The 57194-nt window shown below is 71.6% G+C and carries 47 protein-coding genes and 1 pseudogene (1 of these 48 running past the window's edge); 28 read left to right on the forward strand and 20 right to left on the reverse strand.

The annotated features are described in order from the left end of the window. Positions 1-96 precede the first annotated feature (96 nt). Positions 97-1101: a phosphatase PAP2 family protein gene (locus ACFVH0_RS29185; RefSeq protein ID WP_385824980.1), complete on the reverse strand. Its 1005-nt coding sequence runs from the start codon at positions 1099-1101 to the stop codon at positions 97-99. A gap of 533 nt (positions 1102-1634) precedes the next feature. Between ACFVH0_RS29185 and ACFVH0_RS29190 the strand changes: the two genes are divergently transcribed. Further along, positions 1635-3341, forward strand: a complete 1707-nt coding sequence (locus ACFVH0_RS29190; RefSeq protein ID WP_385824981.1) for an MFS transporter — start codon at positions 1635-1637, stop codon at positions 3339-3341. A gap of 73 nt (positions 3342-3414) precedes the next feature. After that, complete coding sequence (locus ACFVH0_RS29195; RefSeq protein WP_385824983.1) at positions 3415-4611, forward strand: acyl-CoA dehydrogenase family protein; 1197 nt, start codon at positions 3415-3417, stop codon at positions 4609-4611. 21 nt (positions 4612-4632) lie between these two features. Here ACFVH0_RS29195 and ACFVH0_RS29200 read toward each other — a convergent pair whose 3' ends face one another. Then, positions 4633-5073, reverse strand: a complete 441-nt coding sequence (locus ACFVH0_RS29200; protein ID WP_385824985.1) for a cell division protein SepF — start codon at positions 5071-5073, stop codon at positions 4633-4635. A gap of 309 nt (positions 5074-5382) precedes the next feature. Between ACFVH0_RS29200 and ACFVH0_RS29205 the strand changes: the two genes are divergently transcribed. Next, positions 5383-6618 (forward strand): DUF5685 family protein, encoded by a 1236-nt coding sequence (locus ACFVH0_RS29205; RefSeq protein WP_385824987.1) that lies wholly within the window; start codon positions 5383-5385, stop codon positions 6616-6618. 15 nt (positions 6619-6633) lie between these two features. Here ACFVH0_RS29205 and ACFVH0_RS29210 read toward each other — a convergent pair whose 3' ends face one another. Continuing rightward, entirely contained in the window at positions 6634-7569 is a 936-nt protein-coding gene (locus ACFVH0_RS29210) for an ABC transporter substrate-binding protein (RefSeq protein WP_385824989.1), read from the reverse strand. 466 nt (positions 7570-8035) lie between these two features. Here ACFVH0_RS29210 and ACFVH0_RS29215 point away from each other — a divergent pair, with 466 nt between their 5' ends. The 10 genes from ACFVH0_RS29215 to ACFVH0_RS29260 all read left to right on the forward strand — a co-directional run bounded on the left by ACFVH0_RS29215 (position 8036) and on the right by ACFVH0_RS29260 (position 18568). Further along, a complete protein-coding gene (locus tag ACFVH0_RS29215; protein ID WP_385824991.1) occupies positions 8036-8902 on the forward strand; it encodes an amino acid ABC transporter permease in 867 nt (288 codons plus the stop codon). Next, on the forward strand, positions 8899-10743 hold the full coding sequence (locus tag ACFVH0_RS29220) for an FAD/NAD(P)-binding protein (RefSeq protein ID WP_385824993.1): 1845 nt from the start codon (positions 8899-8901) through the stop codon (positions 10741-10743). Before ACFVH0_RS29215 ends, ACFVH0_RS29220 begins: the two co-directional genes overlap by 4 nt. 57 nt (positions 10744-10800) lie before the next feature. Beyond that, positions 10801-11697: an amino acid ABC transporter permease gene (locus tag ACFVH0_RS29225; RefSeq protein WP_385824995.1), complete on the forward strand. Its 897-nt coding sequence runs from the start codon at positions 10801-10803 to the stop codon at positions 11695-11697. Positions 11698-11723: 26 nt separating this feature from the next. Then, on the forward strand, positions 11724-12476 hold the full coding sequence (locus ACFVH0_RS29230) for an amino acid ABC transporter ATP-binding protein (protein WP_385825083.1): 753 nt from the start codon (positions 11724-11726) through the stop codon (positions 12474-12476). 32 nt (positions 12477-12508) lie between these two features. After that, on the forward strand, positions 12509-13483 hold the full coding sequence (locus ACFVH0_RS29235) for an ABC transporter substrate-binding protein (protein ID WP_385824997.1): 975 nt from the start codon (positions 12509-12511) through the stop codon (positions 13481-13483). Positions 13484-13536: 53 nt separating this feature from the next. Beyond that, positions 13537-14604: an LLM class flavin-dependent oxidoreductase gene (locus ACFVH0_RS29240; protein ID WP_385824999.1), complete on the forward strand. Its 1068-nt coding sequence runs from the start codon at positions 13537-13539 to the stop codon at positions 14602-14604. 17 nt (positions 14605-14621) lie between these two features. Then, positions 14622-15902 (forward strand): NtaA/DmoA family FMN-dependent monooxygenase, encoded by a 1281-nt coding sequence (locus ACFVH0_RS29245; RefSeq protein ID WP_385825085.1) that lies wholly within the window; start codon positions 14622-14624, stop codon positions 15900-15902. Positions 15903-15906: 4 nt separating this feature from the next. Continuing rightward, entirely contained in the window at positions 15907-16722 is an 816-nt protein-coding gene (locus ACFVH0_RS29250; RefSeq protein ID WP_385825001.1) for a DUF1684 domain-containing protein, read from the forward strand. A 255-nt stretch (positions 16723-16977) separates the two neighbouring features. Beyond that, positions 16978-17877: a S1 family peptidase gene (locus tag ACFVH0_RS29255; protein ID WP_385825003.1), complete on the forward strand. Its 900-nt coding sequence runs from the start codon at positions 16978-16980 to the stop codon at positions 17875-17877. 211 nt (positions 17878-18088) lie between these two features. After that, entirely contained in the window at positions 18089-18568 is a 480-nt protein-coding gene (locus tag ACFVH0_RS29260; RefSeq protein WP_385825005.1) for a hypothetical protein, read from the forward strand. 30 nt (positions 18569-18598) lie between these two features. Here the strand turns inward: ACFVH0_RS29260 and ACFVH0_RS29265 are convergent, their stop codons facing one another. Continuing rightward, the gene (locus ACFVH0_RS29265; RefSeq protein ID WP_385825087.1) at positions 18599-19495 is read right to left on the reverse strand and encodes a DUF4231 domain-containing protein; all 897 of its coding nucleotides are present in this window, start codon (positions 19493-19495) and stop codon (positions 18599-18601) included. A 256-nt stretch (positions 19496-19751) separates the two neighbouring features. Between ACFVH0_RS29265 and fxsA the strand changes: the two genes are divergently transcribed. The 4 genes from fxsA to fxsT all read left to right on the forward strand — a co-directional run bounded on the left by fxsA (position 19752) and on the right by fxsT (position 27712). Continuing rightward, a complete protein-coding gene (gene fxsA / locus ACFVH0_RS29270; protein ID WP_385825007.1) occupies positions 19752-19919 on the forward strand; it encodes an FxSxx-COOH cyclophane-containing RiPP peptide in 168 nt (55 codons plus the stop codon). Positions 19920-19986: 67 nt separating this feature from the next. Then, positions 19987-22233: a radical SAM/SPASM protein FxsBH, inactivated beta-hydroxylase extension form gene (fxsBH, locus tag ACFVH0_RS29275; RefSeq protein ID WP_385825009.1), complete on the forward strand. Its 2247-nt coding sequence runs from the start codon at positions 19987-19989 to the stop codon at positions 22231-22233. A 204-nt stretch (positions 22234-22437) separates the two neighbouring features. Beyond that, on the forward strand, positions 22438-23799 hold the full coding sequence (gene fsxC, locus ACFVH0_RS29280; RefSeq protein WP_385825011.1) for an FxsC protein: 1362 nt from the start codon (positions 22438-22440) through the stop codon (positions 23797-23799). Continuing rightward, positions 23783-27712 carry an FxSxx-COOH system tetratricopeptide repeat protein gene (fxsT, locus tag ACFVH0_RS29285; RefSeq protein WP_385825013.1) on the forward strand — a complete coding sequence of 1310 codons (3930 nt, stop codon included), beginning with the start codon at positions 23783-23785 and terminating at the stop codon, positions 27710-27712. Before fsxC ends, fxsT begins: the two co-directional genes overlap by 17 nt. A 54-nt stretch (positions 27713-27766) precedes the next feature. On the opposite strand, the gene ACFVH0_RS29290 is transcribed toward fxsT, so the two are convergent. The 6 genes and pseudogenes from ACFVH0_RS29290 to ACFVH0_RS29315 form a co-directional block, all read right to left on the reverse strand. Further along, positions 27767-28642, reverse strand: a complete 876-nt coding sequence (locus ACFVH0_RS29290) for an alpha/beta fold hydrolase (RefSeq protein ID WP_385825015.1) — start codon at positions 28640-28642, stop codon at positions 27767-27769. Positions 28643-28782: 140 nt separating this feature from the next. After that, on the reverse strand, positions 28783-29604 hold the full coding sequence (locus ACFVH0_RS29295) for a hypothetical protein (protein ID WP_385825017.1): 822 nt from the start codon (positions 29602-29604) through the stop codon (positions 28783-28785). Positions 29605-29638: 34 nt separating this feature from the next. Next, positions 29639-30025 carry a helix-turn-helix transcriptional regulator gene (locus ACFVH0_RS29300; protein ID WP_385825019.1) on the reverse strand — a complete coding sequence of 129 codons (387 nt, stop codon included), beginning with the start codon at positions 30023-30025 and terminating at the stop codon, positions 29639-29641. Between the two features lie 369 nt (positions 30026-30394). Further along, a complete protein-coding gene (locus ACFVH0_RS29305; RefSeq protein WP_385825021.1) occupies positions 30395-30892 on the reverse strand; it encodes a phospholipase in 498 nt (165 codons plus the stop codon). Between the two features lie 218 nt (positions 30893-31110). Beyond that, positions 31111-31623, reverse strand: a complete 513-nt coding sequence (locus tag ACFVH0_RS29310; RefSeq protein ID WP_385825089.1) for a hypothetical protein — start codon at positions 31621-31623, stop codon at positions 31111-31113. Between the two features lie 153 nt (positions 31624-31776). Next, positions 31777-32499: pseudogene (locus ACFVH0_RS29315) on the reverse strand (hypothetical protein); the annotation flags it as partial. Positions 32500-32710: 211 nt separating this feature from the next. Here ACFVH0_RS29315 and ACFVH0_RS29320 point away from each other — a divergent pair. After that, entirely contained in the window at positions 32711-33751 is a 1041-nt protein-coding gene (locus ACFVH0_RS29320; RefSeq protein ID WP_385825022.1) for a hypothetical protein, read from the forward strand. Between the two features lie 234 nt (positions 33752-33985). On the opposite strand, the gene ACFVH0_RS29325 is transcribed toward ACFVH0_RS29320, so the two are convergent. After that, on the reverse strand, positions 33986-35026 hold the full coding sequence (locus tag ACFVH0_RS29325; protein ID WP_385825024.1) for a DUF3533 domain-containing protein: 1041 nt from the start codon (positions 35024-35026) through the stop codon (positions 33986-33988). A 189-nt stretch (positions 35027-35215) separates the two neighbouring features. Between ACFVH0_RS29325 and ACFVH0_RS29330 the strand changes: the two genes are divergently transcribed. The 4 genes from ACFVH0_RS29330 (at position 35216) to ACFVH0_RS29345 (ending at position 42418) form a co-directional block, all read left to right on the forward strand. Beyond that, complete coding sequence (locus ACFVH0_RS29330) at positions 35216-38707, forward strand: DNA polymerase III subunit alpha (protein WP_385825026.1); 3492 nt, start codon at positions 35216-35218, stop codon at positions 38705-38707. Beyond that, complete coding sequence (locus ACFVH0_RS29335) at positions 38704-39711, forward strand: hypothetical protein (RefSeq protein ID WP_385825028.1); 1008 nt, start codon at positions 38704-38706, stop codon at positions 39709-39711. Before ACFVH0_RS29330 ends, ACFVH0_RS29335 begins: the two co-directional genes overlap by 4 nt. A gap of 182 nt (positions 39712-39893) precedes the next feature. Further along, positions 39894-40787 (forward strand): esterase/lipase family protein, encoded by an 894-nt coding sequence (locus ACFVH0_RS29340; protein WP_385825030.1) that lies wholly within the window; start codon positions 39894-39896, stop codon positions 40785-40787. Positions 40788-40870: 83 nt separating this feature from the next. After that, positions 40871-42418 (forward strand): methyltransferase domain-containing protein, encoded by a 1548-nt coding sequence (locus ACFVH0_RS29345; RefSeq protein WP_385825032.1) that lies wholly within the window; start codon positions 40871-40873, stop codon positions 42416-42418. A gap of 36 nt (positions 42419-42454) precedes the next feature. Here ACFVH0_RS29345 and ACFVH0_RS29350 read toward each other — a convergent pair whose 3' ends face one another. The 3 genes from ACFVH0_RS29350 to ACFVH0_RS29360 form a co-directional block, all read right to left on the reverse strand. After that, entirely contained in the window at positions 42455-43240 is a 786-nt protein-coding gene (locus ACFVH0_RS29350) for a GntR family transcriptional regulator (protein ID WP_385825034.1), read from the reverse strand. Between the two features lie 373 nt (positions 43241-43613). After that, complete coding sequence (locus ACFVH0_RS29355; protein WP_385825036.1) at positions 43614-44108, reverse strand: DUF402 domain-containing protein; 495 nt, start codon at positions 44106-44108, stop codon at positions 43614-43616. Beyond that, entirely contained in the window at positions 44089-45009 is a 921-nt protein-coding gene (locus ACFVH0_RS29360; protein ID WP_385825038.1) for a GNAT family N-acetyltransferase, read from the reverse strand. Before ACFVH0_RS29360 ends, ACFVH0_RS29355 begins: the two co-directional genes overlap by 20 nt. 80 nt (positions 45010-45089) lie before the next feature. Between ACFVH0_RS29360 and ACFVH0_RS29365 the strand changes: the two genes are divergently transcribed. Continuing rightward, entirely contained in the window at positions 45090-45467 is a 378-nt protein-coding gene (locus tag ACFVH0_RS29365) for a GntR family transcriptional regulator (RefSeq protein ID WP_385825040.1), read from the forward strand. 31 nt (positions 45468-45498) lie between these two features. On the opposite strand, the gene ACFVH0_RS29370 is transcribed toward ACFVH0_RS29365, so the two are convergent. After that, positions 45499-46602, reverse strand: a complete 1104-nt coding sequence (locus tag ACFVH0_RS29370) for a DUF5925 domain-containing protein (protein ID WP_385825042.1) — start codon at positions 46600-46602, stop codon at positions 45499-45501. A 253-nt stretch (positions 46603-46855) separates the two neighbouring features. Between ACFVH0_RS29370 and ACFVH0_RS29375 the strand changes: the two genes are divergently transcribed. The 3 genes from ACFVH0_RS29375 (at position 46856) to ACFVH0_RS29385 (ending at position 49069) form a co-directional block, all read left to right on the forward strand. After that, entirely contained in the window at positions 46856-47656 is an 801-nt protein-coding gene (locus ACFVH0_RS29375) for an SGNH/GDSL hydrolase family protein (protein ID WP_385825044.1), read from the forward strand. 300 nt (positions 47657-47956) lie between these two features. Then, on the forward strand, positions 47957-48220 hold the full coding sequence (locus ACFVH0_RS29380; RefSeq protein WP_385825045.1) for a hypothetical protein: 264 nt from the start codon (positions 47957-47959) through the stop codon (positions 48218-48220). A 240-nt stretch (positions 48221-48460) separates the two neighbouring features. Further along, positions 48461-49069 carry a TetR/AcrR family transcriptional regulator gene (locus ACFVH0_RS29385; protein WP_385825047.1) on the forward strand — a complete coding sequence of 203 codons (609 nt, stop codon included), beginning with the start codon at positions 48461-48463 and terminating at the stop codon, positions 49067-49069. 16 nt (positions 49070-49085) lie between these two features. On the opposite strand, the gene ACFVH0_RS29390 is transcribed toward ACFVH0_RS29385, so the two are convergent. Next, on the reverse strand, positions 49086-49838 hold the full coding sequence (locus ACFVH0_RS29390) for an ABC transporter permease (RefSeq protein ID WP_385825091.1): 753 nt from the start codon (positions 49836-49838) through the stop codon (positions 49086-49088). A gap of 71 nt (positions 49839-49909) precedes the next feature. After that, positions 49910-50887, reverse strand: coding sequence for an ATP-binding cassette domain-containing protein (locus ACFVH0_RS29395; protein WP_385825048.1), 978 nt, complete (start codon positions 50885-50887; stop codon positions 49910-49912). A gap of 63 nt (positions 50888-50950) precedes the next feature. Between ACFVH0_RS29395 and ACFVH0_RS29400 the strand changes: the two genes are divergently transcribed. Further along, complete coding sequence (locus ACFVH0_RS29400; RefSeq protein WP_385825050.1) at positions 50951-51658, forward strand: TetR/AcrR family transcriptional regulator; 708 nt, start codon at positions 50951-50953, stop codon at positions 51656-51658. Between the two features lie 20 nt (positions 51659-51678). Here ACFVH0_RS29400 and ACFVH0_RS29405 read toward each other — a convergent pair whose 3' ends face one another. Genes ACFVH0_RS29405 through hmgA form a run of 3 tightly spaced genes read right to left on the reverse strand, consistent with a single transcriptional unit; the run spans position 51679 to position 55143 of the window. Beyond that, positions 51679-52953, reverse strand: coding sequence for a type ISP restriction/modification enzyme (locus ACFVH0_RS29405; RefSeq protein WP_385825051.1), 1275 nt, complete (start codon positions 52951-52953; stop codon positions 51679-51681). 33 nt (positions 52954-52986) lie between these two features. Next, positions 52987-53763 (reverse strand): GntR family transcriptional regulator, encoded by a 777-nt coding sequence (locus ACFVH0_RS29410; RefSeq protein WP_385825053.1) that lies wholly within the window; start codon positions 53761-53763, stop codon positions 52987-52989. Positions 53764-53814: 51 nt separating this feature from the next. Beyond that, positions 53815-55143, reverse strand: coding sequence for a homogentisate 1,2-dioxygenase (gene hmgA / locus ACFVH0_RS29415; RefSeq protein ID WP_385825054.1), 1329 nt, complete (start codon positions 55141-55143; stop codon positions 53815-53817). A gap of 155 nt (positions 55144-55298) precedes the next feature. Here hmgA and ACFVH0_RS29420 point away from each other — a divergent pair, with 155 nt between their 5' ends. Further along, positions 55299-57194, forward strand: partial view of a right-handed parallel beta-helix repeat-containing protein gene (locus tag ACFVH0_RS29420; RefSeq protein ID WP_385825056.1) — the 5' portion only. Its footprint extends 192 nt past the window's final position; only the first 1896 of its 2088 coding nucleotides appear in the window; its start codon is at positions 55299-55301; its stop codon lies beyond the right edge, outside the window.

Raw genomic sequence — 57194 nt, forward strand, 5'->3', positions numbered from 1 at the left:
GCCCGGACCCGTATACGAGTGAGGGCCCCGACACCGGTCGGGGCCCTCACTCGTATCCGGGGGAGCGGCTGTGCGTACCGGCTCCCGCGTTTCGTCTCAGCCGCCGGCCACCGGGCGGGCCGGGGTGGTGCCGCCGCGCGGTGTGCGATCGGCGTGCGGCGGGCGCCTGCTGCCCGCCGGGGTGACCGGGGTCCGCTCCGAGCGCACCACATGCGCCGGATGCGAAGCGTGTGCACGCGACCGGGTGCCGGTACCGCCCGAGGCCACCGAGACGGCCGGTTCCCGGGCCGGGGCGTCGCTGCCGTCCGGCTGCGGCAGCAGCACGGTCCGGGGACCTCCGGCCGCGACGGGCACCGAGGGAACGGGGCGGCCGAATCCCCGCAGGTTCTCGCGCTGGGCGAAGATCCAGGCCTCGGCCCGGGTGATCAGCGGCTCGGCCCAGGGCAGGCCCAGCATGATCAGCAGGCCGGCGGCCCAGCCCAGCAGGACATCGCTGAGCCAGTGCGTACCGAGATAGACGGTGGTGAGGCCGACGCCCAGCGACACGATCGCCGACATCGCCGACAGATAGCGCCGGGCCCGTGGGGTGGTGGCCAGATAGGCGAGGATTCCCCAGGTCACAACCGCGTTGGCGGTGTGCCCGGAGGGAAATATGTCGCCGCCGGCGAAGAGCTCAGCGGAGCCGATCTGGGTCGCGTAGTGCGGGCCGAGACGGCCCAGGCCGATCTTGACCGCGCCGACCGTCACATTGAGCAGCAGCAGCGCCGCGCCCAGCGTCAGCAGGGGACGCAGCGTGTGCTGCCGCCAGGAGCGCCAGCCGAGCCAGCAGGCCACCATCGTTGCGGTGGGGCCGCGCTGGCCGAGCACGATGTAGTAGTCGAGGAACGCATGGATTTCCGGCCATTGCTGATACGGCCGGAAGAGCATGACCTTCCAGTCCAGGGTCACCAGCCAGGACGAGGCCAGCACGGCAATGACGATGGCGAGATAGAACGCCAACGTCCCGCCGAAGAGCGCGATGCGGTGACGGCTCATCCGCGGTGGCTCTATCTTCGGCGGCTCCGGCTCCCGGTCCAGCCGGGCAAAGATGTCGGTACGCACCCAATCGACGTTACAGCGAGTTAGTGAGCGACCAGGTCGATCCGGTCTCTTTGTGATGACGATGTGATGTGGACTATGTCTCAGCGGGGTCTTAATTCCTGATCCGCGTAAGCGTCCCGGCGGCACTTCGCGCTATTGATTTCGCACGCATTTCGGAAGGGTGTTTGGGCCCGGACAGAAAAGCGCAGGAGGTGCCGGTATGAATTTATCCGGGCCGGGAAGAGGGTGGAACGGACCGTGCCGGTCCGGTCACCGGCCGTTTTCGGTGCGGGCCCGGCGGGCGCTCCGAGGGGGCGGCCGGGTACCGTCCCGTTCCGGGTGCGCCGGGTGTCCTCGCAGGTCCGGACGGCGGGCCGGCGTGGCGTACGCCACACCCCGCGGCCCGACCGGGTATGAGGTCGGCCACGTGTGAGGGCTCCGAACTCGCGTACGCTGACGGCCACTCGCCCGTCGATGCCGGGCCATGAGGATCGGCGAACCGCCGCATCCCCGGTTGGCCCGCCGAGCGCGAGGAACCTTTGGGAGGTACATGCATGTCAGGGACGACCACAGCCCGATTCCGGCTGCGCCCGGCGGCCGACGGTGCCAATCGATGGGTCGTCCTCGTCGTCCTCTGCCTCAGTCTCCTGCTCGTGGCGCTCGACTCGACCGTGCTCCATGTCGCCGTACCCGCCGTCACCGAGGACCTGAAACCCAGCGCGGTCGGTCTGCTGTGGATCGTCGACGCCTACCCGCTGGTCTGTGCCTCGCTGCTGATCCTCTTCGGCACCCTCGGGGACCGGGTCGGCCGCCGCCGGGTCCTGCTGCTCGGCTACGCCCTCTTCGGGGTCGCCTCCGCGGTGGCGGCGATGGCCGACAGTCCCGCCGTACTCATCGTGGCGCGTGCGCTGCTCGGGGTCGGCGGCGCGATGATCATGCCGGCGACGCTGTCGATCCTCCGGCAGGTCTTTCCCGACCGGCGTGAACGAGCCGTCGCGATCGGCATCTGGACCGCGGTCGCCGCGGTGGGCGCCGCCACCGGTCCGGTCATCGGCGGCTTCCTCGTCGAGCACTTCTGGTGGGGCTCGGTCTTCCTGATCAACGTTCCGCTGATGGCGCTTATCCTGCCGGTCGGACGGCTGCTGCTGCCCGAGTCGCGCGGCAGCCACGACGGTCCGTGGGACGTGCTGGGCGCGCTGATGGCCGCAGCCGGAGTGCTCGGGGTGGTCCTCGGCGTGAAGCGGGCGGGCACCGGCGAGGGTGTGCTGAGCCCGGCCACGCTCGCTCCGCTGCTGATCGGGGCGGCACTGATCGTCCTGTTCGTGCGCCGTCAGAAGCGGCGTACGCATCCCCTGATCGACATCGGGCTGTTCACCAGGCCCGCCTTCTCCACCGCGGTGGGCTGCATCATCCTCGCCATGCTGGCCCTGGTCGGTCTTGAGCTCATAGCCGTGCAGTACCTCCAGCTCGTCCTCGGACTGAGCCCGCTGCAGACCGGTCTGCGGCTGCTCCCGCTCACCTTCGCGGCCATGGCCGCGGGCGCCACCGGCTCGTACACCCTGCGCCGCGTCGGTCCGCGCCGGATGGTCGGCTGGGGCTTCGTACTCACGGCCGTCTCGGTGCTGATCCTGACCGCGATGGGGCAGCACGACCGGCCGGTGCTGCTGACGGCGGCCTTCGTCGCCCTCGGTTTCGGACTGCAGACCACGCTCTTCGGGGCGTACGAATCCATGCTCAGCGAGGCCCCCGCCGACCGTGCGGGCGGGGCGGCGGCCATCGGCGAGACCTCGTACCAGCTGGGTGCGGGCATGGGGATCGCCCTGCTCGGCAGTGTCATGAACGCCGCCTACGCCCCCGGACTCTCGAAGCTGCCCGAAGCGGGTGTCCCGGCCGGGGCCCGCGCGGCCGCCGCCCACTCGCTGGGCGAGGCGTACCAGGTGGCCGACCGGCTGGGCGGTCCGCTGGGCGCGGTGCTGCGTTCCACGGCGCGCCACTCCTTCATCACCGGGCTGCATGTCACGCTGCTGGTCAGCGCCGCGCTGCTGCTGGCCGGAGCGCTGGCCGCGCTGCGGCTGCCGCGGGCGATGGACTGTCCGGCGCCGGCGCTCGACGAACCGGAGCGGGCGGCGGACGTGAACGGTGCGCGGGAACACCGCGCACTGCAGGAGGTGCCCGGACCGGGCCGTGCGCAGCGCTCCGTGCCGCGGCCCGCCCGGCGCCGACCCGCCGAGGCGACCGGCTCTGGACGAGCGGCACACTGAGCCGTAACGTCGGTGCGACGCCATAACTAACACTGCTAGTTTTAGCATCGTGCGAGCCGCCGGAGGCGCCCTCATGTCCAGCACCGAGTCCTCGAAGCTCCCGCCCTTCGACCCCGCCGACCCGATCGGCATCGACGACCTGCTCAGCGCCGAGGACCTCGCGATCCGCCAGGCCGTCCGTGACTGGGCCGCCGACCGCGTCCTGCCGCACATCGCCGAGTGGTACGAGAACGGCGAGCTGCCCGGGATCCGCGAGCTGGCCCGTGAGCTCGGTTCGCTCGGCGCGCTCGGCATGTCCCTCCAGGGATACGGCTGCGCCGGCGCCACCGCCGTCCAGTACGGACTGGCCTGCCTGGAGCTGGAGGCGGCGGACTCCGGGATCCGCTCCCTGGTCTCCGTGCAGGGTTCGCTCGCCATGTACGCCATCCACCGCTTCGGCTCCGAAGAGCAGCGGCAGCGGTGGCTGCCGGGCATGGCGGCCGGCGAGATCATCGGCTGCTTCGGCCTCACCGAGCCGGACCACGGCTCCGACCCGGCCGGGATGCGCACCCACGCCAAGCGCGACGGCGGGGACTGGGTACTCACCGGCCGCAAGATGTGGATCACCAACGGCTCGGTCGCCGGGGTCGCCGTCGTCTGGGCGCAGACCGACGACGGGATCCGCGGGTTCGCGGTGCCGACCGACACCCCGGGCTTCTCGGCGCCCGAGATCAAGCACAAGTGGTCGCTGCGTGCCTCGGTCACCAGCGAGCTGGTACTGGACGAGGTGCGGCTGCCCGCCGACGCGGTGCTCCCGGGCGTCACCGGTCTGCGCGGCCCGCTCAGCTGTCTCAGCCATGCCCGCTACGGCATCGTCTGGGGAGCGATGGGCGCGGCCCGCGCCAGCTTCGAGGCGGCCGTGGACTATTCGAGGACGAGGGAGCAGTTCGACCGGCCGATCGGCGGCTTCCAGCTCACCCAGGCCAAGCTCGCGGACATGGCCGTGGAACTGCACAAGGGCATCCTGCTCGCCCACCATCTGGGCCGGCGGATGGACGCGGGCAGGCTCCGCCCGGAGCAGGTCAGTTTCGGAAAGCTCAACAATGTGCGGGAGGCGATCGACATCTGCCGGACCTCGCGCACGATCCTCGGCGCCAACGGGATCTCGCTGGAGTACCCGGTGATGCGCCATGCGACGAATCTGGAGTCGGTGCTCACCTACGAGGGAACCGTGGAGATGCACCAGCTGGTACTGGGCAAGGCGCTCACCGGTCTCGACGCGTTCCGCTAGACCGTCCGGCGAGCGCCCTGCTCAGCTCTGGTTGAAGAAGCCGTCGGCCCGTCGGCCGGCGGCTTCGGTGACCACCTGGGTGTCGGCCGGGGTCAGCAGGAAGACCCGGGTGGCCACGCGCTCGATCGAGCCGCGCAGTCCGAAGATCAGCCCGGCGGCGAAATCCACGACGCGCTTCGCGTCGGTGGGGTCCATGGTCGTGAGGTTGACGATCACCGGGACGCCGTCCCGGAACAGCTCTCCGATGGCCCGTGCGTCCCGGAAGCTGTCCGGGGTGACGGTGGCGATCCGGCGGCCCGTCTCCTCGGCCGCCTCGGACGCGACCTGCACCCGGGGGTCGGTCACCCAGGCGTGGCCACCGGTCCCGGTCTGCGCGCCCTCGGCGTATTCGTCGTCGTAGTACCGCTCGTCGTTGTCCTCCACGAGGCCCAGCCAGGCACTCGCCTTGCGCACCGATCCCATGGACGCCTCCTCTCACCGCGGTTCCGTGGCGTTCCGCATCTCTTTCGTATCCCTATGGTCGTCCATGATGCGGATCGTGCGCCAAGTGGATAGTCGGCGCGCAGGGTGTTCGTGACGGTACTGGTGCAGAAGATGTGGCGTTTCGTCAGGGTTCCTCCCACATAAGGGGTCAGAAAGAAAGAAAATATGATGCCCCGGGCCGTACGGGTGACATGGGGGACGTACGGGTGAACGGGGCGCTCGATACGATGCCCCTCGCGCGGCCGCCAGGGGTGCGGCGCGAAGGTGAACGACTCTCGGGGGATCGTCGTGTTCGGAATAGTCAGGCCCTGTGCCCATCGGTTGTCCGAGGGGCTCAGGACCGAGTGGATGGCCCATCTCTGTGGGCTCTGCCTCGCACTTCGCTCCGATCACGGGCAATTCGCCCGAATCGTCACGAACTATGACGGACTGATTGTTTCCGTTCTGACGGAGGCTCAGTCCGAGCGCACCACCGGATGGCGGCGCACGGCGGGGCCCTGCCCGCTGCGCGCCATGCGGACCGCGCCGGTCGCCCGCGGCGAGGGCGCCAGGCTGGCCGCCGCCGTCTCCCTGGTGCTGGCCTCGGCCAAGGTCCGGGACCACGTCGCCGACGGGGACGGCCTGTTGAGGCGCCGCCCGGTCGCCGCCGCCGCGCGCCGGGTCGCCGCTGGCTGGGACCGGGCCGGCGCGCGCACCGGCGCACAGCTCGGCTTCGACACGGCGCTGCTCGTGGACGCCGTCGACCGGCAGACCGGCATCGAGCTGATCGCAGGGCCCGGCACCCCGCTGCTCACCGTCACCGAACCCACCGAGACCGCCACCGCGGCCGCCTTCGCCCACACCGCGGTGCTGGCCGGCAAGCCGCAGAACGTGGCACCGCTCGCCGAGGCCGGCCGCCTCTTCGGACGACTGGCGCATCTGCTGGACGCCGTGGAGGACCAGGAAGCCGACGCCGCGGCGGGTGCCTGGAACCCGCTCACCGCGACCGGCACCTCGCGGGCCGAGGCCCGGCGGCTGTGCGACGACGCGCTGCACGGCGTACGGCTGGCGCTGCGCGACGCGGAATTCACCGACGCCAAGCTGGCCCATGTGCTGCTGGCACACGAACTGAGGCAGTCGGTGGACCGGGCCTTCGGCACCACGGCGTGCTCGCACCAGTCCGGTGCCGTGCTCCTGGACGGAGCTGCCGGACCGTCAGCCGCCGGGCCGGCCGGGTCCTTCGGGCCGGTGCCGGGCAATCCGTACGCCCCGGGTCCGGGCGGGCCGGCCGGCCCGCCGCAGCCGCCGCCCGAGCCCCCGCGCGACCGGCGCGGTCTCATCATGGGCTGCCTGGTGTGGGCGGGGCTGGCCTGCACCTGCCAGATGTGCTGCGGCACGTTCGAGGACCCGTGGAGCCATCAGCGCCGTGACGGGCTGTGCAACCAGTGCGACTGCGGCGACGCCTGCGATGCGTGCGACTGCTGCAGCAACTGCGGTGACTGCTGCGATGGGTGCGACTGCTGCGACTGCGACTGCAGCTGCTGAGGGCGGGGGACCGGATCACCTGATCTCGGGCGGCGAGATCCGCGAGGTCGTGATCGCGGATGCGCCGATGCCCCACTTCCTGAGGATCCGGTCGTAGGTGCCGTCCGCCTTGAGACCGTTCACCGCAGCCCGGAACGCGGGGGCCAGCGGAGTGCCCTTCTTGAAGGCGAAGCCGACGTCGAGACGCTTGAACTCGTTGAGGAAGCGCACGCCTTCCTGCTGCCGCACCGCGTACCGCAGTCCGTTGATGGTGGACATCACCACATCGCTGCGGCCCTGCTGGAGCGAGGCCCAGGTGGCGCCCTGGTCGTTGTACGTCTTCACGTCGTAGGGCTTCCTGCCCGCGTCGGAGCACAGGTGCCGGTTCTCCTCCAGGGTCACCTCGAAGGTGGTGCCCGCGCCGGTGCCCACGGTCAGGCCGCAGAGCTGGGTGAGTTCGGTGACCTTCTTCAGCTCGCTGTCGTCACGGACCGCGAAACCCTGGCCGTCATTGATGTACGTGACGAAGTCGATCGTCCTGCGGCGCTCCTCGGTCACCCCGAAGTTCCCCGTGCCCACGTCGTACTTCCCGCTGCCCAGCGCCGGCAGGATCGCCTCGAAGGAGGCCACCTCGCGGGTGAGCCGCAGACCGAGCTTCCTGGCCACCGCGTCCGCGAAGTCGATGTCCGTACCGGCCACCGTCCTTCCGTCCGCGAGATAGGTGGAGCCCGGCGGGTTGCCGACACTCGCGGCGATGGTCAGGGTTCCGGCGGCGCGGACATCTGCGGGCAGCAGCTTCGCCGCCGCCTCGTCCTTGCGCACCGAGGAGACGACATCGGCCGTCGGCACCTTCCCCTCGGCGGCCGCGGCGCCGGCCGGTGCGGCCGCCGGATCGCCGGACCCGCACGCGGTGAGGGCGAGAGCGGCGACGGAGATCAGTGCGAAGGCAGCGGTGTGCCGGGTCCGGGGCATGAGGCGTGGTTCTCCAGAGTCGTCGGCCGTGGACCGGGCCGGCGTCGGGGCAGCACGCGGCGACCCCACGGTCGGGGCGAAGGGCGGCGGAGCGAGGGGAGGGGAGAGCGGTGTTGTGTACGGGAGGACACGCGGGGAAAGGTGCTCAGGCGCCGCACACGGCGCTGGGCGAAGACACGCGGAAACGCAGGGGGTCGGCTCAACAGGAGGAGGACCACACGCGACCGAAGTCGATGTGGGAGCGCTTGACCAGCCACTGCTGCGAATGCATGGCCCCAGTGGAACAGGCATCCGGTGGTCCGTCAACCGAGCCCCGGCGCCCGGCTCACAGTATGGACAGGCTTGACAACGCGCGGCGGACAGCGCTTATCTCGGAGGCGGACCGGCGCTGAGGGGCCCGGTCCGTGTTGTGTTCCGGGCCGAAGGCACGCCCCGTGTTCGATCTCTGCATCCACGGAGCCCTCGCATGTCCGCGCAGACAGACACCCTCCCTCACTCTCCCCCCGCCCCGCTCGCGAAGAGCGACGGAACCGACCGGCTCCGGATCGTCCCGGTGCGCCGAACGGGCCAGTGGACAGCGGCCGTTGCCGTCCTGGCACTGCTCGCCCTGGTACTGAACTCCGTCATCCGCAACGACGCCTTCCAGTGGGATGTCGTCGCCGACTACTTCACCACCGCCGCGGTGCTGCGCGGCCTCGGTCTCACCCTCTGGCTCACGGCGCTGGTCATGGTGCTGGGTTTCGCCCTCGGCACCCTGCTGGCCGTTCTCAGGCTCTCCGCCAACCGCGTTCTGCGGGCCGTCGGTTGGGGATACGTCTGGCTGTTCAGATCCACCCCGATCCTGGTCCAGCTGCTGTTCTGGTTCAACATCGGTGCGCTCTACCCGCAGATCCTCGGCGTCCGTACGGTGAACCTCCTCGGCCCCGTCACGGTCGCCGTCATCGGGCTCACCCTGCACGAGGCCGCGTACGCCGCCGAAGTCGTCCGCGGCGGCATCCTCTCCGTCGAACGCGGACAGATCGAGGCCGCCCAGTCGCTCGGCCTCGGACCCTGGCGCCGGTTCCACCGGATCGTCCTCCCGCAGGCGATGCGCTCCATCGTCCCGCCCGCCGGGAACATGCTGATCGGCACCCTCAAGGGCACCTCGATCGTCAGCATCATCGCCGTGCAGGACCTGCTGTACTCGGTGCAGCTCGTGTACCACCGCACCTATCAGGTCATCCCGCTGCTGCTGGTCGCCACCATCTGGTACGCCGTGGTCACCTCGCTGCTCGCCATCGGCCAGCACTACGTCGAGCGGCACTACGCGCGCGGCACGGCGGGTGCCCGGTGAGCGGGACGCCGTCGCTCGTGGTCATAGGCGCCGGACCGCGCGGCACCGGCCTGATAGAGCGCATCGCCGCCAACGCCCCCGCCCTGTACGGGGACCGCCCGCTGACCATCCACCTCGTCGACCCGTACCCGCCCGGCGGCGGGCGGATCTGGCGGCACGACCAGTCGCCGCTGCTCTGGATGAACTCCATGGCCCAGGACGTCACGATGTTCACCGACGACACCGTCCGCCAGGAGGGGCCGACCCGCCCGGGGCCCGCGCTGCACACCTGGGCGGCGGACATCCGGGACGGCCGGCCCGGCCTCCCGGACGGGGCCGAAGCCGACCCCGGACTCCTCGACGAGATCAAGGCGCTGGAGGGTTCCGACTTCCCCAGCCGACGGCTGCAGGGCGTCTATCTGCGCTGGGTGTACGAGCAGGCCGTGGCCGCCCTCCCGGAGGGCATCACCGTGCACTGGCACCGGGGCAGCGCCCTGCGAGTCACCGGCCCGCGCGAAGGCCGCCAGCGGGTCTGGCTGGAGGGGCGCGGCACACCGCTGCTCGCCGATGCCGTCGCCGTCACCATCGGCCACCTCGAAGCCGAGCCGGAGCCGGAACAGCTCCGGCTGGCCGATTTCGCCGACCGGCACGGACTCCTCCACCTGCCACCGGACTTCACCGCCGACACCGACCTGACCGCGGTGCCCGCGGGCGAACCGGTCGTCGTACGGGGCTTCGGGCTCGCCTTCGTCGACCTGATGGTGCTGCTCACCGAGGGCCGCGGCGGACGGTACGAGGACGGCGAGTACGTGCCGTCCGGCCGGGAGCCCGTGCTCCACGTCGGATCGCGCCGGGGCGTCCCGTACCACTCCAAGATCGGCTACGCCTGGGACGGCGAACGGCCGCCGCTGCCGCGCTTCCTCGGCCCGGAGCGGACCGAGGCGCTGCTCCGGGCGGACCGGCCGGTCGACTTCCGGCGCGATGTGTGGCCACATGTCGGCAAAGAGCTCGGCTACGCCCACTACCACCGGCTCTTCACCGCCCACCCCGAGCGCACCACCGGCGACTGGGCCGGCTTCGAGGCGAAGTACGCCGCCGCCGACCCGACAGGACCCGAACCGGCCGCCCTGGTCGCCGCAGCCGTCCCCGACCCCGCGGACCGGCTCGACCTCGAAGCGCTCGACCACCCCCTGGACGGGGTGCGCCACCCCTCGTTCGACGCACTCCAGGAGGGGCTGCGCGGCTACATCACCGCCGACCTGGAACGCCGCCACGACCCCGGTCACAGCCCGGACCTCGCCGTCTTCCTCGGACTGCTGTCCGTCCACGGGCAGTTGATCCGGCTCGGCGACCTCGGCGGCTGGTGGCACGGCTTCTTCAGCTATCTCGCCTCCGGCCCGCCCGGCCCCCGGCTGCACCAGCTCCTCGCGCTCTCCCGGGCCGGTGTCGTCCGCTTCCTCGGCGCCGGAATGACCGTCGAGACCGACGAGAGGCGGGGCCTGTTCCTGGCGGGCAGCGCCACCGTGCCGGGACAGCGGATAGCGGCCCGCACCCTGATCGAGGCCCGGCTGCCCGACCCCACCCTGGAACGCACCCGCAGCCCACTGCTCCAGGAGCTGTACGACGACGGGGCCGCCGCCACCGCCACCGGGCTGCTCTCGGTCGCCCCCGACAACGGCCGGATCCTGGGCCGCGACGGCCGGCCGCACCCGCGCCGCTTCGCGCTCGGCCCGTTCACCACCGCCCGCGCGGGCGGTGCGTTCACCCGGCCGCGCACCGGCGGACCGGCCTTCCGGCAGAACGACGCCACCGCCCGTACGGCGCTCACCCTCCTGCGGGACCTGGCCTGTAGCGAGGGCTGACCGCGACCTCGCGCAGGCCCCGCCCCGTCCTCGTACACCGCAGCCCAAGGACCCCTCATGTCCCTCACCAGCGATCCACCCATCGACAGAGCGACCGGACCACGCCCCGCCGCTCCCGCCGACGGCCACGACACGCTCACCGTCGTCCCGCTGCGCCACCCCTGGCGCTGGGCGGCCGTCGCCGCCACCGCCGTCGTGCTCGCCCAGTTCCTGCACGGCCTGATCACCAACCCCGGCTGGGAGTGGGACGTCTTCGCCGAGTTCTTCACCGCCGGGACCATTCTCAAGGCCGTCTGGGTCACCCTCCGGCTGACCTTCTACGGCACGGTCCTCGGCTTCGCGCTGGGCATCGTGCTCGCCTTCATGCGGCTTTCGGCCAGCCCGTTCCTCAGCGCGGTCGCCCACGCGTACATCTGGGCGTTCCGCTCGATCCCGCTCATCGTCCAGCTGCTCTTCTGGTTCAACCTCGCCTATCTCTACAAGGAGTTGCAGTTCGGCGTCCCGTTCGGGCCCGGCTTCTTCTCCTTCGACACGATGAACCTGGTCGGCGCGATGAGCGCGGCCGTCCTCGGCCTCGCGCTGCACCAGGCCGCCTACGCGGCGGAGATCGTCCGCGGCGGGGTACTGGCCGTGGACACCGGCCAGTCGGAGGCCGCCGCGGCGCTCGGGATCCCGCGCCACCGGCAGCTGCGCCGGATCGTGCTCCCGCAGGCGATGCGCTCCATCCTGCCGAACGCCGCCAACGAGATCATCTCGCTCTTCAAGGGCACCTCGATCGTCTCCGTGATGGCGATCGGCGAACTCTTCTACCAGGTCCAGGTCGTCTACGGACGCAACGGCAGGGTCGTGCCCCTGCTGATGGTCGCGACGGTCTGGTACATCCTCCTGACCACCGTGCTCTCCGTCCTCCAGCACTACGTCGAACGTCACTACGCCAAGGGGGCCACGCGATGAGCACCACCACCGGATCCACCGACGCCATGGTCGAGATCCGCTCCGTCCACAAGAGCTTCGGCGGCCTCGAAGTGCTGCGCGGCATCGACCTGTCCGTACGGGCCGGCGAGGTCACCGTCGTCCTCGGCCCGTCCGGCTCCGGCAAGTCCACACTGCTGCGCACCATCAACCACCTGGAGAAGGTCGACCACGGCTGGATCAGCGTCGACGGCACCCTGGTCGGCTACCGCAGGGCCGGCGACAAGCTCTACGAGCTGCCCGAACGCGAGGTGCTGCGCAGGCGCACCCGGATCGGCTTCGTCTTCCAGAACTTCAATCTCTTCCCGCACCTGACCGTGCTGGAGAACATCGTCGAGGCCCCGGTGGCCGCCCTCGGCCGCCCGAAGAAGGAGGCCGTGGCCGCCGCGGAGAAACTGCTCGCCCGGGTCGGGCTCGCCGAGAAGGCGGACGCCTACCCCAAGCAGCTCTCCGGAGGACAGCAGCAGCGGGTCGCCATCGCCCGCGCGCTGGCCCTCGAACCGAAACTGCTGCTCTTCGACGAGCCGACCTCGGCGCTCGACCCCGAACTGGTCGGCGAAGTCCTCGACGTCATCAAGGACCTGGCGCTCCAGGGCACCACCATGATCGTCGTCACGCACGAGATCGGCTTCGCCCGCGAGGTCGCCGACACCGTCGTCTTCATGGACGAGGGACGGATCGTCGAACAGGGCGCCCCCGGCGACGTACTCGACCGCCCGAAGCACGAGCGCACCCGCGCCTTTCTGTCCAAGGTCCTGTGATCCCGCCCATGTTCACCTCCAGGAGTACCCCCGTGCCCGTCCGCCGTCCCCTGTCCGCCGCGCTCGCCACCCTCACCGCCGCCGGGCTGCTCACCGCCTGCGGCGCCGGTGGCGCCACGACCGCCGAGGTGAAGCCGGAGGGGCAGCGGGGCGCCGGCATCAACATCGGCCCCGACCAGCACCGGATCAGGGGCGAGAAGGACGAGGCCATCGCGGCGAAGGTGCCCGCAGCCATCCGTGAGCGGGGCACGCTGCGGCTGGGCGCGAGCGCCGACGCCTCGCCACCGCTCGGCTTCTACGCGACCGACGACAGGACGCGGATCGGTTCCGAGATCGACATGGCGACCCTGATCGCCGACACGCTCGGCCTGGAGCCGCGGTTCGAGCAGGTCTCCTGGGAGAACCTCTTCGTCGGCCTGGACAGCTCCAAGTTCGACGGCGTGCTCTCCAACGTCACGGTCACCGAGGAGCGCAAGGAGAAGTACGACTTCGCGACCTACCGGCTCGACAACATCGCCTTCGAGGCCAAGAAGGGCTCCGGCTGGAAGGTGAAGGGGCCGAAGGACGTGGCGGGGCGGACCGTCGCCGTCTCGTCCGGGACCAACCAGGAGAAGATCCTCGTCGACTGGAGCGAGGAGAACGTCAGGGCCGGGCGGAAACCGGTCGGGATCAAGTACTTCCAGAAGGACACCGACTACTACCTGGCGCTCCAGTCCGGCCGGATCGACGCCTACCTGGGCCCCAGCCCGTCCGCCAACTACCACGTCGCGTCGGCCGGCCAGTCCGAGATCGTCGGCACGCTGTCGGGCGCGGGCGACGGGCTCCAGGGCAAGATCGCCGCCACCACGAAGAAGGGCAGCGGTCTGGTGGAGGCGTACGCGGCGGCCATCGACCACATCGTGCGGGACGGCTCGTACGCCAGGGTGCTGAAGCGCTGGGGGCTCACCGACGAGGCCGTCACGAAGTCGGAGATCAACCCGCCCGGCCTGCCCAGGCCCGGGAGCTGAGTCCCGCGGGATCCCCGAGAGAACACCTGAGAGAGCCCTGGAGAGGTAACACCATGCCCGCAACCGCCCCCCTTCACCTGGCCGCCGAGATCGGCGGTCCGCCGCGCTACGACCCCGGGCACTACACCGGCCTCGCCCGGCTCGCCGAGCACGGCGCCCTCGACTTCGTCACGCTCGGCGACTCCTTCGCCAGACCCGGCCCCGACGCGCTCGCCGTGCTCTCCCGGGTCGCGCCCGCCACCGGCCGGATCGGCCTGGTGCCCACCGTCACCACCACCCACACCGAGCCGTTCCACGTGTCGTCCGCCGTGGCCACCCTGGACTGGGTGAGCCGCGGCCGGGCGGGCTGGTACGTCGATGTGTCGACCACCGAGGCCGAGGCCCGGCTGTTCGGCCGGCGCCCGGCGGCGCCCGCCGACGAGCTGTGGCGCGAGGCCTCCGACAGCGCCGAGGTGGGTGCCCGGCTGTGGGACAGCTGGGAGGACGACGCCGAGATCAGGGACGTCGCCACCGGCCGCTTCATCGACCGGGACAAGCTGCACTACATCGACTTCGAGGGAGCCGCCTTCTCCGTCCGGGGCCCGGCCATCGTGCCCCGGCCCCCGCAGGGCCGCCCGGTCACCGTCGTCGACGGGACGAGCGGCCCGGCCCGGGAGACCGCCGCCCGCCACGCGGACGTCGTACTGGTCCGGGCCACCACCCCCGAGCAGGCCGCCGGAGCCCGTACCGATCTGCGCCGGCGCGCGGCGGCGTACGGACGCGACCCCGGCGCGCTCCGGGTCCTGGTCGCGCTCACCGTCGACCTCGGCGACGCCGAGACCGCCCCGGAACCGGGACTGGAGAGCGGACCACCGCTCGCCGCGGGTGGCTCGTACTACCGGGGCGGCCCGGTCGACCTCGCCGAACTGATCACCCGGTGGCACCGCGGCGGCGCGGCGGACGGCTTCCACCTCACGCCCATCAGCCCCGGGCGCGACCTCGAACGGATCGTCAACGGCACCGTGGCGCTGCTCCAGCACCGCGGCCTGTTCCGCACCTTCTACCCCGGCGGCACCCTCCGCGAGCACCTGGGGCTGGCCCGCCCCGCCAACCGGTACGCACTCGAAGGAGGACGGGCATGAGCACCGCGACGAGGCAGATGCATCTGGCCGCCCACTTCCCGGGCGTCAACAACACCACCGTCTGGGCGGACCCCCGCTCCAGGAGCCAGATCGACTTCTCCTCCTTCGAGTACCTCGCCCGCACCGCGGAGCGCGGCAGGTTCGACTTCTTCTTCCTCGCCGAGGGGCTGCGGCTGCGCGAGCACAATGGCCGCATCCACGACCTGGACGTGGTCGGCCGCCCCGAATCCCTCACCGTGCTGGCCGCGCTGGCGGCCGTCACCGACCGCCTCGGCCTCGCCGCCACCGTCAACGCCACCTTCAACGAGCCGTACGAACTGGCCCGCCGCCTGGCCACCCTCGACCACCTCAGCGAGGGCCGGGCCGCCTGGAACGTCGTCACCTCCTTCGACGCCTTCACCGGGGAGAACTTCCGGCGCGGCGGCTATCTCGACCGGGCCGACCGGTACACCAGGGCCGCCGAGTTCGTCGCCACCGCCCGCGAACTGTGGGACACCTGGAGCCCCGACGGCACCCCGCGCCCGTTCGCGCACCGGGGGCAGCACTTCGCCATCGAGGGCGAGTTCACCGTCCCGCGCTCCCCGCAGGGCCATCCGGTCGTCATCCAGGCCGGTGACTCCCCGGACGGCCGTGAGTTCGCCGCGTCCACCGCCGACATCGTCTTCACCCGGCACGGCACCCTGGAGTCGGGCCGCGCCTTCTACGCGGATGTCAAGGGGCGGCTGGCGAAGTACGGCAGGGAACCCGACGAGCTGAAGATCATGCCCGGGGTCACCTTCGTACTCGGCGACAGCGACGCCGAGGCCCAGGAGCGGGCGGCCGAGATCCGCCTCCAGCAGATCTCCCCGCAGAACGCGCTGCTGGCCCTGGAACAGGTCTGGGGCCGCGACCTGTCCGCCTTCGATCCCGACGGGCCGCTGCCCGACATCGACCCGGACCCCGGCTCCTCGCTGGTCCAGGGCCGGGTCAAGCACGGTGACCCGCTCGCCGTCGCTGCGCGCTGGCGGGCGCTGTCCGAGGAGAAGGGGCTGTCCATCCGGCAGACCGTCATCGAGACGACCGGCCGGCAGTCCTTCATCGGCAGTCCCCGGACGGTCGCGGAGCAGCTCACCGAGTTCGTCGCCGCCGACGCCGCCGACGGATTCATCCTCGTACCGCACCTGACCCCCGGCGGCCTGGACGACTTCGTCGACCGGGTCGTCCCGCTGCTCCAGGAGCGCGGGGTGTTCCGCTCCGAGTACGGCGGTCCCACGCTGCGGTCGCACCTCGGGCTCGCCGAGCCGGTATGGAAGGGTTGACCGCATGAGCACGGACGCACAGCAGCCGCACGGATCCGAGCAGGCGGCACAGGACTGGAAGCACTGGCACGAGGAGCGCACCGCCACGGTCTCAGGGCCCTACGGACCGCTCTCCCTCACCGGCACCCACTGGCTCTCCGACCACCCGGAGGGCCGCATCCCCGAGGTACCCGGGCAGTGGCGGGAGGACGGCGACGAACTGGTGCTCAGCGCCTGTGCCGCGGACGGGCTGACCGTCGACGGCGAGCCCTTCACCGGACAGGTCCGCCTCACCGCCGACCGCGGCCCGATCGACAGGTCCCGCGTCGCGCACGGCGAGCGGCGGCTGGTCGTGCTGAGCCGCGAAGGGCTCTGGGCGGTACGGGACTTCGACCCGGACTCCCCGGCGCGGCGCGCCTTCCGGGCCATCGAGGCCGACCCGTACGACGCCCGCTGGGTGCTGCCGGGGACCTTCCGGCCGTACGACAGCGCCCGCACGGTCCGGGTGGAGAACGCCGACGGGGTCGAGCGCGGTCTCGGGCTCGCCGGTGAGATCGCCTTCGAGGTCGACGGCACGGAGCACACGCTGCATGCCGCGGTCGAGCCCGACGGCTCGCTCTGGGCGGTCTTCGCCGACGCCACCAGCGGGAAGAGCAGCTACCGCTTCCGGTTCCTGCGGCCCGCGGCACCGGCCGAGGACGGCAGTGTGACGGTCGACCTCAACCGCGCGCTGCTGCCGCCGTGCGCCTTCGCGGACCACTTCATCTGCCCCTTCCCGCCGCCCGGCAACACCCTTCCCGTCGCCGTCGAGGCGGGGGAGCGCAACCGCGTCGACGGCTGAAGCGAGGTCATATTTCTTCGGGGCGGCGGCCCCGGCAGCTTGCCTGCTGCCGGGGCCGTTGCCATGCGGTCGGGGCAAGTTCAGGCCAGCAGGCCCTCTTGCGCCACAAGTTGACGCCTTGAATACTCCCGAGCAGCGCTTGTCAGGAGCACGGCATGTCCGCGCTGCGGGCTCACGGCCGTGCGAACGACTGCGCCTCACGGGTCCGACCACCCCACAGGCGGACCCCCGACTTCCCCTCGGGAGGAATGAAAAGTGAGGATCAAGCGCACCACCCCCCTCAGCGGCACCGCGAGACGCACCAGGGCCGTCGCCATCGCCGCGGGCCTCGTTGCCGTCGCCGCCCTCGCCGTCCCCAGCGCCCAGGCCGACACCAACACCACCTTCAGCGCCGCGCAGCTCACCGCCGCGAGCGACGCCGTGCTCGGCGCCGACGTGGCGGGCACCGCGTGGAACGTCGACCCGGTGAGCAAGAAGCTCGTGGTCACCGTCGACCGCACGGTCTCGAAGGCCGAAATCGAACAGATCAAGCAGTCCGCCGGGGTCAACGCCGGCGCCCTGAAGATCGAGCGCACGTCCGGGAAGATCAGCAAACTGCTCTCCGGCGGCGACGCGATCTACGCCCCCGGCTGGCGCTGCTCCCTCGGGTTCAACGTCCGCAGCGGCAGCACCTACTACTTCCTGACCGCCGGTCACTGCACCGACGGCAACCCGCCCTGGTACACCAACTCGTCGAACTCGACCAGCATCGGCCCGACGGTCGGCTCCAGCTTCCCGACCAACGACTACGGCCTGGTCCGGTACGACAACGCCTCGGTCTCCCACGAGGGCACCGTCGGCAGCGTCGACATCACCAGCGCGGCCAACGCCACGGTCGGCATGTCCGTCACCCGCCGCGGCTCCACCACCGGTACCCACAGCGGCTCGGTCACGGGCCTCAACGCCACGGTCAACTACGGCGGCGGGGACATCGTCTACGGAATGATCAAGACCAACGTCTGCGCGGAGCCCGGCGACTCCGGCGGCCCGCTCTACTCCGGCTCCAAGGCGATCGGCCTCACCTCCGGCGGCAGCGGCGACTGCTCCTCGGGCGGCACGACGTACTTCCAGCCGGTCACCGAGGCACTCAGCGCGTACGGGGTCAGCGTCTACTGACACCCCCGCACCCCCGGTCCGGTGCTCGAACACGCAGTCGACCGAGAAGGAGCCCCTGCCCGAATGCCGGGCGGGGGCTCCCGCTCACCCCGCGGCTTTTGAGAGGATGTGGGGCAGGTCGGTCACGCAGGAGCAACGGGGGCCGGTGCTGAGCCAGCCGGAGGGATGACCTCCGGAACCCCCGGCAGACACCTCAGGGGGTTCCAGGTCCGTGAAACGCATCGGAGTGACCGGTCATCGCACCATCCCGCAGGAGGCCCACGCCCATGTGATGGAGGGGTTACGGGCGGCGCTCTGCGGCCTCGAAGGCTCCCTGGAGGCCCTCTCCAGCCTGGCGGTGGGGGCGGACCAGATCTTCGCCGACCTCGCGCTGGCCTGCGGCGCCGACCTCACCGTGGTGATCCCGAGCGGCGACTACGAGTCCTGCTTCGAGGACGCGGCCGAACTCGCCCGCTACCGGGCCCTCAAGGGCCGGGCGGTCCGGGAGGTCCGGCTCGGCTACCCGCACTCCACCGACGAGGCGTACTACGCGGCCGGCGCGTACATCGCGGACAACTGCGACCGGCTGCTCGCGGTGTGGGACGGCAGGCCGGCCCGCGGCCTCGGCGGCACGGGCGACATCGTGACGTACGCCCGCAGCCTGGGCCGCCCGGTCACGGTGATCTGGCGCGAGGGCGTGGAGCGGGGCTGACCGCGGCCGCCCGGCATCACTGACGTCACGTCACATCTGGTGTCGGGCAAGCCAGTCGGTGTGCTGCGGGGAGACGATGCGCTCGGTCTCGAACACCGCGCCCGGCCACTGGCGCTCGGTCAGTGTGGTCTCCATCGCCACCTGCATCGCCTCCAGGTCCTCCTCCACCAGCGAGTGGGCCGAGATCAGCGGGTGGTGGCGGCGCATCTCGCTCCACGCCAGACACGAGGCCGCCGCCGCCGACAGCACCCCCGTCAGGGCGAAGGACTGGGTGACGGAGAACGTCCGCAGCAGGGCGAGGACCAGTGCGAGCGCGGTCAGCGCGGCAATGGTGGTCGACCAGACCAGGGTGGCGCGCCGGGACACCTCCTGGCGCCTGCGGTACCAACTTCTCTGCTCGATAAGGCGGTCCCGCACATACGTCTCCTTGCGTACGGTGAACGCCTTGTCCCGCAACTCGCGCATCGATTCGGTGATCAGCCCGCCCGAATCGGCGGTCAGGTCGCGGGGGTCGGCCCATCCCACTTTGCGAAGTTCCTGAAGGCCCTCTTCGAGACGGTTCGCGAACACCGCCTCGGGGTGTTGGGTTCCGGTGTCGAACGGTGATCCGTGCACCGAGTAACGCCAGCACATCGACTTGATGAACTCTGCCGCCGAGCGGTTCAGTTGCCAATGCGACTTTGCTTTGCGCCGGGCGGAGAGGTACGTCGTGATCAGGACACCGAGGTAGGCCAACGCGCCGACCGCATCGGTGAGTTGAAACGTGTCACCCAGCTCGGCGTGCCAGGGGACGGCGGCCGGTGCGGCCCCCGTGACCAGGAGAATCAGTTGAATGCGGGTGGTGTTCACCGCCTCCCGCTGCCTCGCAATGGCTATCCCGTCCGTGTGGTGAAAGAGCGCCGGAAGATCGGCGTTCCTGAAGACCATGCTCCGGAGCGGCCCGGGAAGCGCCGTCATGTTCACTCCCGTCTGCGGTTATGTCGTCACCTCAATGGCGGAATCGGTGGTTCCGTTCGATTCGGGACGGCCTCATGTGACGCTCTCGTTCCAAGTGGTCGTCCTCAGTTGCCAACCGAGGCCATGAGAGTAAAGTCGTGCCGCCGGACACTGCAATGGTGCAGATACTGTTGCTGCATTCCTGTCCGGAACCCTTCCATCGGAACAAATCCCCTCAAGGACGGCCGTGAACACCTCTGAATCCTCCCTCTCCTTCGCCGTTGCGAAGAAGAATCGTGTGCCGCTCGCCCAGATCGATGTCCGCGGCGGTGCCGCAGCACGGAAGCTCGCCCGCGTGCACGCCGTGCCGGACGGTCGCCCCACCCAGGCATCGACCTTCAACTCGGCACTCTGAAACAACCAGCCGAACGCCTCGTGAACCGAAGCTCCGACCACCCCTTCGGGCTGGCTAGACTGGTGGAATGACAGGACCCCTGGTCCCTTTCCGCGAAGTCGTTCTCAAGGTTCACAGCAGGTGTGATCTTGCTTGTGACCATTGCTATGTCTATGAACATGCAGATCAGAGCTGGCGAACCCGGCCCAAAACAATCTCTGATGATGTCATCTTCCGGACTGCTCAGCGTTTGGCCGAGCATGCCAAGGCACATGCACTGCCCTCCGTGTCAGTGATCCTGCACGGAGGGGAGCCTCTACTGGCGGGGCCCGCCCGATTGCGGCGAGTCTGCGAAGTGCTCACCTCCGCCTTCGACGGCGTCGCGGAACTCGACCTCCGTATCCATACCAACGGACTCCAGCTCAGTCCGCGGTATCTCGACCTCTTCGACGAGTTCGACGTCAGGGTCGGCATCTCCCTCGACGGCGACCGGGCCGCCAACGACCGGCACCGCCGCTACGCGGACGGACGCAGCAGCCACCCCCTGGTCCTCAAGGCCGTCGAACTGCTCCGGCAGGAGCGCTATCGCCACCTCGATCTCGGGCTCCTGTGCACCATCGACATCGAGAACGATCCGGTCGCGGTCCTCGACGCGCTCACCGAGCTCGACCCGCCGCTCATCGACTTCCTGCTCCCGCACGCCACCTGGGACGACCCGCCGCCCCGCCCGGACGGTTCGCCCACCGCCTACGCCGACTGGCTCCTCGCGGTCTTCGACCGCTGGCAGGAGCAGGGGCGTCCGGTGCCGGTGCGGCTCTTCTCCTCGGTGCTGTCCACGCTGAGCGGCGGACCCAGCCTCACCGAGTCCCTGGGGCTCGCCCCGACCGACCTCGTCGTCGTCGAGACCGACGGCCAGCTGGAGCAGGTCGACTCGCTCAAGAGCGCCTACGAAGGTGCCGCGGCCACCGGCTTCGACGTCTTCACCCACACCTTCGACGAGGTGGCGGCCCACCCCGGGGTGCAAGCCCGTCAGCTCGGGCTGGCCGGCGTCAGCGAGACCTGCCGCCGCTGTCCCGTCGTGCGCTCGTGCGGCGGCGGTCTCTACACCCACCGGTACCGCTCCACCGGGCCGTCCGGCGAGTTCGACAACCCCTCCGTGTACTGCGAGGACCTGGCCGCCCTGGTGCGCGGCATCGAGGCGCGCACGGCCGCGTCCCTCGTCGCGCCCGAGCTGGCCGATCCGGTCGAACTGGCCGCCTCCCAGCGAGACCTCACCCGAATGCTGCTGGCCCGGCTGAACGCCGACGTCGAGGAGCGGGGCGACGAGCGGTGGACCCGGGCCTGGGAGCTGGCCGCCGCCATCGAGGGCTCCGAGGAGGGGGCCAGGGGTCTGGACGCGGTGCTGTCCCACCCGTACACCCGCACCTGGCTGCTCCGCGCCCTGGAGGCGCTCCACGAGCGGCCGGGGGAGACGCGGGACGCGCTGTGGCTGCCCGCGTATCTCGCCGCCGCCGCCGTACGGGCCGGTCTCGACCTCTCGGTGGGTGTGGGCTACACGGACGGCAGGCTGGTCCTGCCGGGTCTCGGCGAGTTGCGGATCGGGGGATCGGCGGAGCGCGGCACGGCGCGGGTGCGTGCCGTCGAGGGCGGCTTCCTGGTCCGGCGGGACGAGGGGGATCCGGCCGAGCGGCGGATCGCGCTGTCGTCGACGGCCGGTCCCGGCTGGCGACCGGTGCGCCGGCTCGTGGTGCCCGGTGGGGCGTGCGCCCCGGCGCTCGATCTGGTGCTCGACGACCTCGACCCGTACCGCGACTGCTTCGCCGCGCCGGCCGCGGCCGCGCTCGACGACCGCACCGCCGCGGACCTGTCGGGCAGGATCGCTGACGCCTGGGAGCTGATCGGGACGAAGGCTCCGCTGCGGGCCGCGGAGATGGCTGGGCGCCTCACCACCCTCACACCGCTCACCGGCCTCGCCCCCGCCGAACCCGCCGTGGGCCGGCACGGCCGCGGCGCGCTGGGCATCGCGGCGGACGGCAGCGCCGAGGAGCTGGCGATCGCGCTGCTGCGGGGATCGCGGCGGGCCGAATTGCGGGCGCTGGCCGATGTCACGGATCTTTACGCGGCGGACGGCTCCTGGGAACATCGGATTCCTTGGGAGGAAGAATCAGTTCCGTTTTCCCGGTTGCTGACCGACACCTATGAGCGGATGGCGTTGGGCGCATTCGAGCCGCGCTGTCTGGAGGGGGTACCGCAGGCCCTCGACACGCTTGAGGGTGCCGCCGAGTTGACCGTGAGTGGAAAGCGGCTGCTGGATCTGATGCGAAAAGAGATCTGAGGGTCGAATTCCGGTTCGGGTGAAGTGTTGGTGCACACGGGACAACTGGGAGGAACAGCCGCAGACCGAATTCGATCAAGGAAATGTTGCGCCGGACCCGGGAACGTATGACTGAAAACCGGCGTTGAATGACCGAACGCCATGGGGGTGGAGCAACGTCCGCTCCGGAATGATGAATTCGCTCGCATTCACTTCAGTCCCCGGATGCGGGTGCTCACACAGGACGGGGGTCGTGTGCACGCAACGACGCAGCAGCGAGCGGCGGACCATCGGCCGTACTTCTTCTTGAGTTATGCCCATACACCGGGCTACGGCCGAGGAACTGACCCCGATATGTGGGTCGAACGCCTCTTCAAGGATCTCTGTGACCATGTATTGGCCATGACGGATCTGCCCGCGGGCGCGCCCGCGGGGTTCATAGACCGCGAGATACGCTCCGGCGAGGGCTGGTCGGAACGGCTCGGTGAGGTGCTCGCCACCTGCCGGGTGTTCGTTCCGCTGTTCTCGCCGCGCTACTTCGCGAGCGAGATGTGCGGCAAGGAGTGGTACGCCTTCGCCCAGCGCGCCATCCATCACCGGGCCCGTTCCAACCAGCGGGCCGAGGCGATCGTTCCGGCGCTCTGGGTGCCGGTACCCCCGAGCCAGCTCCCCGGTCCCGCCGAGCGATTGCAGTTCAACCACCGTGATTTCGGCGACCGTTACGTCAGTGACGGACTCTACGGGCTGATCAAACTCCGGCTCTTCGCGGAGGAGTACGAGCGTGCGGTGTACGAACTCGCCAAGCGCATCGTCAATGTCGCCGACACCATAAGGATCGGCACCGGCCGCCCCGTCGACTACCGGCTGGCTCCCAGTGCCTTCGGACCGCCCAACAGCTCGGTCGGCGGCCCCCGGCCCATGCAGGTGACCATCGCCGCCGCCACCCGGCACGACCTGCCGGCGGGGCGCAACCCCGACTACTACGGCGACAGCCCGCAGGACTGGAACCCCTACCACCCGGCCGCCGCGCGCCCCCTGGCCTATGTCGCCGAGGACCTGGTGCGCTCCCTCAACTACCAGGCGACCATCTCCTCCTTCGACGAGGAGACCGGGCACGGGGAAGGCAAACAGCCGCCCAGCAGGCCGGAGATCCTGCTGGTGGACCGCTGGGCCCTGCAGGACGAGGACCGGTGCCGGCGGCTCGCCGCCTTCGACGCCGAGAACCGCCCCTGGGTGACGATGATCGTGCCGTGGAACCGGGAGGACCACGAGAGCATGGCGGCCGAGGCCGAACTGACCGAGAAGCTCGAACAGACCATGCCGACCAAGATGCGCCAGGGACGGGCCTACTGCCGGGCCGCCGCCAAGGGCGTCCCCAGCATGGAGGCCTTCGGGCAGCTCCTGCCGCAGGTCGTCGAGGTGGCGGCCCAGCAGTACCTGAGACACGCGGCGGTGTACCCACCGGCCACCGGCGGCGGACACACCGAACGGACGCGGCTGATGGGGCCGATGGCCCAGACGAACTACATCCCCGAGACACACGACCCTGCGACGGATGCGGAGGACACGGATGACGGCCAGTCGTGACGGGCGCATCGTCACCTTCTACTCGTACAAGGGCGGCACCGGGCGCACCATGGCCCTGGCCAACACAGCCTGGATACTCGCCGCCAACGGAAAACGGGTACTGGCCGTCGACTGGGACCTGGAGGCACCGGGGCTCCACCGCTTCTTCCACCCGTTCCTCGACCCGTCGACACTCGGTGCCACCACCGGCGTCATCGATCTGATCACCGAGTACGCGTGGGCCGCCACCAGCCCCGTCCAGCGCGCCGACGACTGGCACCGCGACTACGCCCGGATCCAGCCGCACGCCGTCTCCCTCGCCCCGGAGGCGCTCGGCTGGGAGTTCCCGCAGGGCGGCACGCTCGACTTCGTCTCCGCCGGGCGGCAGAACCGCGAATACTCCGCGACCGTCTCCACCTTCGACTGGGACAACTTCTACGACCGGCTCGGCGGCGGTCACTTCTTCGACGCCCTGCGCGACGACATGAAGGCCAACTACGACTACGTCCTCATCGACAGCCGGACCGGCCTCAGCGACATCGCCGACATCTGCACCGTCCACCTCCCCGACGTCCTCGTCGACTGCTTCACGCTCAGCGACCAGTCCATCGACGGCGCCGCTTCCGTCGCCCGGCAGATCTCCGAGCGCTACACCGGCCGCCCCATCTCCATCTTCCCCGTCCCGATGCGCATCGACGAGGGCGAGAAGGAGAAGGCGGACGCCGGCCGGGCGCTGGCCCGGCTGAAGTTCGACCGGCTGCCGCGCAACCTGTCCGGGGACGAACTCACCGCCTACTGGGGCGCGGTGGAGATCCCGTACCGCCCCTACTACGCGTACGAGGAGACCCTCGCCACCTTCGGCGACGAGGCCGGTCTCACCAACTCGCTGCTCTCCGCCTTCGAACGCCTCACCTCCGTCATCACCGACCAGCAGATCACCTCGATGCCACCGGTCGGCGAAGAGGTACGGCTGCGCATCCGGGACGCGTTCACCCGGCGCAGGCCCGCGCTGCCGGCCGATCTCTTCCTCAGCTATGTGGCGGAGAACCGGATGTGGGCCGACTGGATCGAGTCCGTGCTCACCCGGGCCGGGTTCCGCGTCGTACCGCGCGACGTGTCCGCCCAGCGGGAGTCCGCGGAGCCGGCGCCCGCCGAGAACGCCGCCCGTACCGTGGTGCTGCTCTCCAGCGCCTACCTCAAGTCACAGCGCGCGGTGAACCTCTGGGACCGGGCCGTCGCGGAGGACCCCGGCGGCGGCCGGCGCCATCTGCTGCCGCTCAGGGTCGGTGACGTACGGCTCTCCGCGCCCTACATCGACCGCAACCCCGTGGACCTCTTCCGGCTCGACGAGGTGCACGCCACCGCCGCCCTGCTGCGCGCCCTGGACCGGCCCGTGCAGCTCACCGACGCCGTCTCGCCCGGACCGCGCTTCCCTGGCACCGTCCCCAGGATCTGGAACGCCCCGCCGCGCAACCCCGGCTTCACCGGCCGCTCCCTGGTCCTGGAACGGATGCGCGACCAGCTCGGCGGCGGCATGGCCGTGGTGCTGCCGCAGCCGCAGACCCTGTACGGGCTCGGCGGCGTCGGCAAGACCCAGGTGGCCCTGGAGTACGTGCACCGCTTCATGGCCGACTACGACCTGGTCTGGTGGATATCTTCCGAGCAGACCGACGACGTGGTGGCCGCGCTCGCCGAGCTCGCGGTACGGCTCGGCGCCCAGGGCGGCGACGACATGGCGGCCGCTTCCCAGGAGGCCGTGGACCTGCTGCGGCGGGGCGTGCCCTCGGACCGCTGGCTGCTGGTCTTCGACAACGCCGACGACCCCGAACGGCTTCGGCGCTACTTCCCGCAGGGCGGCTCCGGCCACATCCTGGTCACCTCGCGGAACCAGGCGTGGTCCCAGCACGGCGACGCGCTGCCGGTCGACGTCTTCCTGCGCGAGGAGTCCATCGAGCACCTCCAGCGCCGGGCCCCGGGGCTGAGCGACGAGGACGCCGCCCAGGTGGCCACCGCCGTCGGTGACCTGCCGCTGGCCGTCGAGCAGGCGGCGGCCTGGATCGCGGAGACCGCCACCCCGATCGACACCTATCTCGAACAGCTGGCCCAGCAGGCCCCCGAGGTCCTGGCGCTCAACCAGCCGGCCGGATACCCGGAGCCGGTCGCCGCTACCTGGAACATCTCCATCCAGCGGCTCAAGGAGCGCTCGCCCGCCGCGGTGCGGCTGCTCCAGCTCTGCGCCTTCTTCGCACCCGAGCCCATCTCGGGGAACCTCCTGTACAGCAAGGAGATGATCGAGGCGCTGAAGCCGTACGACGCCTCGCTCCAGGAGAAGCTGGTGCTGGGCCGGGTCATCCGCGAGATCGGCCGGTTCGCCCTCGCCAAGGTCGACCAGGTGTCCAACTCCATCCAGGTGCACCGGCTCGTCCAGGCGGTCATCCGGGCGCAGCTCACCGAGGAGGAGCAGCGGGACGCCCGGCATGCCGTCCACCGCATCCTGGCGGGCGCCCGGCCCGACGACGACGAGCCGATCGACAACCCGTCGACCTGGCCGCAGTTCGCCACCATCTGGCCGCACCTCGGCCCGTCCGACGCCCGCAACTGCAAGGAGCCCGAGGCCCGCAGGCTGCTGATCGACCGGGTCCGCTACCTCTGGAAGCGCGGTGACTTCCGGACCGCCACCACGCTCTGCGAGGAGCTGCGCGAGATCTGGCGTCAGACGCTGGGGGAGCGGGACATCCAGTATCTCTACCTCTGCTTCCACCTCTCCAACATCTACCGCTCGCGGGGCCGTTACGTGGAGGCCAGGGAGCTCGACGAGATCACCCTGGCGACACAGCGGGAGGTCCTGGGCCCGGAGCACCCGCACACGTACATGAGCACCAGCAGCCTGGCGACCGACCTCGGCACGCTCGGGGAGTACACCAGGGCGATCGAGCTGGCGACCGAGGCCACCGACGGGTTCAACCAGATCTTCCACGAGTCGCATCCGAGAACGCTGGCGGCGGCCAACAACCTGGCGTTCACCCTGCGGTCGATCGGCCAGTACGCCAAGGCCCGCGAGATCGACCAGGACGTCTTCGACCGGCGCGTCGAGGTGCTCGGCGCGGAACACCCCTACAGCCTCTCCTCCGCCATGAACCTGGCCCGTGACCTGCGGGACGTCGGGCGGTACGAGGACTCGGTCGGCATCCTCAGCCGTACGTACGACAGTTACAAGGCGACGCTCGGCCGGGCCTTCCCGGGCACGCTGAGCGCGGCGAAGAGCCTCGCGGTGTCGCTGCGCCGCGCGGGCAGACTGGAGGACGCCCGCCGGCTGACGGTGGCCACCCGTGCCAGGTACCGGGCCAAATACACCTCCGCCAACCCGGAGTCGCTGGCCTGCGATCTGAATCTGGCGGCCGACCTGTTCGCGGCCGGCGAGGCGACCGAGGCCAGGGACACCGCACAGGAGGTCGTCGACCAGTACATGAAGGTGCCGGGGGAGAAACACCCGTACACCCTCGCCGCGCTGAACAATCTCGGCGTCTACCAGTCGGGGAGCGGCGCGTCCGAGGAGTCGGTGCGGGTGCTGACCAGGGCGGTCGCCGCGATGCGGGAGGTGTACGGGCCGGAGCACCCCAACACGCTGTTCTGCGTGATGAACCTGGCGAACGCGACGGCGGAGCGGGGCGATCTCGATCTGGTGCTGGAGACCGAGGAGAAGGTGTCCGGGCAGCTCAGGAGGGTACTGGGGGCGCATCACCCGGAGACCCTGGCGATGACGTCGAACATGGCGGTCACGCTCGACGCGATGGGGCGCAAGGACGAGTCGCTGCGGCTGAGGTCCGAGACGGTCGAGGAGCTGGCCCGTCAGCTCGGCGACGACCATCCGATGACCCGGATCGCCCGGGACGACGACCGGTTCGAGCGCGAACTGGAACCGACGGCGGTGTGAGCCCCGGGAGCGTCCGGCTCTTCCCGGACGCTCCCGGACCGCCGGGTCCGCCCGCTATTCGGCGGGCGGGTCCAGCAGCCAGTTGAGGATTCTGGGCAGCGCGTGCAGCGCGTCGAAGTGCGCTGCCGCCGGTTCCACCACGACGGTGGAGTTCGGGATGCGTTCGGCCAGCCAGCGCGAGTGGCCCACCGGCGAGAACACGTCCTTCTCGCCGTGCCACAGCATCACCGGACCGGTGATGTCCGCCGGATCGAAGCCCCACGGGTTGCTGAAAGCGATCGCGTCGTCGATCCAGCCCCAGGCGGAAGTGCGCAGCCCCTCACGGTAGTTGCGCAGCAGCATGGTGCGGACCCCGACGTCGTTGACCACCATCCGGTCGGATTCGGTCAGCTCCTGGCGCAGATCGTCGATGAGCCGCACCGGGTTCTTCCTGATGACCGCGGACCGCGAGATGAACGATTCCGCGAGCCCGTCCGGATCGGCCGCCGCCGTGGAGTACGCCAGCACGTTGGAGGCGGCCATCCCGTCGAACCAGTCGAGACCGTCGGCCCCCCAGGGGGCCAGTCCGACCAGCGCGGCGGTACGGGTCACCCGCTCGGGCATCAGCGCCGCGCAGGCCAGGGCGTGCGGGGCACCGCCGGACCGGCCCACCACGGCGAACCGTTCGAGGCCCAGATGGTCCGCGATGGCCCGCACGTCCTGCACGGCGTCGGCGACACAGCGCCCCGGCAGCCGGTCCGACTCGCCGTAGCCCGGCCGGTCGTAGGTGATCAGCTGGGTCTTGCGCTGGTACAGGACCATGCCGCGCGGAGCCGGACCGAGCCTGCTGCCGGGCATGCCGTGCAGCAGGAAGACCGGTCTGCCGCGGGGATCCCCGAGACGCTCCACCACCAGATGCCGCCCGTCCGCCGCGCGCACCTGACTACGCACTTGGCGCCTCCTTCGTAAGGTGCGGGCACTGCGTGCCCGCCTTTTCCCGCCCGATTCGATGATGGCTCATCAAAGCTCTTACCGAGTCCGGGAGTTGGAAACCCACTGGAGGGCGGCGGATGGTGCGTCCGGGGTCCGGATCAGGTCTTGCGGGCGGTCGTGAGTCCGCCGGAGGCGATCCGGTCCCCGGCGTCGTTCACCAGCCCTCCACCGATTTCACCGGCCCGTTTCAGCAGCCGCTCGAAGTCGGTGAGACGGCGGAAGGCATCGGCGTGGGCGGCCTGTTCGTCCAGGGGGAGCCGGAGCACCTGGAGCCTTCTGACGTCCACTCGGGAGGAGCTGGAGGCATGAGTTCCGGCCTGACGTCCGTTGGCAGGTGCGCGCAGGCACCCGGCGAGGAAGTGGGCGTCCAGCATCTCCGGGTCCACGCGCAGGGCGTACAGCTGCGAGCCCAGGGCGACGGCCGGGCCCTGGTGGATCCAGGCCCGGAACGCGCGGACGACACCGGCGACGATCACATCGCCCTCCTCGGCCACGGTGTGGGCGGCACCGGGTGCCAGCAGCCGGCCCGGGGCGCCCTCCAGCAGCAGATCGGGGACGGTGAGCAGCGGGGTGCCGCAGGTGCCGGACGGGGGTGCGGTGTCCGAGGGCTGCTGCCCCGCGTGCAGGGTGAGGGCCCCGGCCTTGACGAGGTCGCCCACGGTGGCCGTGGTCCGCGGCCCCGAGCCGGTGAGGGTGAGCCCGGAGAGATGGGTGGCCAGAGCGGTCAGTTCGCCCAGTGCCCCGGTCAGCTCCTGCCAGGAGGCGCTGAGCTCCGCCCCGGACGGTTCGCCGCCCGACCCGGTGTGGCGGCCCGGGGTGACGTCGACCTCGTCGTCCAGCAGGTCGGGCAGCGAGACCCGCGCCGCGTCCCCGGGCAGCTCCCGCTCCGGGCTGTCGAGCCGCGCGACGGCGGAGAGCACGAAGGCGGTCAGGGTCTCCCGGTCCGGTCCCTGTTCACGGCTGCCCGGCCGTCCGGCCCGGGTGGCGTCGATCAGCAGCCTCCCCGGCCTCGGCGGAGAGACCGGCCGTGGTGGTGCGCGCTCCGGGCGCACGCATGCGGCGCGCGGCCTCGGCGATGGCGAGCCCGGACTCGTCCCGGCTGCCCAGCGCCTCGAACCCGGGCCACAGGAATTCGCGTCCGCCGGCGTTCGCCGACTTGCCGTTGTCGCGCAGCCACTGCTCCACCTCGGACAGCGAGAACTGCGGACTGACGTCCGAGCCGCCGATCCGCACGGGGAACGAGTCGTGGCGGCGGCGCCAGTTGCTCACGGCCGCCCGCCCCACACCCGCGATCCGGGCGATCCCGGCCAGGCTTACCGGGACGGGGCGTGATGCGCTCATCGAGGCTCTCCGGGTCCTTGGCGTCCCGGGCGGGCCGGCGTCCCGGGCGGGTCGGTGTCCCCGAGGCCGCAGTGCATGCGCAGGCTACTACGGTCATTGACTTTGTTCACAGGTCCGGCCGTGGGCGTTGCCCTGTGAAGTCGTGTACGCCGACGAGGTCCACCTCGGCCCGCACAAGAAGCCGGCCGAGCACCCGGACCTGCCGAGGCCCTCCGCCGAAGCCGTCCGCAGGCGCGGGGAGCAACTGGCGTCGCGGGGCTGCTCGGACCTCGGCGAGGGCGCGGAGGACGCGCTGTTCCGAGCCCTCGTCGCGTCCGGCCGGTCCCGCTCGTGGGGCCGGCCGGGTCCGCCGGGCGCTGTCGGTGACGGTCAGGCGGTCCGGGTGAGTCCGTCGGAGTTGGCCTTCGCCGGTGCCACGCCGAAGATGTCGACGGCGTGGTAGTACGTCCACGCCGTGCTGTTGCACGCGGTGAGCTTCGCTCCGGAGTACGCGGCGCACACGCGCTTGAGGTCCTCGTAGAACGCGGAGTCGATGCGCGACTTGTTGGCGGAGAAGGTGCCGGCGGCCTTGTGGTTGCGGTAGCCGAAGTCGTGGCGGGCGCAGGCGTTCTGGAAGGGGAAGCCGAACGGGTTGTCGGGCGAGCTGCTGCAGTAGTCGGTCGACCAGTCGAAGCCGTACGCGGCCCAGGCGCCCTGGTTGTTGCGGGCGGCGTTCCAGGCGTTGTAGCTGGAGAGGCTCGTCTGGGTCCAGGAGCTGAGGATCTGGGGCTTGTCCGCCGGGGCGGCCGAGGCGGACGCGGCGGGGAGCAGGACGAGGGGGAGCGACAGAGCGGCCGTGGCGAGCGGGACGGTGAATCGGCGACGCATGAGCAACCTCCGCAGAATGACAGGGAGTCGGGCTGACCGTGCTCCTCGTGGGCTCACGAGATCGCTCAGCATGATGCCATGTACCTGCCATGCGTAGGGGCTGTCCGGCGGATCGGGACGGACGGACCCGGCTGTCGCTGCGGCCGGACGCGGAGAATTCGGCCGGGCGTCGGGCGGCGGCCACGGGAAAGCCGCCGCCCGTCCCTCCGGCCGCCGGCTCAGGGGGCCGTCGACTCCAGGTGGTAGGTCGTGTCGACCCAGAAGCCGTTCGTCGCCGCGGCCTTGATCTCCAGCACGTACTGGCCGGGGGTCAGTGGTTCGAAGCCGCCCCAGATTCCCCAGGCGTAGCGCTGGGTCGTTCCGGTCATGAACGGCGCGGTGAACTCCCGCAAGGGCAGTGGCACGCTGTTGAGGGAGGCGGTGGCCTCCGTCGCCGTCATGCGCAGAGGCACCCTCGAATACGACCGGGGGTGCTGCATGTTGAGGACGGGAAAGAAGACCGGCCGGTCCGAGGGGACCGCGCAGTGCCGCACCACCCGCCCGCCGTAGGTGCCGGCCAGGAACCAGAGGTCGTCCGGCTGGTTCCAGGCGGCATGCTCACCCGTCGTGTCCCTGACCGGGCTGCGGTCGTCGGGCGCGGAAATGGCCCACTGCCACCACCGGCCCGCGAGCTCCCCACCCTCTTCGCTGCTCGGCTTCCACATGCGCTCCGCCGGTCCCGCCCCGCTCATGACGACTCTCCAAGGTGCAGCCCCGGGCCACGGGGCTCGATTCGAACAAGCGGACAGTACCCGGGGTGGGTGCCGGACCGGGACGAAGGGGTCGACACCGGTCCTCGCGGAGCCCTGCCGCGCCCCGGCGGCCGCCCCGATCTCCGGCACCGGGTCCAGCAGCAACCGCCGCCGGGCCCCGAATCGAACGGCGACGGTACCGGCGGACCGCCCCTCGGCCCGGAGCAGGATGCCCGCCTCGTCCGCCCACCGGCCGACGGCGCAGTGGTGCCCCGGCGGCGCTGCCCCCAGCACGTCCGGCGGCAGCGCGGGCAACGGCACGGACAGCCCGGCCCCGGACCGGATCCGCAGCTCGCCGGCCCTGCGCGCGTCCCACGGATGGCGGTGCAGATCGAGGCGGAACCGAGGGCTCGGGCGGTGGTGCGGATGGTGGCGGGCCTCGATGCCGGGGTCCGCACCGTCCCACAGCGCCGCCCGATCCGCTGCCCGGCGTCCGCCCGGGCGGGTGGGGTCCGGACCACCAGATGCACCGGACGCACACCGTCGGGCCCCTCGGTGCCGTACCGGGCCAGGGCGATCGTCAGTCCCGGGCGCAGCAGCCCGCGGGGGCGATCCGAGGCAGGTGCCAGCGCAGCAGGTCAGGAGCCAGATGGCGGAGATCGTCCCGGAGCCGGGACGCGAGTTCCCGGCCGTGGGTGCGTGAAACGGACCGTGGGGCGAGATCGGCGTCAATACCTGCGGCGGCGCAAGCCCCCGCCCAGTCGCCGACCTGCCGGCGGCCGGTCGCGGTCTCGATCACGGAGGGCGGCACGGCGAACCCTCGCACGCGCGCCCAGAAGGAAGGCGGGAATCCCTGTTCGCGTCCTGAGTGAGCATCAGCACTCACCTTGCGCGGACGGGGCCCCATTCTGATACCGGAGTGAGTCGTCATCGCGGGGCGGCGTAGCTCCCGCCCCCGCGGCCCGCCAGGTGTTCTTGTCCGGCGCCGGTGCATTCACCGAGCCGGTCTCTGCTGTGAACTAAGTGCATGCTTCAATGTCCGTGTGGGTGGGGGTGGGTTGTGTGAGCTGTCAGGGGTAGAGGTGGCATGGCCGAATCGGATCGTCGGCTGGTGCAGACCGCGGTCATCGGGAGCGCCGCGTCGGGCTTGGGCATCGTGCTGCCGCAGGAGGCCGACGAGCTTCGGCGGCTGCGGCGCCGGCATCCCGCGTACACGTACTGGTGTGGCACTCAACTCGGCGGCTGCGGCGGCAAGTTGTCCGACCGGCTGTACGTGGACAAGGTCTGTCACTTCGCCCATGCGCCGAACGCCTCCTGCCACCGCAGGGCCAACGGCGCGGACAGCGCGGACCACCTCTTCGTCAAGCAGGACCTCGCCCGCTGGGCCCGCGGCGGCGGCATCGACGCGCGAGCCGTGCTGCGTGATCAGGGCTCGGGTCCGGGTGACGCCGTCGACTTCCAGGTGCGTGAGCGCCGGCAGCGGGTGCGTTTCCAGTTCCGGCGGCTGACGCATCCCGAGTGGCGTTCGGCGAGCGAGGAGCTGCAACGTGATGCGGCAAGCCTGGACTGGGTCTTCGGGCCCGGCTCCGCCCATCCCGAGACCATGGAGGAGATGTACGAGCGGGCCGGCCACGTGCTCCGTTTCCGCTTCGAGACACAAGGCGTGACGCGGCACGTCCGGATCAGGGCGGAGGAAGCGCGGCGCAGCACCGACTGGGTGCCCCTCGACGCCTGTGCGATGACGCCCGAGGGGCTGCGGGTGCCCGGAGCGCGGAGGCTGACGCGTACGGGCCGCCGCCCCGTCGTCGTGGAGCCGCCGCCGGTGCCTTCGCCGGCTGCCACCTCTCCCCGGCCCGCCACCGGGGCGGACCGCCGGTCCGGCCGGAGCGCCAGCCCGCTGGTGCGGAAGGTCCAGCGCCTGGTGGGCGAGGTGAACGCGCTCGCGGCATCGGCGGACGCCGACGTACGGACGACGGCGGAGCGGCTGGACCGGGAGGCCGCCTCGTGGGCCGAGCGGTACGGGCGGCTGACGGGCCCGGACTTCTGGTCCGGCAAGGCCACGAAGATGGCGGCCCAGGGGGACGGGCTCGCCGGCAGGCTGGAGAAGCTGGCGCGGAGTCTGGAGTGAGGGGGCCGGGCGCCTCGCGCCGCCCCGGCCCGTGACCGGGTCGAGCACCGGGCCGCGCCGGTCGCTCCAGGAGATGGCCGGTGCGTCGCGGGCCCGCCCGCCGCCCGCCGCAACATCGGGGCGGGCGTCCTGGTCCGCGGCGGTCGGGCGCCGCAGCGGGCGGCCGAGCACATGGTGGAGCTCCGGTGCCGGGGGTGCTCCGGCGCCTCCGCGTGTGAGGGACGGGACGGGCGGTCAGGGCAGCGGCGTCGAGCCGAACGGAGGCCGCTCGCCGGTGAGTTCCTCCGGTCTGCGGCGAGCGGCGACCAGAAGTGTGATGGCCGTGCCCACCACCGCCCACGCGGACAGCACCAGCAGGGGGACGGTGACCGCGTTGCCCCTGAAGTAGGCGATCGAGCGGGCCACCCAGGTGCCCGCCCCGGGCGGCAGCGCGGGACCGATCGCCCGCCAGAAGTCCGGGAGCATCGGCAGCGGATAGGCGCCGCCGGCGCTCGGGTTGCCCGCGATCACCACGATCAGGACGGCCAGGCCGATACCGACGATGCCGGTGATGGCCTGGAGGGCGAGGGTGATCATGCCGACCGCGAAGACGGTCAGTGTGCCCAGGCCCGACAGGCCCCAGAAGCTTCCGGGCAGGGCGCCGAGGATCGGTCCGATGATGATCGTGCCGCCGATCCCGCCCGCGATGGAGTACAGCGCCATGACGCCGGTCCGGATCACCGCGCGCTGACGGTTGGCGGGCTTGGCGCCCGCGCTGATCGCCAGGATCGAGGCGCAGAGGTAGCCGCCGACGCACCAGCCGACGACCAGGTAGAACGACGAGATCCCGTTGAAGTCCTGGCCGGAGGCGGGGGCCAGGTCCACGGCCCGTACCGTGCGCTGCTGGCTCCGCTCGACCTCCGTGATGATCTTCGTCAGGGTGGTGGCCAGCGAGGTGCCGCCGCCGGAGGCGACCAGCACGGTGTCGGCCGTGCCCTCGGGATTGACGATCAGGGCGCCGTCGATCCTGCGGTCGAGGATCTGCTCGCGGGCCGTGGCCGCGTCGGCGACCGTGCGGGGGTCCAGCGGGCCGCCGGGAAGATTCTTCAGCTCGGTGAGGAGCTGTGCGGAGATCTGCCGCGGTGCGACGACGCCGAAGGGCACGTCGGTCGGCTTCGGCTTGTGCAGCGCCCCGACGTAGGACGCGATGAACAGCAGCTGCAGTCCGAGCACACCGATGACGAGCAGTGCGGCCCGTGGAGTGACGGCGTTCTTCACCTCGTCAGCGAAAGTCATGCCCCCACGCTCCGGGGCGCCGGTTGTTCGTGCAGGCGGGGCAGGGCCGAATGGCTGACCGGGCCCCTCGCGGGCCGCCGGTCCGGGGCCGGGGAGGTTCCGCGCTCCCCGCTATCGCACGAATGTTCGAAACTTGGTCTATGGTGGAGGCAAGGGGGTGGTGAGTACGGATCGGTCCAGGAGGTGCAGATGCCCGGGTTCACGCATCTGCATACCGTTTCCGGGTTCTCCCTGCGGTACGGGGCATCGCACCCGGAGCGGCTGGCGGAGCGCGCCGCCCAGCGGGGAATGGACGCGCTGGCGCTGACCGACCGGGACACCCTCGCGGGTACGGTCCGTTTCGCCAGGGCCTGCGAGAAGGCCGGGATACGGCCGCTCTTCGGGGTGGAGCTCGCGGCGGGGCCCGCGACGCCGGAGCATACGAGAACCGGAGGGCCCGCGCAGCGGCCGCGGACCCCGGTCCGTGGCGGCGCCTTCATCGACGAATCCGCCCCCCGGGTCACCTTCCTCGCCCGGGACGGCGCCCGGGGCTGGACGGAGCTGTGCCGTCTCGTCACCGCCGCCCACGCCCCCGCGCCCGACGGTGCGGGACGGCCCCTGGTCGGCCGGGCCGAACTGCCCGCCGAAGGGCTCACCGTGCTGCTCGGCCCCGCCTCCGACGTCGGCAGGGCGCTGGCCGCCGGCCGTCCGGACCGGGCCGCGGTGCTGCTCGCCGGCTGGCGGGAGATCTTCGGGGACGACCTGCGCCTCGAAGCCGTCCACCACGGGCGTGAAGGTACCGGACCCGGCTCGCTGCGGCTCGCCGCCCGTACCGTCGGCCTCGCCGCCGAGCAGGGGGTGCGGGCCGTGCTGACCAACGCCGTACGGTACGCCGACGCCGGGCAGGGCCCGGTCGCCGATGTGCTGGACGCGGCCCGCGGGCTGGTCCCCGTCGACCCCCGCCGGGCCCCGCTCGACAGCGGGGAGCGCTGGCTGAAGGACGCCCGGGCGATGGCGGAGGCCGCAGCCCGGATCACCTCCGCCGCCGGTCTGGGCAAGGACGCAGGGGCGCGGCTGCTCGCGGAGACCCGGCGTACCGCAGACGCCTGCGTCGTCGACCCCGAGGGTGACCTCGGCCTCGGCTCCGTCCACTTCCCCGAACCGGAACTCGTCGGCGCCGGGCGGCGCACCGCCCAGCGGGTGCTGGCCTCCCGTGCCGCCGCCGGCATGGTGCTGCGCGGCTACGACCGCAGGCGCGACTACTGGGAGCGGATGCACCAGGAGCTGGACATCATCGCCTACCACGGTTTCGCCTCCTACTTCCTGACGGTCGCTCAAGTCGTGGACGATGTGCGGGAGATGAAGGTGCGGGTCGCCGCCCGGGGCTCCGGCGCGGGATCCCTGGTCAACCACCTCCTCGGGATCGCGCACGCCGACCCGGTCGAGCACGGGCTGCTGATGGAGCGCTTCCTCTCCAGGCGCCGCTTCGTGCTGCCGGACATAGACATCGACGTGGAGTCCGCCCGCAGGCTCGACGTCTACCGCGCGATCATCGAACGCTTCGGCACCGAGCGGGTCGCGACCGTCGCCATGCCCGAGACCTACCGGGTGCGCCACGCCATCCGGGACGTGGGCGCCGCGCTCTCCATGGACCCGGCCGAGACCGACCGGCTGGCCAAGGCATTCCCGCACATCAGGGCCCGCGACGCCCGCGCGGCCATGGAAGAACTGCCCGAACTGCGCGAAGTGGCACGGGAGAAGGGCCGGTACGGGCGGCTCTGGGAGCTGGTGGAGGCGCTGGACGCTCTGCCGCGCGGCATCGCCATGCACCCGTGCGGGGTGCTCCTGTCGGACGCCTCCCTGCTGCGCCGGGTGCCCGTCGTGCCCACCGGCGGGGAGGGCTTCCCGATGGTGCAGTTCGACAAGGAGGACGTGGAGGATCTGGGGCTGCTCAAGCTCGATGTGCTGGGTGTACGGATGCAGTCGGCGATGGCGCACGCGGTCGCGGAGATCGGACGGGCCTCTGGGCGGTCCGTGGACCTGGACGCAGTACCGCCGGACGACCCGGAGACGTACCGGATGATCAGGAGCGCCGAGACGCTGGGCTGCTTCCAGATCGAGTCGCCGGGCCAGCGCGACCTGGTCGGCAGGCTCCAGCCGGCCGGCTTCCACGATCTGGTGGTCGACATCTCGCTGTTCCGCCCCGGACCGGTCGCGGCCGACATGGTGCGGCCGTTCATCGAGGCCCGGCACGGCCGGGCCCCCGTGCGCTACCCGCACCCCGATCTGGAAGGGCCGCTGCGCGAGACGTACGGAGTGGTCGTCTTCCACGAGCAGATCATCGAGATGGTCGACATCATGACCGGCTGCGGCCGGGACGAGGCCGACCGGGTGCGGCGCGGGCTCTCCGACCCCGAATCGCAGGACCGGATCAGGACATGGTTCGCGCTGCGGGCGACGGAGAAGGGGTACGACGCCGAAGTGACGGCCCGCACCTGGGAGATCATCGAGGCGTTCGGCAGTTACGGCTTCTGCAAGGCGCACGCGGTGGCTTTCGCCGTACCGACGTACCAGTCGGCCTGGCTCAAGGCGCACCACCCGGCGGCCTTCTACGCCGGGCTGCTCACCCATGACCCCGGGATGTACCCGAAGCGGCTGCTGCTCGCGGACGCGCGGCGGCGCGGGGTGCCGGTGCTGGGACTGGACGTGAACCGGTCGGCGGCGACCCATCGCATCGAACTGGTGTCCGATAGTGGAGGAGGGGAGGGCCTCTGGGGTGTACGGCTCGCCCTCTCGGACGTCCACGGCATCGGCGCGGCCGAGGTCGCCCGGATCGAGGCCGGACAGCCCTACACCTCGCTGCTCGACTTCTGGCAGCGCGCCAGGCCGGGCAGGCCGGCCGCCGAACGGCTGGCCCGGGTGGGCGCGTTGGACGCGTTCGGTGCCAACCGGCGCGATCTGCTGCTGCACCTGTCCGAACTGCACCGCGCCCAGCGGGGCGCGGGCCCCGGCGGCGGACCGGGCGCGCAGCTGCCGCTCGGCGGCGGACACCGGACCGGCTCCATCGGCCTGCCCGATCTGGACGACGCGGAACGGCTCAGCGCCGAGCTGGGCGTCCTGAGCATGGATGTCTCCCGCCATCTGATGGACGATCACCACGCCTTCCTGAAGGAGCTCGGCACGGTCTCCGCCAAGCGGCTGCGCGAGGCACGGCACGGGGACACCGTGCTGGTCGCGGGCGCCAAGGCGGCCACCCAGACCCCGCCGGTCCGCTCCGGCCGCCGGGTCGTCTTCACCACCCTGGACGACGGCACGGGCCTGGTCGACCTGGCCTTCTTCGACGACAGCCACGCCGCCTGCGCGCACACCGTCTTCCACTCCTGGCTGCTGCTGGTGCGCGGAGTGGTGCAGCGACGCGGCCCGCGGAGCCTGAGTGTGGTCGGCGCGGCCGCCTGGAACCTGGCGGAGCTGGCCGAGCTGCGGCGTACCGGCGGACTCGACGCGGTCGCGGACCGACTGGCGGAGGAACCCCAGGCAGAGGAGGGCGAGAAGGGCGAGAAGGGCGATCCCGCCGGCAGCGGCCGTCGCATCCAGCTGCCCACCGGATACGAGATGAACCCCTGGTCGGACCTCCAGCCGCCCGGCGAAGGCGTCGCCACCGGCAGGAAGCTGTGGCACCAGAGCCCGGGGAGCGCGGGATGAGCACCGCACCCGAGGTGCCGGGCATCCTGTACCTGCGGTTCCGCAAGGTCGGCGGAGGCCTCCCGGACAGCGCGGGTCACGAGGGGCTGCTCGCCCTGCTCGGCGCGCTCACCCCGGTGGTCGAGGCGGCCCCGCCCGACGGGGCGCTCGCCGATGTGCGCGGCGCGCTGCGCTACTTCGGGCTGGACGTGCGGGGGCTGGCCTCGGTGATCCGGATCCGCGCGCTCGCCCTGCACGGCGTGGACTGCGCCATCGGGGCGGCGGAGAACCCGATGCTGGCCCGGATGGCGGCCCGGCGGGCCACGCCCGGGACGACCTTCGTGGTGCCCGGGGGAGGAGCGGCGGAGTTCCTCGCGGACCGGCCGGCCGCGGCGCTGGACGGCGTCGGCGCGGCGACGGCCCGCACCCTGTGCGCGTACGGGCTCGACTCCGTCGGCCGGATCGCGGCCGCCCCGCTCGGCACCCTCCAGCGGATCACCGGCGTACGGACCGGGCGTGAACTGTGGGAGCGGGCGCGCGGCATCGACCGCACGGCGGTCCTGCCGGGCGCCGCGGCCCGGTCGATCGCCGCCGAACGGTCCTTCCCCCGCGACGAGCTGGACCGGGAGCGGCAGCGCCGCGCGCTCATGTCGCTCACCGAGGAGCTGGGGGCCAGGATGCGCGGAGACGGGCAGGTCTGCCGCGGCCTCGCGGTCAGCGTGCGCTACGCCGACCGGACCGGATACTCGACGCTCACCCGCAGCCGTACGCTCCGGGAACCCACCGCCCACTCCGCGGCGCTCACCGCGCTCGCGTACCGGATCCATGACTCGTTCGCCCTGCAACGGGCCCGGGTACGGGGGATCGCGCTGCGCGCGGAGGGGCTGATGGAGAGTGAGCGGGCCGCGCACCAGCTGTCGTTCGACCCGGTGGACGAGCGGGCCCGCCGGATCGAGGCGGTGGCGGACCGGCTGCGGGACAGGTTCGGCCCGCGGGCCGTGATGCCGGGGCGGCTCGCGGTCTGATCGCCCTTTCGGGTTCGCCCGATCGACGGATCATCACTTTTTACTGACGCGTAACTTCCCAGGGCACCTTACTCACGCGTAATTTGGCCCGGGAACACGGATGAATCAGCAGTCAGATCTGTGGTCCGGGCCGCAGGGTGTACAGACATCGCAACTCCCTTGAGCCGCAAGGAGACCACACGATGCTGCCCTGGACACGTGCGTCGCGCGCCCCACGCGCGCGGAGAACCCTCGCCGCACTGCTCCTCGCCGTCGCCGCAGCCGCCACCCCCACGGCCGCTGCCGCTGCCGCCGCCCCCACCGCCGCGACAGCCACCTCCCGTGGCTGGAACGACTACTCCTGCAAGCCCTCCGCAGCCCATCCCCGCCCCGTCGTCCTGGTCCACGGAACCTTCGGGAACTCGATCGACAACTGGCTGGTCCTCGCGCCCTACCTGGTCGACCGGGGCTACTGCGTCTACTCGCTCGACTACGGGCAGCTGCCCGGTGTGCCGGTCTTCAACGGACTCGGCCCGGTCGACAAGTCCGCCGGACAGCTCTCCTCGTTCGTCGACAAGGTGCTCGCCGCCACCGGAGCGGCCAAGGCCGACCTCGTGGGCCACTCGCAGGGCGGCATGATGCCGAACTACTACCTGAAGTTCCTCGGCGGGGCCGCCAAGGTGAACGCCATGATCGGGCTCGCGCCCGACAACCACGGCACCACCCTGCTCGGCCTGACGAAGCTGCTGCCGTACTTCCCGGGAGCCGAGGACCTGCTGAACGCCAACACCCCCGGTCTCGCGGACCAGGTGGCGGGCTCCCCGTTCGTCACCAAGCTCAACTCGCTCCCCGACACCGTGCCCGGAGTGCACTACACCGTCATCGCGACCAGGTACGACGAGGTCGTGACCCCGTACCGCACACAGTTCCTGGACGGGCCGGACGTGCGCAACGTCCTGCTCCAGGACCTGTGCCCGGTCGACTTCTCCGAGCACGTGGCGATCGGCACCGTGGACCGGGTCGCCTACCACGAGGTGGCGAACGCCCTGGACCCGGCGCACGCCACTCCCACCACCTGCGCCTCGGCCGTCGGATAGCACGAGCCGCGGTACGGGGGTCCGGGCGTCCCGGACGACGGATCCCCCGTACCGCTGTCGGCGGCGGCTGGCACGATCTACCCATGACGACGATCGACTGGGACTCCGCAGCCGACTCCTTCGACGAGGAACCCGACCACGGGCTGCTCGACCCGGTGGTCCGGCACGCCTGGGCACTGCGGCTGGAGAGCTGGCTGCCCGGCGGGTGCTCCGAGGTGCTCGACCTGGGGTGCGGCACCGGGAGCCTGGCTCTCCTCGTCGCCGGTCAGGGCCACCGGGTCACCGCCGTCGACCGGTCCCCGCGCATGGTGGAGCAGGCCCGGGCCAAGCTCGCCGGGACGGGCACCGCGGTCCTGCTCGGGGACGCGGCCCGACCGCCGGTCGGCAACCAGCAGTTCGACGTGATCATGGTCAGACATGTGGTGTGGCTGCTGCCCGACCCGGCGGCCGCCCTGCGCCACTGGTTCACCCTGCTGCGGCCCGGCGGCCGGCTGATCCTGGTCGAAGGTGTCTGGGGCGGCGTCGGCCTCGGCGCCGGGCAGCTGACCGGACTGCTCTCGGAACTCACCGAGCGCATCCACCACGAGCGGCTCTCCGACGACCCGGACCTGTGGGGCAAGCGGGTCGACGACGAGCGCTACGCCCTGGTGGCCCGCGCCGAGCCGCCGCACCGGCACACCGAGGTCGTCGATGTCCATCTGATCCTCCGCCGCGGCCCCGAGGTCCTGCTCGCCCGCCGGGCCGGCACGGGGTACGCGGACGGGCTGTTCAACGGCCCGTCCGGACACGTCGAGGACGGCGAGGACGTCCGCGAGGCGATGATCCGTGAGGCGGCCGAGGAGATCGGCGTCGAACTCGGGCCGGACGAGCTGCGGGTCGCCCTGGTCATGCAGCACCGCGGCCCCGGCGGCAGCCCCAGGACCGGCTGGTTCTTCGAGGCGGAGTACGACCCCGACCGCCCGCCGTACAACCGTGAACCCGACAAGTGCTCCGAGCTGGCCTGGTTCCCGCTGGACGCCCTCCCGGACGATGTAGTCGCCTACTGCCGGGCGGGGATCGAGGGCTACCGGGCGGGGGAGCACTTCCTGATCCACTGGCACGAGGACGGCGACACCGTGGCGTACGAGCCGGACGGCGTCCGCCGCGCCGTTCCGCTGCCCGCCGCCCGGTCCGGCACCGGAGAGGTGCACCACATCGAGCTGTGGGTGCCCGATCTGGCGGTGGCCGAGCGGGGATGGGGCTGGCTCCTCGGGGAGCTGGGCCATGTCCCCTACCAGCGCTGGGAGCACGGGCGGAGCTGGCGCCGCGGCGACAGCTATGTCGTGGTCGAGCAGTCGCCCGACCTGGCCCCGGGCCCGCACGACCGGCACCGCCCCGGGCTCAACCACCTCGCGTTCCACGTCCGCGACCGGGCCACCCTCGACGCGCTGGTGGCAAGGGCCCCGGAGCACGGCTGGCGGCCGCTCTTCCCGGACCGCTACCCGCACGCGGGCGGCGAGGGGCACATCGCCGCCTACCTGGAGGACACCGCGGGGTACGAGGTGGAGCTGGTCGCCGGAGTCCACCAGCCCCGCCCGGCCCCGGAGGAACCGGCACCGTACACCGATGTGTGGGCGCAGCACCGGGACTAGGGCACGCTCGTGCCGGGCCGGCGCCTGTCCGGCGGATCAGGCCGGACTCGCGCCCGGGTCGCGGAAGTTCAGTACGAAGCGGGCGCGTTCTCCCCGGATGCGCCGGCGGACATAGAGCACCGGCTCGCCGTCGGGGGTGCAGCTGACGCCCTCGCGGACCAGCAGGGGACTTCCGGCCGGTACGCCCAGGATGTCGGCGTCACCGATGTCGGCCCCGATGGCGCTGAAGGCGCGCCAGTCGTACTCCAGGGTGATGCCCGCGCTGTCGGCCAGGGTGCGGACCAGGTTCTCCACCGGTCCGGGGGCCGCGAGTTCCCGGGGCAGCAGGGCGGTCGGCATCCAGTAGGTGCTGATGCCCCAGGGTTCCGGGCCGGTGGAGAACACGCTCTCCACCCGGGAGAGGCCGGCGCTGGGCCGGCCCAGCCGGCGGGCAGCCTCCTCGTCGGTGGTGGCGGTGCCCGCGGGCAGGGCGTCGGTGATCGTCTCCTGCACGTCCATGCCCGGTCCGGCCGTGGACGCGGGCAGTGAGGTGTGCGTACTGCCCATGTCGAACCGCTGGCTGCGGGGATCGACCGCGATCGACACCCGGGCGACGGGCGGGCGCACGAAGGTGCCGACGCCCCGGCGGATCTCGATGGCGGCGGCCCGCTCCAGCTCCGCGACGGCCTCCCGGACGGTCAGCCGGTTGACGCCGAACTCGGCGCACATCTCGGGCTCGCTCGGCAGCCGGGAGCCGGCCGGAAACTCTCCGGCGTCGATGCGTTCCTGGATGAGGCGGGCCAACTGCAGATAGCGCGGACTGGTCCTTCGGTGGTTCGGCACCCCTGGATAGTACGAAGCTCAGCGAGCCGTCCGGGACGGGGATCCGGTACCGCCGAGCGTTCCGACCCGGTCGTTTCACCGATGTTCATGTACTGGTCACCCGCAGGGCCGGACGGCCGCCCCCAGGGCATCCGGGCATCAAGATGTCTCCCCGTGGAGTCCTTTCCCGGGCGACCACGGCGGTGACGGCGGGACCACCGATCTGCCGGCCCGGATGTCGCTGGAGGAGAAGGCCGGCCTCCTCCCGTTCAGCGTGCCGAACCCCCTGTTCCGCCGCGGCTGTCGGGCCGACGGCCGACCGAGGCGGTGGACCGGGTTCCGGGCGGACCGTACGGGGGGCGCCCGGAACCGGATCGAACTCCTGTGCCCATCGTCAGGCCAGCAGCGTCGCCAGCCCCTCGGTGCGGGCCAGGTGCTCCAGCTCGTCCAGCGCCCGCAGTGCCGCCCCGGCCGCCGCCGGATCGCGTCCGGCGAGGCCGCTCTCCTCGAACTCGTCCTCGTCCAGCCGCAGTACGGACGAGCCGTCCGCCGACACCCACAGATCCAGGTCCAGGTCCTCCACCAGCAGCTCCCCGTCCCGCAGCACCGCGGGTCGGGTGATGTCGCAGTACCAGCCCTTGAGTCCGCCCGAGCCGGTACGGACCTCCTTCACGGCGAACCAGCGGTCGCGCCAGTAGTGCTCGGTGAACACATCGCCCGGCTCGAACCGCACGAAGCCGAAGTCACGGACCCCCGGCGCCGCCCACGGCGCGCGCACCGTAACCCGGGTGCCGTCGTCCCGCACCACGTCCGCCGGGTAGCGGATCTTGGTCCGCCCGGCCTTCACCAGGGCGACCACCACGGCGGCCTCAGCCGAGCTTGCGGACATGGCGCACATTCGTGGCACAGATTTCGTAGCCGAACCACCGGTTGATGGCCAGCATCGGTCCGTTGTCCGCGTCGTTGGCGGTGTACGCGTCCGTGCAACCGGCCGCGCGCGCCCGGTGCAGCGAGTCGTTCTTGGCGAGTTTGGCCAGGCCCCGGCCGCGGTACGCCCTGCGGGTGCCCGTCATCCCCGACCAGTAGCGGGTCAGACCGTCGGTCTCCGCCGCGCTGAACGCCGCCACTTCGCCGTCCGCCATCACGACCGAGGTGAGCTCGCGGTCGAGCCCGGGAGCACGCCAGGTGTGGTTCAGCCAGTCCTCGTAGTCGTCCAGCAGGGCCGGGGTGTCGCTCGGCTCGTCGGCCGTGGTCTCGGCGTCCGCCTCGAAGAGCGGGCGGGGGTCGTCCGCGAAGTCCGCGGCGGTACGCAGCTCCACGCCCGGCGGGAGCTCCTGACGGGGCGGCAGCGACCCGTCCGTCAGATCGAGCCGGGAGAAGTGCGCCCGACGGCTCGGCACATAGCCGCGCCCGCCGGCGAAGGCCAGGTTCGACGGGGCGTCGAGCACCCAGGTGTAGACCGCGGTCGCGCCCTCCCGCGCCAGGTACTCCTCGGCCGTGCGCACCAGCAGCGCACCCGCCCCGAGCCCGGTGCGGTCCGGATGCGTGTACGTGTTGCAGAACCCCTGGCCGGGTTCGGGGCTGTCGTGGGCGAGGCCGACCTGCGCGGTCGCGACGAGCTCCCCGTCCACCTCGGCGACCAGCAGCCGGTAGCGCTTGTCGGGGTGGGCCGAGGCCATCTGGAAGATGACGGACTCGGGTGTCGTCACCACATAGGGCAGGGCGGCACGCCGGACCCGTACCCAGCCTTCCGCGTCGGCCGGGAGGAAGTCACGAACAATGACAGTCATGGGCCGGACGTTACGCGTGGGCCGCCACCGGTCGCCCCCGAATTTCCGGCACCGCGGCGGACGTGGGGGAGAATCGGGGCGTGACCCTGAAGATCGTTCTTGATCCGGACGCCGGTACCGCCCCGTACGAGCAACTGCGCACGCAGATCTCCGAACTGGCCCGCTCCGGCGCGCTGCCCGTCGGTTTCAGACTTCCGACGGTACGCGGCTTCGCCGAGGAACTCGGCCTCGCCGCCAACACCGTCGCGAAGGCGTACCGCGCACTGGAGGCCGACGGGGTGATCGAGACCCGTGGCCGCAACGGCACGTTCATCGCCGCCGCCGGTGACGCGGCGGACCGTCATGCGGCCGCCGCGGCACAGGAGTACGCGGACCAGGCGCGACGGCTCGGCCTGTCCCGGGACGAGGCGCTGTCCCTGGTGCGCGACGCGGTACGCGCGGCGTACGGGACGGACTGAGCCGGGAGGCCGGGACGGCGGACCGGCGGGCTCAGAGGTACAGGCCCGCGTCCGCCCCGGCGTCCTGCTTCGGCACCGACGCGGGACCGCTGCCCCGCCGCAGCGCGTACAGCTCGGCGAGCGTCGCGCCCTCGCGGCCGAGCCCCTCCTCGGTGCCCAGCCAGGCCACCGCCTCGTTGCGGGTCAGTGACCCCACCTCGATCCTGGCGAGGCAGCGGCCGGGCCTGACCACGGCCGGATGGAGCCGCTCCAGATCCTCGTTGGTGGTGACGCCCACCAGCACGTTGCGGCCCTGTCCGAGCAGCCCGTCGGTGAGGTTCAGCAGGCGGGACAGCGCCTGGCCCGCCGTGTGCTTGGCCTCGCCGCGGATCAGCTCGTCGCAGTCCTCCAGCAGCAGCAGCCGCCACCGGCCCTTGGCCGTGCCCTCGTCCTCGCCGATCGCGATGTCCATCAGATAGCCGACGTCGTTGAAGAGCCGCTCGGGGTCGAGCACGCAGTCGACCTGGCACCAGTCACGCCACGAGCGCGCCAGCGTGCGCAGCGCCGACGTCTTGCCGGTGCCCGGCGGGCCGTGCAGCAGGAGGAGCCGGCCCGCGATGTCGTCGGGCGTCACCTTCATCAGCCGGTCCATGGCATCGGCCACCGGTGCCGTGTAGTTGCCCCGGACCTCGTCCCAGGTGCCGGCGGCGATCTGCCGGGTGGTGCGGTGCGGGCCGCGGCGCGGGGAGACGTACCAGAAGCCCATCGTCACGTTCTCGGGCTGGGGTTCCGGCTCGTCCAGGGCGCCGTCCGTCGCCCGTTCGAGGATCTGCTGGGCCAGCTCCGGGCTGGTCGCGGTGACGGTGACGTCGGCGCCGCGGTTCCACCGCGAGATGAGCAGTGTCCAGCCGTCGCCCTCGGCGAGGGTGGCGCTGCGGTCGTCGTCGCGGGCGGCGCGCAGCACCTTGGCGGCCGGCGGCAGCAACGTCGCCCCGGCCTTGATGCGTTCCAGGGAGGAGCTGTGCGAGTACGGCTGCTCGCCCGTCGCGAAACGGCCGAGGAACAGCGCGTCGACCACATCTGACGGGGAATCGCTGTCGTCGACGGTGAGCCGGATCGGCAGAGCGGACTCAGGGTTGGCGGACATGGCGCCCATGATCCGGCACCGGGGTACCCGGCGCACCCGGGTTTCACTGTCTTCCTCCCTTTGTCCGGTGATGGCCGCTTTCCGGTGGCTGCCGTACCCCCGGTGGTGATCAGGGAGGTGACGCGGTCTCAAGGGGGCGCGGAGGGGCACTCGAATCACGGAATTAAGTTGGCATGCACACTTCCGGCGAGGGTGCCGGTACTGCTACCACGGTCTCGGCAGACCGGGCGGAGATCCCACCGGTCGGTCCCAGGGAGGTTCCATGAAACTGTCCAGACTCGCGGCGCTCTCGTCCTCGCTCCTGCTCGGTGCCGTACTCGCCCTGACCGGGGCGGCCACCGCCAACGCCGCCACAGCCGTCGACTACGTGGCCCTCGGCGACTCGTACTCCTCGGGTGTCGGATCCGGCAGTTACGACAGCGCCAGCGGCGACTGCAAGCGCAGCACCAAGGCGTATCCGGCGCTCTGGGCCGCCGCCAACTCGCCCGCCTCGTTCTCCTTCGCCGCCTGCTCCGGCGCTCGTTCGGGTGATGTGAAGGCCAATCAGCTCGGCCCCCTCAACTCCTCGACCGACCTGGTGTCGATCTCCGTCGGCGGCAACGACGCGGGCTTCGCCGATGTCATGACCACCTGTGTCCTCCAGTCGGAGGCCACCTGCCTCAATCGGATCGCCACGGCCCGCAGCTATGTCGAGACCACCCTGCCCGGCAACCTCGACTCGGTGTACTCGGCCATCCAGGCCAAGGCGCCGTCCGCCCGTGTCGTGGTCCTCGGCTACCCGCGCTTCTACAAGATCGGCGGCAGCTGCGCCGTCGGCCTGAGCGACAAGGTGCGCACCGCGATCAACGGTGCGGCCGACTACCTCAACTCGACGACCGCCAAGCGCGCGGCCGACCACGGCTTCGCCTTCGCCGATGTCGCGGGGAAGTTCACCGGCCACGAGATCTGCTCCGGCAGTGCCTGGCTGCACAGTGTCAACTGGCTCAACATCGGCGAGTCCTACCACCCCACCGCCGCCGGACAGTCGGGTGGCTACCTGCCCGTCCTCAACTCGGCGGCCTGACGCCACCACGCATGTGCCGGGCCCGTCCGGCCTTCCGGCGGGCAGGAGGCCCCTGTCCACCGGGGTCTCCGACCGGCGGGGTGCGGGGGCGGCCGGCGGTCCCTGGCCGGAGTCACGGCCGGAGTGCCTTCGTCCGTTTCCGTTCTGTCCAACTCGCCCTGAAATCGGGCGGATTCGCGAGCGAGGTGTCAACCTCCGTATGTGTGTGCGTAATCCTGCTACCGGGATACACGAGTGTCGTCGCGGGGCGATAGGGTTAACCTGCCCGGGCCGGGTGCCCTCGTACGGGTGGGGAGTGACATGGAACAGATAGCGATGCGGAGCAGGCCGCGTGTGCCTGCCATCACATGCGGGAGCGGTGCGACGAGTTCGCGCCTCGACCGCCATCTCGCGGTGCTCGGCGGGCCTGCCGTGCCACAGCGGGAGACTGCGGAGGCGACCCTGCTGATGCGCGAGCTGACCTCGCGCGATGCCGCCCACCGTCATCGGAGCAAGAGTGCGCGGGTCTCGCTGTTCGCGCCGCTGCGTCGACTGAGGCGTTCACTCTTCGGCAGCCGCCGCTGACCCGACGGCCCGTCACGACCGTTCGACCGGTCCACCGCCCGGGCTCCCCGGCCAGGGTCCGTCGCCCGGCCCCCCGCTCGGGGCCGCGGTGACCACACCGTCCCGGCGCTGCGCTGCTGTCCGCCCTCCCGTCATCCCCAGGGCCCACAGCAGCGTTTCGGTGTGTTCGCGGGGCGTCGGAGGGTGACGGCCGGGGCTCTCGAAAATACTTCGGCGTCGAAGCACTTCTAGACTGTATGCATGTCCGGAAAGCGAGCCGCGCGCCTGAGCCCCGACGAACGGCGGGCCCAGTTGGTCGCCATCGGCCTGGACATGCTCACCGACCGCTCGCTGGACGAACTCTCCACGGACGACGTGGCGCGGCGGGCCGGGATCTCACGCGGGCTGCTCTTCCACTACTTCGACTCCAAACGCGACTTCTACCGCGCCGTGGTGCAGCAGGAGTGCGACGACTTCGTCGCAGCCACGGAACCGGACCCCTCGCTGGCGCCCGTTCCCTGGCTGCGATCGTTCATCGCCGGTTTCGTGCGGTACGTGCTGGAGCACCGCAGGGTCTATCTCGCCCTGGTCCGCGGTGCCGCGGGCAGTCACCCCGTGGTGGAGGACATCGTCGACGCGACCAGGGCCACCCTCGCCCGGCGGGTGGCGGAGGGGCAGCGGCGGCTCGGGATGCCGGACTCGCCGCGGCTGGCCGTCGCCGCCCGCGCCTGGACGGCGTTCGCGGAGGAGGCCGTGACCAGCTGGCCGCGCGGTGGACCGGATATGCCGGGCGAGCTCGGGGCCTTCCTGGAGTCGAGCTTCATCAGTCTGCTCGGCGCCCTGGACCGGCCCTGCACGCTGCCCCGGTGAACGGGCCGGGCGGCGGTCACTCGCCGCCGCGCGCGTAACGCCGTACGGACAGCGGGACGAACACCGCGAGGAGCACCACCGACCAGGCGAGCGTCCCGGCCACCGGGTGGGTGACCGGCCAGGCGGCGTCGGCGGCCGGGGACGCGTTGCCGAACAGGTCGCGGACGGCGGCGGCCACGGCGCTGATCGGGTTCCACTCCGCGACCATGCGCAGCCAGTGCGGCAGATTGCCGGTCGGGATGTACGCGCTCGACAGCAGCGGCAGCACGAAGGTGGCGCTGCCCAGCTGTCCGGCCGCCTCCTCGTTGCGGATCAGCAGGCCCAGCCAGCAGCCCACCCAGGACGTGGCGAAACGGAACAGCAGCAGCAGCCCGAAGGCACCCAGGGCGGCGAGCGGGCCGCCCTCGATCCGCCAGCCGACCGCGAGCCCGACCAGCACCAGCGGGACCAGGCCGACGGCCGTGGTCAGCAGATCGGCGGCGGTCTGGCCGAACGGCACGGCGGGCCGGCTCATCGGCAGTGCGCGGAGGCGGTCCATCACCCCGCGATGGCAGTCCTGCGCGGACTGGAACATCCCGGTCATGATGCCGCCCGCCGCCGTCGCCGCCAGCAGGCCCGGCACCAGGAACGCCCGGTACTCCTGGCCGGGCATGGCCAGCGCGCTGCCGAAGACGTACCCGAAGAACAGCAGCATGGTGATCGGCATGGTCTGGGTCAGGATCACCACGCCCGGGGCCGCCTTGATCCGTTGCAGATGGCGGCCCAGCATGGCCAGGCCATCGGCGACGGGGGTGCTCGTGGCGGGCGCGGCGGGCCGCTCGTGGACCAGTGTCGTGCTGCTCATGCTGCCGTCTCCTTCAGGGGCGGGGAGGTGCGGCCGTCGCCGCGGTCGGTCAGGCGGAGGAAGACCTCGTCGAGCGTGGGCGGGCGCAGGCTCGCGTCCACCAGCGCCACGCCCGCGGCGTCGAGTTCGCGGACGATACGGGGGAGGGTGAGCGTGGCGTCGGTCGCGACGGCGCCCACGGTGCGGCGCTCGTGGTCGAGCACCGGTTCGGCGCCGGTGAGCTGGTCGAGCACGCCGGCCGCCGGGACCAGCGCCGACTCATGGGCGACGACCACCTCGGCGTAGCTGCCGATGCGGGACTTCAGCTCGGCGGGGGTGCCGCGGTGGGCGGCCCGGCCCCGGTCGATCAGCACGATGTCGTCGGCCAGCTGGTCGGCCTCCTCCAGGTACTGCGTGGTGAGCAGCACGGTGGTGCCCCGGCCGGCCAGCTCCCGTACCGCCGCCCAGATCTGGTTGCGGCTGTGCGGGTCGAGGCCGGTGGTCGGCTCGTCCAGGAAGAGCACCCGCGGGCGGGTCAGCAGGCTGGCGGCGAGGTCGAGGCGGCGGCGCATGCCGCCCGAGTAGGTGCGGGCCGGGCGGTCGGCCGCCTCGGTCAGCTCGAAGCGTTCCAGGAGTTCGTCGGCGCGGGTGCGTGCCGCCTCGCCGCGGAACCGTTGCAGCTTGGCGAAGAGCCGCAGGTTCTGCCGGCCGGACAGCTCGCCGTCGACCGAGGCGTCCTGTCCGGTGACCCCGATGTCCGCGCGCACCGCGCCCGCCTCGCGCACCACGTCGTGGCCCGCGACCAGGGCGCTGCCGCCGTCGGGTGCCGTCAACGTGGTGAGCACCCGGACGGCGGTGGTCTTGCCCGCCCCGTTCGGCCCCAGCACCCCACAGACGGTGCCCTCGGCGACCGCGAGATCGAGCCCGCGCAGCGCGTGGACATCGTTGTATCGCTTCTCCAGACCTTCACTAAGTACAGCGTACGTAGTCGTCATGCGCCCACCGTACCGCACTACGTACGGTGTACGTAACTACGATGGTGGGCGAGGTGATGATCGATGGTGGGGCGACCCGCTGTACCCGAAGTGATCTGGGCACGCCCCGAGCGTGCGGGCCGGGGCCCCAAGCCCGCGTTCAGCCGTGCGGACATCGCGGCGGCCGCCATCCGCATCGCCGATGCGGAGGGCTTGGACGCGGTGTCGATGCGCAAGGTCGCGGCGGAGCTCGGCTGCGGCACGATGTCGCTCTACAACTACGTGCCGCGCAAGGAGGACCTGCACGAGCTGATGCTCGACGCGGTCAGCGGCGGGTACGAATACCCCGAGCCGTCCGGTGACTGGCGCGCCGACCTCGTCGCGCTCGCCCGCCAGGCCCGCGCGATGATGCACCGCCACACCTGGCTGCCCCGGCTGATGTCACCCGTGTACGGCTTCAGCCCGAACGCCCTGCGGTACATGGAGTACGCGCTCAGCTGCCTGGACGGGGTGGACGCGCGGTTCGGCGAGAAGATGGAACTGATCGCGATGGTCAACGGCGTGGTCACCACCTATGCGTCCAGTGAGATCGCGATGGCGGAGCGCAGCCGGTCGCTGCCCTGGTCCGAGGAGCAGGAGAACGCCGTGCGCACCGGCTATCTGATCAGCCAGATCGCGACCGGGAAGTATCCCCGGATGGCGGCCGGATTCGCCGAGGACCCCGGGCCGATCGACATGGAGGGGGTCTTCGACCGGGCGCTCGGCCGGGTGCTGGACTCCTTCGACCGGTAGCGGCCGGGCCGGGCGTCCCGTCAGAGCAGCGCGAACTGCCCGTCCGGGCCCTCCTCCTGATGACCGAGCACCGAGGCGGGCCGCCGGGCGGCGGCCGCGACGGGCAGCACGCCCGCCGTCCGGAGCTCGGCGGCCGTGATCCGCGGACCGTCGGCCAGGCCCTCCTGGCGGGGGCGGAGCCCGTCGAGCAGGGCGAGCAGGGTGATCAGCTCCAGCAGCTGGGAGGTCCACTCCTGGGGCCAGGCGTGCGGCCGGACCGCCTCCAGGCCGTCCACATCCTGCGCGCAGGCCGCCGACCGCCGCCCGAACCAGAGCTCCAGCATCCGGACCCCGCCCACCCGGAACTCCCACGCCCCGGGCGGCACGGGCGAGATGCGGCCCGTCCCCACCGTGAGCGTCTCACTGTCCGCGTCGTACGCCAGCCCGTCCGGTACGGGCGGAACCGCGGCCCGCACATAGGGCCGGCGCCCGCCGGGCAGCCGTGGGCGCTCCCCGCCGCGGGCACCCCGCAGTTGCAGCCGCAACAGCTCCTGGCCCAGCTCCACCCCGGCCGTCCAGCGCGCGGTGTCGGCGGGCAGCGGGACCACGCATCCGGCGGGGGAGTGGCGGGCCGCCGCGAGCACCCAGGCCAGCACGGCATGGGTGGTCACCGAGTCCCCGTGGCGGGCGCGGAGCAGGGCCGGCAGCCCGGGGGCCAGATTGGGTTCGCGGCCGTCGGGGCGCCGGAACAGCGGCCGGATCCGGCCGGGCCGGCCCGCGGGGGAGTGGCCGTCCGGCAGCAGCGCCGTCACGGACAGGGCGGGGCCGGTGTCCTGCGGCACGTATCCGTGCTCCACGGCGAAGAGCTGGTGGCCGTCGGCGACCCGCCACAGCTCAGGGCGGGCGGCGTCGATCAGCCGGTGGTCGGGGATCAGCCACTGCTCGTCGAACGGGCCGTGCGAGATCCGTACCGGCTCCGGGCACGGCCCCTCCTCGCGGGCGAACCGGCCGGTGCCGGTGGTCTGTCCGGGCAGCGCCGCCACCGGGGTATGCGGGGTACGGGAACGGGTCGCCCGGAACAGCCGCTCGCGTTCGTCGGCCGGGGCCCGCACCAGCCGGTCCCAGCGCGCCCGCAGCGAGGCGGCGTCGGGGGCGATCACCCAGGGGCGGCCGGTGCGCAGCGGCCGTACGGACCAGGGCATCAGCTCGTCCAGGAGCGGGGCCTCCATGTCCCGGGCATCACCGGAGCCGCCCGCCGCCCGTGCCGCCACCGTGTCGTCCTCCCCGTCGCCACGTCCGCCCGCCTTCCCGGGCATCGTAACCGTGCCCCTGTGGCACAGGGCAGTGCGTCAGTGCGCCTCCACGGTGACGGAGAAGGAGAACCGGTCGCCCCGGTAGCGGATCTGCGCCACGTCGACCACCCGGCCGCCCTCGTCGTACGTCACGCCCGTGTAGAACAGGATCGGGCTGAGCAGCGGTACGTCGAGGAGTCCGGCGGTGGCCGGGTCGGCCAGGCGCGCCTCGACCGTGTCGGTGATGCGCGAGATGCGGACGCCGACCCGGTCGCGCAGCACCTTGGTCATCGGCCAGCGTTCGAGATCGGCGACGTCCAGACGGGCCGCGATGTCGGGACGCACCACGTTCTCCGCCCAGTTGGTGGGCTCGTCGCTGTCCCCGTCGCGGCGCAGCCGGCGGTAGCTGACCAGCTCCGCGCAGTCGGGGAAGTGCTCGGTGAGCTCCTCCGGCACGGCGACCGGGCCGTGGCCCAGCACCGCGGTCCGCTCGCCCGACTGCTGGGCCACGATCGCGTCGATCGAACCCAGCAGCCGGACCGGCGACACCCGGCGGGCGCGCGGCTCGATGAACGTGCCGCGCCGCCGGTGCCTGCTGATCAGCCCTTCCGTCTCCAGCTCCTTGAGCGCCTGGCGCATGGTCAGGACGCTGACGCCGTAGTGCGCGGCGAGCTGCTCCTCGGTCGGCAGCCGTGCCGAGGCGTCCCTGGCGCGGCCCAGTATCGAGGCGCGCAACGACTGCGAGACCTGGTACCACAGCGGCAGCTTGCGGTTCAGGACCAGCGAATCGGGTGCGAAGGCCGGTCCCGGGGGGATCTTGGGCGTCTGAGGCACCTGGGGGCCTTTCGTTCGGACCGGGCCGGATCGGGAGCGGTTGTCGGTCGCCTACGGCCGGAAGTTGCGGCTCAGACCCTGCCACACGTCGTCGTAGCCGTGCTGGAGATGGCCGGCGCCGGCCGCCTGCTCCGTCGCCGTCACCGGCCAGCGGGTCTCGAACATGAAGGCGAGGCCGTCGTCGATCTTCTGCGGCTTCAGCTCCGCCGCGCTGGCCCGGTCGAAGGTCTCCCGGTCCGGGCCGTGCGCCGACATCATGTTGTGGAGCGAGCCGCCGCCCGGGACGAAGCCGCCCTTGCCGGCCGTCTTCGCGTCGTACGCGCCCTCGATCAGGCCCATGTACTCGCTCATCACATTGCGGTGGAAGTACGGCGGCCGGAAGGTGTCCTCACCGACCAGCCAGCGCGGTGCGAAGACGACGAAGTCGACCCCCGCCAGACCGGGGGTGTCGGACGGCGACGTCAGCACCGTGAAGATCGACGGGTCGGGGTGGTCGTAGCTGATCGAGCCGATCACATTGAACCGGTGCAGGTCGTAGACGTACGGGGTGTGGTTGCCGTGCCAGGCGACCACGTCGAGCGGGGAATGGTCGTAGGTCGCCGACCAGAGGTTTCCGCAGAACTTGTTGATCACCTCCACCGGGCGGTCGTCGTCCTCGTACGCGGCGACCGGGGCGAGGAAGTCCCGGGCGTTCGCCAGGCCGTTGGCGCCGATCGGGCCGAGGTCTGGGAGGGTGAAGGGCCGGCCGTAGTTCTCGCAGACATAGCCGCGGGCGGTCGCGTCCAGCAGCTCCACCCGGAAGCGGACGCCGCGCGGGATCAGCGCGACATGCCCGGGCTCGGCGCGCAACAGGCCCAGTTCCGTACGGAGCAGCAGGCCGCCGCGCTCGGGGACGATCAGCAGCTCGCCGTCCGAATCGCTGAACACCCGGTCCGTCATGGACGAATCGGCGTGGTAGAGATGCACGGCCATGCCGGTGCGCTGCGTCGCGTCGCCGTTGCCCCCGAGGGTCCACAGGCCGGCCAGGAAGTCCGTCCCGGCCGCGGGCTCGGGAAGCGGATCCCAGCGCAGCCGGTTGGGGTCGGGCACGGACTCGGTGAACGGGGCGGTCCGGATCGCGCCGTTGCCGATGCGGACGAACGGCGGATGCGTGGCCGAGGGGCGGATCCGGTAGAGCCAGGAACGGTGGTTGTGGGCGCGCGGTTCGGTGAACGCCGAGCCGCTCAGCTGCTCCGCGTAGAGCCCGAGCGGTGCCCGCTGGGGCGAGTTGCGGCCGTGCGGCAGCGCGCCCGCGACCGCCTCCGAGCTGTGCTGATTGCCGAAACCGGCGGAATGCTCCAGCGCTTCCGCCGTCTTCCTCGCCTGCTCGATGCCGCCCATGTGCGCTCCCGGTGCCGAAGGAATCCTATGGGTAACCGTAGGAATCGGATCGGGGTGAGTCAACGGCATTCGTGATGCGCCCGGGTGCTCGGCGGTTCAAATGCGTGGTGCGCAGGGGGGTTCCAAAAGTTGAACAATGCTCTACTCTCCCGCACATGTCGTGGACACGAAGACTTCTGGTGGTTCTGGCGGCGCTCGCCGCCGCCCTCCTCGCGGCCCCGGCCGCCCAGGCGCACGAAGAACGTCCGGTCACCCTGCCCGACGGCACCGGCAGCGTCCCCGTGTACCGCACGGGTGAGCCCGATCTGCTGGTCTGCAAGAGCGACCGGGCGGACTTCGAGCGCCGGGTGTCCCGCTTTCCGGACGCGCTGCGGACCCGGAACCTGAAGCTCTTCGAACGGTGCCGGAAGTCCGGCTACCGCCACCTGCAGCAGGCCGTCGACGCGGTGGACCGGCCCGGCATGAACATCGCCGTCCTGCCCGGCCTGTACGAGGAGGAGCCCTCGCTGCCCAAGCCGACGGGGGAGTGCGCCCGGCTGAAGGCGCCCAAGTCCCAGCTCGGCTACCAGATCCTGTCGTACGCCCAGCAGGCGCGGTGCCCGCACAACCAGAACCTGGTGGCGATCCTCGGCAAGAAGGACCTCCAGATCGAGGGAACCGGCGCCGAGCGCACGGACGTGGTCGTCGACGCCAAGTACCAGAAGCTCAACGCGATCCGCGCGGACGGCTCCGACGGCATCTACTTCCGGAACTTCACCGCCCAGCGCACCACCTTCAACTCCCTGTACGTCCTGGCCCAGGACGGCTTCGTCATCGACTCCGTCCTCACCCGCTGGAACGACGAGTACGGCTTTCTGACCTTCGCCAGCGACCACGGGCTGTACAAGAACTGCGAGTCGTACGGGAACGGCGACTCCGGCATCTACCCCGGCAGCGCGTCGAACATCAACGACGGCTACGGCTACGACGTGCCGCGCTACTCCATCGAGATCACCGGCTGCCGCAGCCACCACAACATGGTCGGCTACTCCGGCACCGCGGGCGACTCCGTCTACGTCCACGACAACGAGTTCGACCACAACATGGGCGGCGCCTCGATGGACAGCGCCTTCCCCGGCCACCCCGGGCTGCCCCAGAACCACGCCCGCTTCGAACGCAACCTGATCCACGACAACAACGCCGACTACTACCCCTACGTCGCCGACGGCACCTGCGCCAAGCCACCTGTGGACCGCGGCTACGAGGAGGGCGTCGTCTGCCCGCAGATCTCCATGCCGCCCGGCTCCGGGATCATCACCGCGGGCGGCAACTGGAACCGGTACGAGAACAACTGGATCTACGGACAGAAGCGCGCCGCCTTCGTACTGACCGCCGTCCCCGCCTTCATCCGGGGCGAGGAGGCGCTGTCCAAGCAGGCCGACACCTCGCACCACAACCGGTACGCGGACAACCACCTCGGCAAGGACAAGGCGGGCAACTCCCGGCCCAACCGCACCGATGTGTGGTGGGACGGCCAGGGCGAGGGCAACTGCTGGCAGTCGGACGCCGGGCCGTCCTCCCCTCGGGCCCTGCCGGCCTGCGGCTCCGAGCGCGGCTCGGTGACCGGGCGCACCGACCGGCTCGTCGGCGAACCGGTCAAGCTCGCTCAACTGCTGGTCTGCGCCGACTACAACGTGCAGGCACGCCGGCTGCCGGCCGGCTGCGACTGGTACGGAGCGCGGGGCATCGAACGCATCGAGGTGCAGGTGGCGCTGACGGTCGCGGTGGTGCTCGCGCTGGTCGGCGGGGTGCTGTGGTGGCGCAGGCTGCGCGGCAGCCGGCTCGCCACGGTGGTCACCGGGCTCGGCGTGATCGGCCTCGGGCTCGATGTGGCCGGATCGACGATGGGGCTGGCCGCCTCCTACGTGCCCGCGCTGGCGCTGCTGCTGACCGGGGTGTGGTGGACCGGGATCGGTCTGGTGCTCCGGCGGGAGCGGCCCTGGCTGGGCTGGACCACGGTGGTGCTGGGCGGGCTCACACTGCTGGACGCCGTGGACAAGGCCGTGTTCATG

It is taken from the genome of Streptomyces sp. NPDC127117 (genome assembly GCF_042677325.1).
Classification (GTDB): domain Bacteria; phylum Actinomycetota; class Actinomycetes; order Streptomycetales; family Streptomycetaceae; genus Streptomyces.

What these genes read in the sequence shown, in the direction of transcription:
- ACFVH0_RS29190 (WP_385824981.1), top strand. Translation starts at nt 1,635, where the DNA reads ATGTCAGGGACGACCACAGCCCGATTCCGGCTGCGCCCGGCGGCCGAC.
- ACFVH0_RS29195 (WP_385824983.1), top strand. Translation starts at nt 3,415, where the DNA reads ATGTCCAGCACCGAGTCCTCGAAGCTCCCGCCCTTCGACCCCGCCGAC.
- ACFVH0_RS29200 (WP_385824985.1), bottom strand. Translation starts at nt 5,073, where the DNA reads ATGGGATCGGTGCGCAAGGCGAGTGCCTGGCTGGGCCTCGTGGAGGAC.
- ACFVH0_RS29210 (WP_385824989.1), bottom strand. Translation starts at nt 7,569, where the DNA reads ATGCCCCGGACCCGGCACACCGCTGCCTTCGCACTGATCTCCGTCGCC.
- ACFVH0_RS29215 (WP_385824991.1), top strand. Translation starts at nt 8,036, where the DNA reads ATGTCCGCGCAGACAGACACCCTCCCTCACTCTCCCCCCGCCCCGCTC.
- ACFVH0_RS29225 (WP_385824995.1), top strand. Translation starts at nt 10,801, where the DNA reads ATGTCCCTCACCAGCGATCCACCCATCGACAGAGCGACCGGACCACGC.
- ACFVH0_RS29230 (WP_385825083.1), top strand. Translation starts at nt 11,724, where the DNA reads ATGGTCGAGATCCGCTCCGTCCACAAGAGCTTCGGCGGCCTCGAAGTG.
- ACFVH0_RS29240 (WP_385824999.1), top strand. Translation starts at nt 13,537, where the DNA reads ATGCCCGCAACCGCCCCCCTTCACCTGGCCGCCGAGATCGGCGGTCCG.
- ACFVH0_RS29245 (WP_385825085.1), top strand. Translation starts at nt 14,622, where the DNA reads ATGCATCTGGCCGCCCACTTCCCGGGCGTCAACAACACCACCGTCTGG.
- ACFVH0_RS29250 (WP_385825001.1), top strand. Translation starts at nt 15,907, where the DNA reads ATGAGCACGGACGCACAGCAGCCGCACGGATCCGAGCAGGCGGCACAG.
- ACFVH0_RS29265 (WP_385825087.1), bottom strand. Translation starts at nt 19,495, where the DNA reads ATGGTCTTCAGGAACGCCGATCTTCCGGCGCTCTTTCACCACACGGAC.
- fxsBH (WP_385825009.1), top strand. Translation starts at nt 19,987, where the DNA reads ATGACAGGACCCCTGGTCCCTTTCCGCGAAGTCGTTCTCAAGGTTCAC.
- fsxC (WP_385825011.1), top strand. Translation starts at nt 22,438, where the DNA reads ATGCGGGTGCTCACACAGGACGGGGGTCGTGTGCACGCAACGACGCAG.
- fxsT (WP_385825013.1), top strand. Translation starts at nt 23,783, where the DNA reads ATGACGGCCAGTCGTGACGGGCGCATCGTCACCTTCTACTCGTACAAG.
- ACFVH0_RS29300 (WP_385825019.1), bottom strand. Translation starts at nt 30,025, where the DNA reads ATGAGCGCATCACGCCCCGTCCCGGTAAGCCTGGCCGGGATCGCCCGG.
- ACFVH0_RS29305 (WP_385825021.1), bottom strand. Translation starts at nt 30,892, where the DNA reads ATGCGTCGCCGATTCACCGTCCCGCTCGCCACGGCCGCTCTGTCGCTC.
- ACFVH0_RS29310 (WP_385825089.1), bottom strand. Translation starts at nt 31,623, where the DNA reads ATGAGCGGGGCGGGACCGGCGGAGCGCATGTGGAAGCCGAGCAGCGAA.
- ACFVH0_RS29320 (WP_385825022.1), top strand. Translation starts at nt 32,711, where the DNA reads ATGGCCGAATCGGATCGTCGGCTGGTGCAGACCGCGGTCATCGGGAGC.
- ACFVH0_RS29325 (WP_385825024.1), bottom strand. Translation starts at nt 35,026, where the DNA reads ATGACTTTCGCTGACGAGGTGAAGAACGCCGTCACTCCACGGGCCGCA.
- ACFVH0_RS29330 (WP_385825026.1), top strand. Translation starts at nt 35,216, where the DNA reads ATGCCCGGGTTCACGCATCTGCATACCGTTTCCGGGTTCTCCCTGCGG.
- ACFVH0_RS29335 (WP_385825028.1), top strand. Translation starts at nt 38,704, where the DNA reads ATGAGCACCGCACCCGAGGTGCCGGGCATCCTGTACCTGCGGTTCCGC.
- ACFVH0_RS29340 (WP_385825030.1), top strand. Translation starts at nt 39,894, where the DNA reads ATGCTGCCCTGGACACGTGCGTCGCGCGCCCCACGCGCGCGGAGAACC.
- ACFVH0_RS29345 (WP_385825032.1), top strand. Translation starts at nt 40,871, where the DNA reads ATGACGACGATCGACTGGGACTCCGCAGCCGACTCCTTCGACGAGGAA.
- ACFVH0_RS29355 (WP_385825036.1), bottom strand. Translation starts at nt 44,108, where the DNA reads ATGTCCGCAAGCTCGGCTGAGGCCGCCGTGGTGGTCGCCCTGGTGAAG.
- ACFVH0_RS29360 (WP_385825038.1), bottom strand. Translation starts at nt 45,009, where the DNA reads ATGACTGTCATTGTTCGTGACTTCCTCCCGGCCGACGCGGAAGGCTGG.
- ACFVH0_RS29370 (WP_385825042.1), bottom strand. Translation starts at nt 46,602, where the DNA reads ATGGGCGCCATGTCCGCCAACCCTGAGTCCGCTCTGCCGATCCGGCTC.
- ACFVH0_RS29375 (WP_385825044.1), top strand. Translation starts at nt 46,856, where the DNA reads ATGAAACTGTCCAGACTCGCGGCGCTCTCGTCCTCGCTCCTGCTCGGT.
- ACFVH0_RS29380 (WP_385825045.1), top strand. Translation starts at nt 47,957, where the DNA reads ATGGAACAGATAGCGATGCGGAGCAGGCCGCGTGTGCCTGCCATCACA.
- ACFVH0_RS29385 (WP_385825047.1), top strand. Translation starts at nt 48,461, where the DNA reads ATGTCCGGAAAGCGAGCCGCGCGCCTGAGCCCCGACGAACGGCGGGCC.
- ACFVH0_RS29390 (WP_385825091.1), bottom strand. Translation starts at nt 49,838, where the DNA reads ATGCTGGGCCGCCATCTGCAACGGATCAAGGCGGCCCCGGGCGTGGTG.
- ACFVH0_RS29395 (WP_385825048.1), bottom strand. Translation starts at nt 50,887, where the DNA reads ATGACGACTACGTACGCTGTACTTAGTGAAGGTCTGGAGAAGCGATAC.
- ACFVH0_RS29400 (WP_385825050.1), top strand. Translation starts at nt 50,951, where the DNA reads ATGGTGGGGCGACCCGCTGTACCCGAAGTGATCTGGGCACGCCCCGAG.
- ACFVH0_RS29405 (WP_385825051.1), bottom strand. Translation starts at nt 52,953, where the DNA reads ATGCCCGGGAAGGCGGGCGGACGTGGCGACGGGGAGGACGACACGGTG.
- hmgA (WP_385825054.1), bottom strand. Translation starts at nt 55,143, where the DNA reads ATGGGCGGCATCGAGCAGGCGAGGAAGACGGCGGAAGCGCTGGAGCAT.